The sequence below is a fragment of the Microcystis sp. LE19-8.1F genome (assembly GCF_027531715.1).
Taxonomy (GTDB): Bacteria; Cyanobacteriota; Cyanobacteriia; order Cyanobacteriales; family Microcystaceae; genus Microcystis; species Microcystis wesenbergii_A.
In genome coordinates, this window is record NZ_JAPZSO010000011.1 from 1 (window position 1) to 40,607 (window position 40,607).

A 40,607-nucleotide genomic window follows, 5' to 3' on the forward strand; every position below is an offset into this window, starting at 1 on the left:
AGGCTATAAAGTTGTTAAAGCGGTTAAAACTCCGATGAAAGAAGGAGCTTTTTTCTATTTCGCTAGACAAATTTTTTATTATTTAATGGACAATCTTTCGGATATAAAAGTTACTAGAAATTTTACAGGTTTCGGGTTATATGATCAGAAAGTCATCAATGTTCTACGAGAGATTAACGATCCCTATCCCTATTTTAGGGGACTCATTGAAGAGTTAGGTTTTGAAAGTTTCTCTTTTGAGTATCAACAACAACGGCGAAAACGGGGTATTAGTAGTTACAACTTCTATCGATACTATAGCGAGGCGATGCTGGGTATTACCAGTCACTCCCAAGTTCCCCTCAGACTGGCCACCATTTTAGGCTTTGCTTTGTCCCTCTTGAGTCTGGTAGTGGCGTTAGGTTATTTAATCGCCAAATTGTTGTTCTGGGATTATTTTCCTTTAGGAACCGCACCAATCATGGTCGGACTATTTTTACTCGCTTCTGTGCAACTATTTTTTATCGGTATTATTGGGGAATACATTGGCTTAATGCACATGAGAATTTTAAAAAGGCCTTTAGTTGTCGAACGTGAAAGAATCAACTTTTATTAATCTATAACTGTCGAACCAATGCCCCTATTGATCATGGAAAATTTTGACTTACGCTTATCTTTATTAAATGCAATAGAAAACCTATCTGGATTAGCTAATCTATATAGGATAATTCTAATTATTGTATTATTCATATTTGTCGTTCTAGCGCTTTCTCCTACAATCTTCAACGAGTCGAAGGTTAGTAGATTTATCTTGCGGGTTTTCTCGGAACCTGTTTTTTTAGCGTGGACGGGGTTAGCGATTCTCGCTGGTCGTTGGCCAGTTTTACTCGCTCCCTCTATTAATTCGGATGAAGATCAATTCATTGCCGCCGCGATGACACTGGTTAAGGAGCCGGCTTTCTGGCGATCAGTTGATACTGGTTCATCGGGTCCGCTGAATATTATACCCCTGACTATTCCTGCGCTATTGAATATTCGCATCGATTACGCCAGCGCTCGAGTTATCGGCTTATTTTTAGTGATTCTGTCCGTTATCTTTTTCTATTACTCGCTTAAGTATTTATACGATAATCGAGTCGCCCGTATTGCGACTATCCCAGTTGTTTTATTTTTCTCTTTGGCAGTCCATAGTAATTTTGTTCATTATAGCGGCGAACATTTCCCGATCGCTATTTTAAGTACTGCTCTTTGGATTACCTGCTACGTTTACACCCGCGAGTTTAGCGATCGCATGGTTTTTATTTTTGGTGCAGTTATCGGAATGATGCCCTACGCAAAAATGCAGGGTCTTCCCGTCGCGCTGGCAATCACTTTAATTTTCGCTCACATACTTTGGACAAGAAAAGAAAGTATCCGACAATTTCTCAAAAGTTTAGCTACGCTTGCCTTAGGCTTATTGCTGTTTTCTGCTATCAATCTCTTTTTTCTAATTCTTTTTTCAACCTCTGAGGATTTCTGGAGAAGGTATATCCTCCAGAATTTATTAATTTATGCCGATGTAAAGAACCTAGCCTTCGGGGAAAAGTTCAGCCAATTTATATCAATGGCTAGTAGTAAACGATTAAACTCAAGTTCACTATTTCAAATTACCTCGATTTTTCTCATCGCCGCAACGATTTTATTTTTTAGGGAAAGTATGGTGCGGCGAAAGCTATTTTTCACAAATACTTTTATCTTCTTCTTCTACAGCCTGTTTATCCTAGTAGTTTCTATTTATGTCGCCGTTCGCCCTGGTAATCCTTTCCCGCATTATCTTCTTTTTCTTGTCTTCCCCTGTGGTTTTTTGATCGGTGTGGTAATCGGAGAAATTTTTAAATTGTCGGAGAATAATGCTTTTTATAAACAGATACAGTTTTTGATATTGCTGTTGATGATCGCAGCCAGCTTCCTACAGGGCTATACGTTGATCAGAAGCGAACACCCCTATCTCTCTCAACGCCAAAAATATCTTCAGGACTATCAAACTCCCCTCGTGCGGACAATCTTACAATACGCTTCACCGAATGATTCAATGGCGATCTGGGGCAAGAGGGGTGATCTATATATAGAGACTGGACTGTATCAGGGAGTTAGAGACGTTGGGATTAAATGGATGGTTTTTAAAAGTCCCCAGCAGGCTTATTATCTAAAAAGCTTCGCAGACGATCTATTAAAGTCAAAATCAAAGGTTTTTGTAGATGCGATGGCTGGCGAGAAGAAGATTTATCGTTACGATGCCTATCCCGAAATCGCCACTGTGATTGAAAATAACTATCGCATGGTGGATGAAGTTGAGGGCATTCGGATTTATGTTAGAAAATAGAGTAGTGAAAAAATGGTAAATAACCAAATTGATTTACGGTGGTGGCTACTGAGTAACTCGGCCAGTATTCAATCTTTGTCAATTATTTACAGAATATCGGTAATAGTCACTTTTATTATCTTCATTTTTTTAGCTTTTTCTCCTCTCATATTCCTGAGAACTCCCACGAGTAAGCTCCAGAAATTTTTATTGTCAAATATAATATTTATTACATCTTTAGTGACTTTTATTTTAGCAGCACGCTGGCCAGGTTTCTTGCCACCAATGCTAGACCCAGACGAGGCGCAGTTTATCGCAGGTGCGATCAAACTGTTGAAAGATCCAGTTTTCTGGCGTGCAGTAGATGCAGGTTCATCTGGACCTCTCAATGTCTATCCTCTGACTCTACCAGCTTTTTTCGGGTTCAGAATTGAATATGCTAGTAGTCGTATTCTCGGCTTAATCATGATAATTGCTGCTATTGTTTGTCTTTATTATGCTTTATCCACTCTCTACAATAAGAGCCTTTCTCGCCTAGCAATAGTTCCCGTTGTTACCACTGTCGCCTTAATGAAGGAATCTGGCTATGTGCATTATACAAGTGAACATTTTTCAATTGCAATATTAAGTGTGGCTTTGTTAATCGTTTGTAAATATTATACTGGTAATTCATCTAATCCTAATCACCTGATATTTGCCTTGGGTTTTATCCTGGGACTTACTCCCTTTGCCAAAATGCAGTCAGTTCCTATAGCTTTCTCAATTGCTTGTATATTTTTGCACATACTCTGGCTAAAAAGCATCGCAAGAGGTCAATTTATCAGGAGTCTTGCTGCTTTCTTTCTTGGGGGAATGTTGTTCTCTGCTATGGTCGTACTATATCTAACAATTTTCTCAATATATGATGCTTTTTGGAAATCTTATATACAACAGAATTTATTGATTTATGCTACCCATGGTTTGGGAGGAAATCTAACGCAAGTAAGCTTTTTAGCAAAAATTAACATATTTATTAATATGTTAATAAATGTGAAAGATACACAGATATTATTTTTATTGACAGCAATTGCCTTGATAGTAGGAATACCATTTTTAATAATAAAGCGTTTTTCTTTAAGCCCACATCAAGATAATTCTAACACATTTTGTTTTGTCTATTACAGTTTATTTATTTTGGCCGCATCGAGTTATTCAATTATTAAACCAGGGAACGGGTTTCCTCATTATTTACTGTTTCTAATCATACCTAGTGGATTTCTCATCGGCGTGTTTTTAGGTGAACTGGCAAAAGTTTTACAGCTGTCACAATTAACTCGTTCAAACTTAAAGTTCTCTCTTTTGACAGGTGTAGTTTTCATGACAGTTGCCAGTAGTTTTTTACAATTTGCCATAACAATAATATCAGATAACTTTTACCTCGATAATCGCAGAAGATTTGCTAAAAATTATCTCAGTCCGATTGCTAAAACTATTCTAAAGTATGCTCCTCCTGGTGAATCTATGGCTGTCTGGGGGTCGGCACTACAGTTATATGTTGACACGGGACTTATACAAGCAACAAGGGCCGGTGTGATGGGGCCATGGAAATACTTTCCCCTACAGCAATATTTTTTCAAACAGTATGCAGACGATCTTATTAATTCTAATGCTAAATTATTTGTTGATGCTGTGGCTCCAAGAATGATTGGATTTAAAGATAGAAAAACTCATGGACACGAAGTTTTTCCTGAAATTGCTAGGGTTATCAAGGAAAATTATCGGCTAGTTGATGAAGTTCAAGGAGTTCGTATTTATCTTAAAAAATAATTATATGCTGCCTTTTTCCTGATTTGAGAACTGCGTAAAAGCTCCGAATAAGTTTGTGCATCACGACCCCAACTATCTGCATCTTACAGTATTTTTATACTACCCCACACTTTTCTAGATCGATTGAGTCTGATTGACGATTCCATCATAAAATAGCAACAGATCAAGAGAGTACAGGTCAAATATGCCGAAATTTGTTATCTGGGGTAGTTATTGTGAAAACGTGCTGGAAAAACGCGCACCCTATCGTCAAGCGCATCTAGAGGGATTAAATCAACAGAAAGAACGGGGAATTCTCGTTACTATCGGACCAACGGCAGATTTAAGCCAAGTTTTCGCAATTTATCAGGCAGCCAGCGAGTCAGAAGTGCGAGAATTAATCGAAGCGGATCCCTACTGGCAAAATGGTATCTGGACAGAGTACCAAGTCAAAGAATGGATTCAAGCTATCTAAGGGGACTATCAGCTATATTTTTCATAAGGGTGTTGTCATAAAATTTTCCAACTACGAAACTAATCAAACTCATCTCCGGTCAAGTCTGAGGATATTGTCAAGGATAAACCGGAGTTATCCCTTATCGATTCAAGCTGACAGCTGATAGCTTGCCTACTTTTTGCTTATCGCCATGGTTTACATCAAAAAGGTCGAACTCTCACACTTCAAATCCTTCGGGGGAACGACTCCCATCCCCTTTTTACCAGGGTTTACGGTGGTTTCCGGTCCAAATGGTTCGGGAAAGTCGAATATTCTCGACGCATTGCTATTTTGCTTGGGATTAGCTACTTCCAAGGGAATGCGGGCCGAAAGATTACCGGATTTAGTCAATCATAGCTATAACAGTCAACGTCAGAGCGCTGAAGCGAGTGTCTCGGTGACTTTTGACGTTGCCAATATTCCCGAGGCAACCGATAGGGATTGGACCGTTTCCCGACGCTTAAAAGTGGCTAAGGGTGGCAGCTATACTTCTACCTACTATATCAATGGGGAAACCTGTACGGTTAGCGAACTTCACGACCAGTTAAACCGTTTACGCATCTATCCCGAAGGGTACAACGTGGTGTTACAGGGGGACGTAACCCGAATTATCAGCATGAATGCCAAGGAAAGACGGGAAATTATCGACGAATTGGCAGGAGTAGCCGAATTTGACCGCAAAATTGAGAAAACTAAGGAGAATATCGATTCGGTTAAAGAAAGGGAAGAACGCTGCCAAATTATTGCCACAGAATTGCAAAAATCTCTGGAGAAACTAGCACTCGATCGCATTAAAGCCGAAAAATACCAAAAACTCAAGGCCCAAGTCCAAGAAAAACAACAATGGGAAATTGTCCTCCATTGGCAAAATCTCCAGCAGCGCTGCCAGCAAGTACAAGGACAAATTCAAGCTGGGGAAAGGGAAAAACAGGTTTTAACCGAGACTATCGCCAATTTATCCGAACAAATCGCCCAAAATAGTCAAGAATTAGAGAAACTCAATCAACAGGTCAAAGCTTTTGGGGAAGATGAACACCTGTCCCTAACTTCCCGATTAGCGAGTCAACAGGCCAAACGACAACAACAGCAACAACGACAAAAAGAGTTAGAAAACCTCGAAAAAGAATCTCAGGCACAGAAAACCAGACTTTTAGAGGAAATTAATCGCTATAATCGCGAATTAAACCAGATTACTGCCCAAAAAAGCCGTTTAGAAACTGAAATTTTACCCAATCTCCTACGGACAACCCAAACCGCAAGGGAAACCCTAGAAAACCATCGTCTGCAAGCAAGTAGTCTCGCGGAAGCGTCAGAAGCTTGGGTAAAAGAACAAAGTGACCTTTCCCGCAATATTACCCGTCTTCAGGAACAATTAAACCCCTACCGTAGCCAACGGGCCCAATTGACCGAAAGATGCGATCGATTGCAAACTAATATAGTAGAAGCTGGTCAACGTCTGCAAGAATTAGAGCAAGTTATTAGCACAAAAACCGAAGAAAGTCAAGAAATATTACAAAAAATTAATCAATCGGACCCCGATATCCAAAATTTAGCCCAAAAACTCACCATTGCCGAACAAAATCGCGTTATCAGTCAGGACACCCAAAAACGTCTGCTAAAAGAACAACGGGACAAACAGAGGGAATTAGATAAACTGGAAGCGACTAAGCAAGCGCAACAGGAGGCCCAGGGAACCTATGCTACTCAAATATTATTACAGTCAGATTTGCCCGGAATCTGCGGATTAGTGGCACAATTGGGGGAAGTAGAGGAACGTTATCAAATTGCTCTGGAAATCGCCGCCGGAGGTCGTTTAGGTCATGTAGTCGTCCAAGATGATAGCGTCGCGGCTGCCGGAATTGCCTTACTAAAACAGCGTCGCATCGGTAGGGCCACTTTTTTACCCCTGAATAAAATTCGTCCTCCCCGTCCCCAGGATATTTCCTCTCTGCGTCATGCGCGGGGTTATCTGGATTTAGCGGTGAATTTAGTTAAGTTTCAACCCCAGTATCGGGAGGTTTTTAACTATATTTTTGGCAGTACGGTGGTTTTCGAGGATATAGATTCTGCCCGTTATTATATCAATCAATATCGCATCGTTACTTTGGATGGCGAGTTATTAGAGATGACTGGCGCTATGACCGGAGGCAGCCAACCGACGCGATCGGGGCTGCGTTTTGGTAAAATTTCTCCGAAGGAGTCTAGTGAAGCGGAATCTCTACGGGAAAGATTAGCAGAAATCGATCGCATTCTTACCCGCAACGAGGAAAAAATCACCCAAGTTAATCATCTTATCAGTCAGTTAACCCAACAGTTAACCGAAACCCGTCAAAGTCATCGGGAAAATCAATTATCTCTACAACAATTAAGCAAGGATTTACAACGTTTAACCACAGAAAAAGAGGATTTAACCCGTCAATTATCGGGACAGCAAGAGGAAATTAGTATTTCTAGTCAACGGTTAGAGGTATTAACTAGAGAAATTCCTGAGTTAGAGTTATCTTTACAGCAAGAACAGGAGAAATTAACTGCTTTAGAGGCCAATCATACCCATAGCGAATGGCAACAGGTACAGGGAATAATTCGCAGTCAAGAATTAGAGTTACAAACCCAAGAAAATCACCTCGCTACAGTCCGCGAACAGTTAAAAGATTTACAAAATCAACAAATCAGACTAGAGGAAAAAAGTCAAGAGTCTGCGGATAGAATTATTGAGATTGAGAAAATAATTACCGATGCAGTTAATCAGAGAAATATCGGTAATCTGGAGATAGAAAAACTTGATCACCATATTTTAGAAATCAATCAAGCTTTACAGCAATTATCCCGACAACTAGGGGAAACCAAGCAAAAAAGAGACCAATTAGAGACAGTTTTGCGACAACAACAAAACCAACAACAACAGGCTATCTGGCAATCGGAAAAGTTAGTCAACAATCAAGAGGAAAGACAAGCATTACTAACCACTTTACAGACAGAAATTAGTCAACTAGAAAGCGACTTACCCAATCCCTTGCCCGAAATTCCCGAAAGCGAACGAGATTTCGAGAAAATTCAAAGCGATATTCGGCAGTTACAAAAGAAATTAGCAGCTTTAGAACCTGTGAATATGTTAGCTTTAGAAGAACACCAAAAAACTAAAGAGAGATTAGATGAACTATCAGAAAAACTGCAAACTCTAGAAGGAGAAAGAACCGAACTACTTTTACGGATAGAAAACTTTACCACCCTCAGATTTAATGCTTTTCAGGAAGCATTTACTGCCGTTAACGAAAACTTTAAGAATATATTTGCCACCCTGTCCGATGGCGATGGTTACTTACAACTAGAAGACGAAAATGACCCCTTTAATGGTGGCTTAAATCTGGTGGCACATCCGAAAGGAAAACCCGTACAGCGATTAAGTTCCATGTCTGGAGGTGAAAAATCTTTAACCGCTTTAAGCTTTATTTTTTCCCTACAAAGATATCGTCCTTCTCCCTTTTATGCCTTTGATGAAGTGGATATGTTTTTAGATGGGGCCAATGTAGAGAAATTGGCCAAAATGATTCAAAAACAAGCACAACAAGCGCAGTTTATTGTCGTTAGTTTGCGTCGGCCCATGATTGAAGCATCGGAAAGAACCATCGGTGTCACCCAAGCGCGGGGAACCCATACACAGGTACTAGGAATTAAAGTTTAACCTTAGACGCAAGTGGGAAGTGGGAAGTAGGGTGTGGGGTGTAGGGTGTAGGGTGTGGGGTGTGGGAAGTGGGAAGCTTTTCAGTAAACAGTAAACAGTGAACTGAAAACTCACATCTGATAACTGATAACTGATAACTGATAACTGATAACTGATAACTGATAACTGCCAGACAAGCCCAGCAAAGTTAAGTTATATTAAGATTACTCAGAATGCGTCCTCGTCCCATTCAGAAATCTCATGACTCAACCGCAAGCGCAACGCATCCTCTACGTTAGACTCCCCTGTAACCCCATTTTCCCCATCGGTGTGGTTTATCTTTCCGACCACGTTCATAAACTATTCCCCGACATCGAACAAAGGATTTTTGACCTTGGTACCGTCCCCCCCTTAGACTTTAACCAGTCCCTCGATCGCTGTGTTGACGAATTTCGGCCCACCCTGCTAGTATTCTCCTGGCGGGATATTCAAATATATGCTCCCGTCGGTGGTCGCGGTGGCAATCCCCTGCAAAACGCCTTTGAATTTTACTACGCTAAAAACCCCCTAATCAAGCTGCGAGGTGCTTTAGGAGGTTTAAAGGTGACAACCGCCTACTACGGCGAATTATGGCGCAATCAGGCACTAATTCGCCGCGGGTTGCAGCGGGCCAGAAAATACCATCCCGAAGCGCGAGTTATCGTCGGGGGTGGTGCCGTCAGTGTTTTCTACGAACAACTAAAAACCAAACTGCCCATAGGAACAATTGTATCAGTGGGAGAAGGGGAAACCCTGCTAGAAAAATTCCTCTCCGGCCGGGACTTTAGGGATGAACGTTGTTATGTCGTCGGAGAAACCACACCCCGGCCGCGTTTAATCCACGAATCCCCCACCCCTTTAGAAAAATCCGCTTGTAACTACGACTACATCGCCAGTATTTGGCCAGAATTTTCCTACTATTTCCAAGAAAACGACTTTTATATCGGGGTACAAACCAAGCGCGGCTGTCCCCATAACTGCTGCTACTGCATCTATACCGTCGTCGAAGGGAAACAAGTACGCATTAATCCCGCCGATGAAGTAGTTAAGGAAATTCGCCAATTATACGACCGTGGCATTCGCAATTTCTGGTTTACCGATGCCCAATTTATCCCCGCCAGAAAATTTATCGACGATGTAGAAGAACTATTAAAAAAAATCCTCGCCGCTGGGATGAAAGATATACATTGGGCTGCCTATATTCGCGCCGATAATCTTACCCCGAAACTGTGCGATTTAATGGTAAAAACTGGTATGAACTACTTTGAAATTGGTATCACCAGTGGTTCTCAGGAATTAGTCCGCAAAATGCGGATGGGCTATAATTTGCGGACAGTTCTACAAAATTGTCGAGACTTAAAAGCGGCGGGTTTTAATGATCTGGTTTCGGTAAATTATTCCTTTAATGTTATTGATGAAACCCTAGAAACTATTCGTCAAACTATCGCCTATCATCGGGAATTAGAAAATATTTTTGGAGTCGATAAAGTGGAACCAGCCATCTTTTTTATCGGACTACAACCCCACACCCATCTAGAAGAATACGCCCTCAAAAAAGAAATTCTTAAACCCGACTACGATCCCATGAGTTTAATGCCCTGGACAGCCAAAAAACTGCTCTGGAATCCCGAACCTTTGGGGTCATTCTTTGGCGAAGTTTGTCTGCAAGCATGGCGACAAAATCCCGATGATTTTGGACGGGAAGTGCTGAAAATTTTGGAAGCAAGACTAGGGAAAGCCGATTTAGAATCCGCTTTAACCGCACCGATAGAAACTAAGGAAAAAGTCTTAACTCCTGCTTAAAAATTAATTTTAGTCAATCCCAAGGCGGCAATTAGAGTTACCATGAGTCTGAAATCAGGAGATCAACAAAATCCCTTTACTGGTAACTGCAAAATGACCGACCATCGCCCCCATTGGCTAGAATTAGCGGAATATATCGCCCTAGGATTAACCCTGCTTACCCTTATGGCCATGGGTGCGGGGTTTTTGCCTTTGTTCCTCCTAGTCGTAACTTTCGCGTTAAATATTCTCAATCGTCTCCGAGAAAGAACCCTGCAACGTCAACGCTTAACTGAGATGACCGGTCATTTACAGAGTCAGTGGGAAGAAGAAAAAGAAGCTTTATCGGCCCAAATACAGTCCCTCGATCCCGCGGTGGCCAGGGATAACGACCGTGCGGTCGCAACGCGCTCGCTACGCGAGATCGCAGAATTAGAGGAGAATATTCTCGTCCTCGAACAGTCCTACAATCAAATTATCCAATATATCAACCGTAACGGGCTGCTGGAACGCATCGAACATCTGGAAAAATCCTACGGTCGCTTACACAGAGAGATTTTGCCGATTAACGAAGAATCGGCGGATATTACCGCCACAAAAGCGGAAAATGAGCCACAAATCACCCTACCCGCCCTTAATTTAACTCCCGCTTCCCCCCCCGTCCCTATCCCCCATTGGCATTATTATCGCCGTCTGACCGCCCATCGGGAAATGATTACAGCGATCGCAATTACCGAGGATCAACGGTTTTTAATTAGCGTTAGTTGGGATCGTACCCTAAAAATCTGGGATTTTGCGAGAGGAACCCTGATTACTACGGTGGAAGCTCATGATCAGGGCATTTTAGCCCTAGCAGTCACCGGAAACGGCGATTATCATCTAGCGACGGGAGGATTCGATCAAACCGTTAAATTATGGACTTTAGCCAGCGATGCCAGTAGTCTGGAATTAAATCAAATTTTCCTCGGTCATCTCGGTTCGATTCACGGCCTAGATTTTGCCCCTCGGTGGCATTTTTTGGTTAGTGGTAGTTACGATCAAACCCTAAAACAGTGGAATTTAGAGCAGGAAACCGAAGAATTTAGCTCCTATGACAGTCTGGGGGCAATTTATGCCCTAGCGGTGGCTCCTAATCAAGATTTTATCGCCGCAGCTGGGGGTGATGGCACTGTCACCCTCTGGCAATTGGGATCGGGAGAAAAAATCGCCGTCTTATCAGGTAACGTTTCTTCGGTAGAGAGTCTTGCGATCGCTGCCGATGGTCAGATTATTGCCGCCGGTTGTGTGGATGGGACAGTGAAAATCTGGCAATACGACCCCGAGAAAAGCGGTCATTTTGCGCCAATTCGGGTGATCAATGCCCATAATGGTCAGGTGACAAGCTTGGTATTCGGAGAGGAAGGTCAATGGTTATTTACCGGGGGAACCGACGGAGAGATTAAAATCTGGTTAGCCAATTATCAACAGGCGATCGCAACTCTCACCCCTGCCGATGGGCGATCATCGCCGATCTCCAGTTTAGTTCTCAGCCCCGATTATTGTCACCTAGCGGCGGCCGCGGCCGACGGCAGCATCACCATCTGGGAAAATATCACTTAATGGTCGATCGAACTAGAAAAATTGTATAATGTAATGTCCCGGACTCGGTCGGGCCAGTTTGACCCCAAGAAAAAGTGACTGAGTTAATAGTCGTTTCTGCCCAATAGTTGTCATCGGGGCATCGAGAACGCGAGAGCGATCGCTTATCCCAGAATCATTACCCATAGTAAAAAATTCAGAATGAAGACTCCAACAGATCAAAGATTTGATTACGTCAAAATCGGTTTAGCGTCCCCCGAGAGAATTCGGCAATGGGGAGAAAGAACCCTACCTAACGGTCAAGTCGTCGGAGAAGTAACCAAACCAGAAACGATCAACTATCGGACTCTTAAACCGGAAATGGATGGGTTATTCTGCGAGAAAATTTTTGGCCCCTCCAAAGACTGGGAATGTTGGTGCGGTAAATACAAGCGCGTCCGTCACCGGGGGATTGTCTGTGAACGTTGCGGGGTGGAAGTCACCGAGTCCCGGGTACGTCGTCATCGCATGGGTTTTATCAAATTAGCTGCCCCCGTCACCCACGTTTGGTATCTCAAAGGTATTCCCAGTTATCTCAGTATCCTGCTCGATATGCCCCTGCGGGACGTGGAGCAAATCGTCTATTTTAATGCCTATGTGGTTCTCGATCCGGGTAACGCAGGCAATCTTAGTTATAAACAACTCCTCAGCGAAGATCAATGGTTAGAGATCGAAGAAGAAATCTACGCGGAGGATTCGGAATTAGTCGGCATTGAAGTGGGTATCGGGGCCGAGGCTATCCAAAGACTCTTACAGGAAATTAACCTGGAAGAAGAAGCGGAAAGACTGCGGACGGAAATTGTCGAAAGTAAAGGGCAAAAACGGGCAAAATTAATTAAACGTCTCCGGGTAATCGATAACTTTATCGCCACGGGTTCTCAGGCAGAATGGATGGTTTTAAGCGTAATTCCCGTGATTCCTCCCGATTTACGCCCGATGGTGCAGTTGGACGGCGGCCGTTTTGCCACCTCTGACCTGAACGATCTCTACCGTCGGGTGATTAACCGCAATAACCGTTTATCCCGTCTGCAAGAAATTCTCGCCCCCGAAATTATCGTCCGCAACGAAAAACGGATGTTACAGGAGGCCGTCGATGCTTTAATTGATAACGGTCGTCGCGGTCGCACGGTGGTGGGGGCCAATAATCGCGCCCTGAAGTCTTTATCGGATATTATCGAGGGTAAACAGGGGCGTTTCCGTCAAAATCTCCTCGGTAAACGGGTTGACTATTCGGGACGTTCGGTTATCGTTGTCGGTCCGAAATTGAAGATCTATCAATGCGGTTTACCCCGGGAAATGGCGATCGAATTGTTCCAACCCTTCGTTATCCATCGTTTAATTAAATTAGGCATCGTCAATAATATCAAGGCGGCCAAGAAAATGATCCAACGGGGGGATGCCAATGTTTGGCACGTCTTGGATGAAGTGATCACGGGACACCCGGTGATGTTAAACCGCGCTCCTACCCTGCACCGTTTGGGCATTCAAGCGTTTGAACCGATACTGGTGGAGGGCCGGGCGATTCAGTTACATCCCCTCGTCTGTCCCGCTTTTAACGCTGACTTTGACGGGGACCAAATGGCCGTACATATTCCCCTCTCCCTGGAGGCACAATCGGAAGCGCGCTTATTGATGTTGGCCTGTCATAATATTCTCTCACCGGCGACCGGTCGCCCGATTGTTGCCCCTTCTCAGGATATGGTTTTGGGTTGTTATTATCTCACGGCCGAAAATCCCAAGGCCCAAAAGGGTGGGGGTCGTTATTTCGCCAGCATGGATGACGCTATTCGCGCTTTTGATCAGGGATTGGTGGATCTGCACGCTTCTGTGTGGTTGCGTTTACCGGTCGGAGAAAAGGTGAAAACCAATAAACCCGATGAGGAAGTCCTGGAAACGGAAACTCTCCCCGATGGCAGCATCTGGAAATATTATCGGGAGCGCAAAACCCGCGAGAAGGATGGTGAGATAATTTCTCAGTATGTGCGTACTACTGTAGGGCGAATTATCTACAATAAGACGATTCTAGAGGCTTTGGTGGTCTAGAGAGAGATTCCCTTAGGGTGGGCATTGCCCACCTTAATTTTTAGGCTAAAGCGGCAATACATTCTATTTCCACTAGCACATCTTTGGGAAGACGGGACACCTCCACACAGGCCCGGGCCGGGGCAGTTTCCGGGGGGAAATAACGGGCATAAACTTGATTCATCGCCCCGAAATTGGCTAAATCCGAGAGAAAGACGGTAGTTTTCACCACATTTGACCAATTAGCCCCAGCAGCGGTTAAAATGCCCTCTAGATTGGCCATAACTTGTTCGGTTTGGGCGCTAATTTCCCCGGAGACGATTTCACCCGTGACGGGATCTAGGGGAATTTGTCCCGCAACAAAGAGAAAAGGACCAGTAGCGGCGATCGCTTGATTATAGGGACCCACAGGGGCCGGAGCTTTATCAGTACGGATGACCTGATTATTCATGGGCAGGATAGTTAAAAAAGATGACATTGAATCAATTGAATATTTTCCCAGTTTTTCGATCGCTTGCAGTTAATTTTCGCCGGTTAGGGGGTTTAATTTTGACTAAGCGATCCTGTGAGAAAAGTCGATCGATGACTCACTTTGTACCTGTACGAATCATCTTAAATCCATACACATAAATATCTGCGAATCCATATCTTTTCTCTTTTTCGCGCCATTGAGCAAGACCAATTTCGCTTAAAAGCTCGGCAAATCTATCGAAATCAGGTATTATTGACCGTGCGGTACGTTCCCACACTTGATTGAGTTCTTCCCTAGAAGGTAAAGCAGAAATTCTTTCTAAAGCTCGGAAAAAATTCTCTAACTCAGGGTATTCTTGTCTAATAGCCTCACAGCGTTCTTCAGAAGCTTTTTCTAAACCAATTTCTAGAGATTTTGCTCGCAATAATCGATCAGTTGGTGACTGAATTGATGACTGTCCTTTGTAGGTTAATTCTTGTTCTTTTGCTCCTTGTAATAGAGCGCTTAAACTGCGAGGAAAAGTAGTACCACTAGAATCTGTTAAACGTTCATAAACCCATCGATAAACGTATTTAGCTCTATCCCCTCTTCGTCGGCGACTGCCCCAAAGTAATTCTAAGGCATGAGTTAGAGCTTCTTCCGTTGCTTGATCGATACTTTCCACGGGAGCAAAACGAGCGACTAAATCTTTAAATTCTGGCGATAGAAAAGCTTGACGGAGAGCTAATCTCAAGAAATCTATTCTCGTCCATTGTAGAAGTAAATCTCGTCCATTGAAGTGACTTTTATTATCAAAGTTAAGACGTTTCCAGATATCTTCTCTCAAAAATATTTTAAAACGAATTGCTGTTAGTTTCCGAGCATCACAAGCTTGAACAAACTGAAATAAACCAGTGAGAGCTTGTTGACGAATATCTTCTCTCTCCGGGAAATCTTCATCTAAATCATCATAAAGAAACCAGAGAGTCTGCTGCTCTTTTAATTGTTTCTGATTAACTAGATCTAAAGCATCTTTAATCAGGAGAGTCAAATTTGAATCTGTTGCTAATTGAACTAAAGCTTGAGTATGTTCCAATTGCCAATTTTCCGAGGTTAATCCTTGAAAAATTCCTTTAATCGCCTGAAATTTTGCCCCCTGTTTACCTTTAATAAAGATACTATTTTCAAATTTTCTGAACACATTTATCAGCAAATAAGCTCGCCAAACTGCTTCCCAGGTACCTTGTTTTTCTAGCAATTCTTGATTTATATACTGGAATTCATCCCGGGATGGACGACTATTATTATAGCTCCCATGACCAGATAATAAAGTCACATTATCTAGACGACTATAGGCCAATTTTCGTGCCTCAGACTCCTGCCGGAGTAGTAACAAATAAAGTGCTGTCTTTCCTGTTCCCTTACGACCTCTGATCAGACAAGTTGCTTGATCAAGAAATTTATCAAAGTTAGCAGTTTTCTGAAATAAAAGACTAATATCTGAACGGATATCTCCCGCATTTAATGGCATAAAATTAAGACTTTCAATAACTTGCCAACGTTGTTTGGAACTGGCCAGAATTTTTTGCAAGCGAATTTTATTGGTATCTTCATCGATTAAGTTAGCAATGCGAGTATAATAATCCAGTAATCCAGTGACAGGATAACGGTCTGCTAGAGCGATCGAGGGAATATAAGGTATGATTAGATAGTCTTCTGAATCTATATCTAAATCATGATCGGTAGTTTCATCTATATCTATATTTTTGTCAATATGTTTTTGTAAAATTTGCCAAGCATGAGTAACTTTAGTTATTCCTGTATCACTTAAATCGGGAACGGGTGAAAAAACAAAATTAAGCGAAAGTCGGCCGAAAGAAGTCAAAGATTGCAAAAGAAGCTCGATTCCTTTTTGATTTTGTTCGTTAGGAAATAAAAAAATAATTGCTTCGTTGGCTGCCTGTAGTAAAGATAAAGCTCCCCATTCATTGATTCCAGTGCGCGAATCTACTAAGATAAGATCAGGTTTTAACTGATTTTGAATCTCTCGACTAAAAGTTGACCAGAGTGTTTCCCCATTATCGAGAATTGTTGTTGCTCGCAGATCATCAACTTTAGTAATGTAATCAAGACTCAAATCACCCGCAGGAACAATAAATAGTCTTCCCGTTGCATCGGGAATATTAACTTCTCCAAATATTTCAGTGATATTAATCTTTGCTTCTACACCTTCTGGTAAATAGGATTTTTCATAAAAATAGTCCACAATTCCGTATTCTGGTAAGGGATTTAAGGGAAAAGCTGTGCTTAACCCCGGTGCTTCTAAATCCAAGTCAACAGCTACTACTTTACGACCTCGCATCGCTAAAATCCAAGCAACATGAATTAAAGCAGTTGTCCTACCTACTCCCCCTTTAAAAGAATAAAAAGTTACGGTTCTAGGAAGACAAAGTTCAGGAGAAGACGGTGATTGATTTTGTGGATTAGTTGACCACAAAGCTAAATCTTGCCAAGTGTGAATTGATTTTTCGTCCAGAAGTTGTGGAGCTTTTAGATCGAGAGAGGCTGCCTCCTGAATAGTATATAAAGATATAAAACCTAAAGATTTATGCTGTTGTCCTATGTCATTTTTAACTGCTTCTATTCGCTGAGTTGTTGATAAATTTTCAAACTTATCACTGACGATAGTTATATTCAAAAGTCCAGCAGTAGATACATTGAGATCAACCCATTCTTGTGCTTTTTTCTGCACATATATATCTGTTAATTTTTGTTTCAGTGATCTTAACCAAGTTTCTGACATAACTATCTCCTTAAAGTTGAGTAGCTTGTTTCTGAAGCCATCTTTTCAGACCTGTATAAGCTGATAACCACTCTTTGTATTTATCGTCATTCGGTTCACTGCTGGAATAACGCATAGTTATAAAATTTTGACTAGGATTTTCTACTATATTAATCCATTTTATCACCTCTGGACAATTTTGAACTCTCGAATAGAGACGATTATAACTTTTTAGAGCAGCTGTCAAACTGTGACCAGGATTAGTTATGGTATGTCCGGGGTTATTGGAATCAGTTTTCCATTCTTTATTGGATACCGAAGCTAAGATCATAGATTTCAGCAAACATTCGATCGTAATACCTCCAAAGTGCATAGCAGCTATTTTCCTATTAGATTTACAAAGTATTTCTGTATCTTGATGACGTTGTAAAAAAGCTGATTGGTAATCTTCCATCCCTAATTATCTATTCCCTAGAGTTAATACCTGTGAATAAGTTTTTAGCTGAGGATTAAACAAGGGTACTTTATTAAACAATAAAGCACCCTTTTAGTTTAGCTTAGAACTCTCCTTTTAAAGCGGCATTACAGCGCTCGCAAATAGTGGGATCATCGGCAAATTTTCCCACTTGAGTGGAATAATTCCAACAGCGATCGCATTTTTCGCCGTCTGCTTTGATAATTCCCACCGAAACAAAGTCGGATTCTCCTTTATATTCTGCGGTTTGAATCGCGCTAATATCACTGACTAATTCCACTTGAGAAGAGAGAAATAGATAACGCAATTCATCGACTTTATTCCCCGTTAAACTATCACAATTGTTGAATAATTCTAACTCCTGTTGTAAGGTTTCATCGGGAACATAAAGTAAAACTTTTGCCTCTAAAGAAGCACCGATCGCCTTATCATTTCTGGCAGTTTCCATCACCTTATTAACTTCGGTGCGTAGCTGCCGGAATTTGGCCCATTTATCGGCCAATTCGCGATTATTCCAAGCAGGATCGATGTTTAGCCATCCTGACTCAAATACCGATAAATAAGGAGTTTTGTAGGGGAGAAATTGCCAGATATCTTCCGCTAGATGAGACAGGACAGGAGCGATCGCTTTAGCGAGATTTTCTAAAGCAATAGCATAGACTGTTTGACAACTGCGACGACGGAAAGAATTAGGATCAGAAATGTATAAACGATCCTTAGCGATGTCGATATAAAAGTTAGATAAATCGACAACACAAAAATTCTGTACCGTCTGGAAAAAGCGGAAAAATTGGAAACTTTCAAAAGCTGCCGTAACTTCCGTAAACACCTCCGAGATACGATGTAACATATAGCGATCGATCTCCGGTAGATCTTCATAAGCTACCGCATCCTTAACGGGATCAAAATCATTTAAACTCCCCAGTAAAAACCTGGCAGTGTTACGGATTTTATTACGGATATCTACCAACTGTTTAAGAATATTTTGACCGATATTCACATCATTGGTATAGTCCACCGAGGACACCCATAACCGAATCACATCCACCCCATAAGCGGGTTCTTTTTTCTGGTCTTTACCCCCATTAATGATCACATTGGGATCGATGACATTCCCCAGAGATTTACTCATTTTTCGTCCCTGTTCATCCAAAACAAAACCGTGAGTTAACACCGTTTTATAGGGAGCAATACCATTAGCAGCCACACTGGTTAATAAACTCGATTGAAACCATCCCCGATGCTGATCCGATCCTTCTAGATACATATCCGCAGGATAACTTAATTCTGGTCGAGCATTAGCCACCGCATTCCAACTAGAACCAGAATCAAACCACACATCCATAGTATCCATTCCCTTGCGATAACTGCGACCATTATCGCGATAACTGGGAGGCAATAATTCCTCTACAGATAACTCCCACCAAGCATTAGAACCCTTGACCGCGAAGATAGCTTGAACGTGATTAATCGTCTCCTCGGTTAACAGAGGTTCATTCGTTTCTTCGTCATAAAAAACAGGAATAGGAACCCCCCAACTGCGCTGACGAGAGATACACCAATCGCTTCTTTCACTAACCATAGAAGTGATGCGATTCTTACCTGTTGCGGGAATCCAACGCACCGAATCAATCGCGTCTAAAGCTAATTCCCGGAATCCTTCCACGGAAGCAAACCATTGTTCTGTTGCGCGGAAAATTGTCGGTTTTTTGGTTCTCCAATCGTAGGGATATTTATGCTGATATGCTTCTTCTTTGAGTAAGGCACCTTTTTCTGTCAGTGCTAAAATGATTGCTTCATTAGCATCTTTTAAGACATTTAAACCCGCAAATTGTCCCGCTTCTGCGGTGAAATTTCCCTTATCATCCACGGGAGAAAGTATCGGTAAACCGTAACGTTGGCCGACGATATAATCCTCCTGACCATGACCAGGAGCAGTATGAACTAATCCGGTGCCGGAATCGGTGGTGACATAATCCCCACCAATGAGAATCGCACTTTCTCTGTCAAACAAAGGATGACGATATTTAGTATGTTCTAATTCCAGACCTTTAACCGTTGCTTTAATCGTCAAAGTCCTGTTAAAAGTATCGGCCAATTTTTCGACTAAATCCGTCGCTACGATTAGATAATTAGACTCGCTAGTTTCTACCACTGAATAGTTTAATTCTGGGTTCAATGCGACGGCTAAATTCCCGGGTAAAGTCCAGGGGGTAGTCGTCCAGATAGCCACGGATAAATTAGGCAAAAATGGCCTTAAAACCGGGGTTGAAACTGACGTAATCGGAAAAGCAACATAGACACTGCGGGAAGTGTGACCTTCGGGATATTCTAATTCTGCCTCAGCTAAAGCGGTTTGAGAACTAGGACTCCAGTGAACCGGTTTTAGTCCCCGATAAATATAACCTTTCAGGGCCATTTTTCCGAATACGGCAATTTGAGCGGCCTCGTATTCTGGTTGTAGGGTTAAATAGGGATTTTCCCAGTCTCCCCAGACTCCATACCTTTTGAAACCTTCACACTGTTCTTTTTGCGTTTGAAGGGCAAAATCGTGGGCTTTCTGACGTAATTTCAAAGGGGTTAGACCCTCTTTTTCCGAGCTTTTGAGACTTTGTAAAACCTTCAGTTCGATCGGCAACCCGTGACAATCCCAACCCGGCACATAGCGCACTTTGTAGCCTTGCAGCAGTTTATATTTATTGATAATGTCTTTGAGAATTTTGTTTAAAGCATGACCGATATGCAGAGACCCGTTAGCGTAGGGTGGTCCATCGTGGAGAATAAATAATTCTTTGGGGTTATTTTGCGCTAATTTCTCGTATATTTGCTCATCTTGCCAGAATTTCTGGATTTCTGGCTCACGTTTGCTGGCATTTGCTCGCATATCAAAGTCAGTTTGAGGCAAATTAACGGTATCTTTGTAACTTTTAGCGTTGGACATTCTGGCAAACCTATGGATATCAATCGTTTTCGGGATTTATTCCTAAATAACGTCCCTTTGAGAGTCGTTATCTCTAGTCTGTCACATAACTGTAATATAAATATTACAAGTGACAATCATTGATCTATAAGTCTAGCGAGATTGTGTCCAAGAGCGATGATTCCGAAAGGCTATAATTCAGTTATTCGAGGATAGGGAGCATGAGGACGATGGTGACGAATCCTAATTTTTTTTATGTCTCTCCAGAAGTGTATCTAGAAGGGGAAAGAGTCAGTCCGATCAAGCACGAGTACCGAAAAGGACGGATTTATGCGATGGTAGGCGCAAAAAAGCCGCATATTGTCTTAAATACAAATCTAGCCACTTTATTAAGTATCCATCTCGATGATAGTCCCTGTCTTGTTCTCACTTCCGATATCAAAGTCCGGTTAGAGGAGGCAAATTGTTATTATTATCCCGATATTGCGGTGGTTTGTGACGAGAGAGAGATTAACAATACCGATGATTTTATTCTCTATCCCGTTCTGATTATTGAAGTATTATCGAAATCTACGGAATCCTTTGATAGGGGTGATAAGTTTAGTGATTATCAAACCTGTCCCACCTTAAAAGAATATATTCTTATTCATCAAAACCAGATGAAAATTGAATGTCACCGTCGCGAGGATTCGGGAGTTTGGCAAGAACAGATCTATGAAGCGGGAGATGAGGTAGAATTTACCAGTGTAGGATTCCGGGGATCGATCGCTTCTATCTATCGCAAAGTCCCCGGTTTGGTATGATTACAATTATTTTTTGACAGCGCACTTTTATGTCTCTAGGGATAGGGGTAGATCTGTCTCCCTTTGCCTAAAAACCGAGATTATCAAGCATTTAATTCTATTTGTCAAACCTCTAGGAAGTTTTCCTCTTGGGTAGCTGTTCGTCAATACCAAATTAGGTTATACTTTATGTTTATGGGAAGCGATCGCTGTTAGTTTTCAACTGCCCTAGGGAACAATAAACATAGCCGAAAGACAGCACTCGATCGTGTAAGGTCTGGTGAGGTAACAATGGATAATTCAAACCTAAATAAGCAATTAGTAATTAATAATATTCAGGAATTTGCCGAGCTTGTTGGTAATTATGATCAAGCTTGGAAGCTTCTTGTGGGTAAAAAGGTAAGTCGTATTCGTGAAGAAGTGAAATACAAAGGGAAAAAGACGGGGATAAAAGGTACCAAGAATTATAAATATGGACAAATCATAAACATAAAATACGAGGATGATACTGTGTATGTGCATATTAAATATCAGCATAATTTTTTTTCTGAATATAAAATCGATAAAATTATTAATCAATTTAGTGATATATTTCCCTTTATTACCGTACAAGAAATTTTCCAAAAAGTACCAGAAATTAAAGATACAATACGACAAGAAACTTATCAGAAGCTTGAATATGATTTACTTAATGTCAATAAATTTTATCAGGAAAGATTGTATAAATATCTGACTAAGGAAGAATTTTGGCAAGAAAAACATAGATTTGTGCAATCTTGGCTAGAAAAAAATCTAGGAAGAAAACCAGATTTAGAGCAGTCTGTAGCCATTGGAGAAGTCAATAATAATATCCAAGTCTTAGCGCGTGCGGGGAGTGGCAAAACTAGCACATTAGTCAAGAAAGCTTTATTTTTGCAGAAACATTGTGGTATTTTACCAAGTGAAATATTAATACTAGCTTTCAACCGCTTTTTTATGGGGCTCTCACCCGTGCGATCAAGCAACTTTATATAATTACAGAAAGTCCTAACTATTCGCCCTTTCTTGCCCATTTAAATCTGAATAAAATCAATTGGCAAGAATATCCCATACTAGGAGATAAGTCAAAATATATAACTATTGAAATTGGCAATCAAAAAGGGCAAGGTTCTCCCCCGACTATTCAGATTAGAGACTTGCTAAAAGCTCAAGGATATATAGCGTTTTTCAGTCTGCTGAAGTACAAAAGTTATGGGTTTTAGGCAAAAGGCAAGAGGCAAAAGGCAAAAGGGAAGAAAATAGGCGTACCTCACTAGCTTAGGAAACGCTATAAGTGGAATTCCTATCAACATCGACAAATTTGGTATCGTCATGATTTAAGGGCTAGTTTCACCACAAGGGAAGGAAACCTCTTTCATCTGTGGGGGTGAAAATTTTTTCATCGGGACTGACTCCCCAGACTCCTAACCCCACCAACAAACTTTTTGCCGCAAACCCTAGTTAACAGCTTATTATTTTCCCATTGTTTCTATTGAGCGATTACTATCACTGAAGTGCCGATTTGTACCTTTTCAAATAAAGCCTTTATATCTCGATCGCGCATCCTGACGCAACCGTGGCAGACGGCCCGACCGATGAGATTTTCTGGGGGTGTACCGTGAAAACCGATAAAATTCTCGCCATCGGTCCAAAATCCGAGCCAACGCGCCCCTAAAGGGTTGTTTTTTCCCGATGGCACCAGTTGACTGGTGAAGGGATGTTCCCAGACTGGTTCCCGCACCATCTGAATCACCCTAAATTGTCCCGTCGGGGTTTCCCAACCCCGACGACCGATCGCTTCTGGGTAAGAAGCAATTATTTTCTGTCCTTGGTAAACAAAAACCCGTCTTTTTTTTAAATTCAGCAGCAAACGGGTTTCCGTTCGGGTTGCCGTGGTTGCGGGAAGGGAATTGACGGGACTAATCGGGGGATTGAGGAAAAATTCCCCCATTCCTAGACATAAACAGAGAATCGGCAGCAAAACTCGCATCTGATACCAGCAAAGTCAAAATTTTTTATCTGCATTCTAGTCTGATTGTGACGATATATGATCACTGCGGGATGCTTCCGATCAAATCGGAGTCGAGTTAGGCTAATTCGGTTACACTAATCCATAGCTGGAATATTAACTTTTGTAACTATGACCGCCGCTATTGCTCTCGATCGCGTTTCTAAAATCTACAATAATCTCCCAGTAGTTAACGAGCTTTCCTTTGCTATCGAAAAAGGGGAAATCTTTGGTTTACTCGGTCCCAACGGTGCGGGAAAATCGACGACAATCCGCATGATTATCACCCTAACCGAAGCAAGTCAAGGAGAAATCGCAGTGGCGGGGTATGATGTGAAAAAATACCGCGATCAGGTGAAAAAAAATATAGGGGTAGTCTTGCAACAGATTAGCGTTGATGGGGAATTAACCGTCTGGGAAAATATGGAATTTCACGGCCGGATGCACCATATCCCCAATCCCCAGAGACAGGAATTAATCGATCGCTATTTAGATTATGTCAGTTTAAGCGATCGAAAATCTGCCCTGGCCAAAACTCTTTCCGGAGGGATGAAACGACGTTTACAGATTGCTCGCGCCCTTCTTCACGAACCAAAAATCCTCTTTCTCGATGAACCAACTGTCGGTTTAGACCCCCAAAATCGTCGTCGTTTGTGGGAAGTAATTCGCGATTTAAACCGGCAAGGAATGACAATTTTATTAACCACTCACTACATGGAAGAAGTGGAATTTCTCTGTCAGGATAACGGCACAGGAAAAACGGGCAGAATTGGCATTATGGACGCGGGCAAATTAATCGAATTAGGAACTCTCACGGATTTTCGCGCTAAGTATGGCGAGGGATTAGTTATCAAACAAGTTGGCGATAAAATCGATTATAAATTCTTCCCCACTGTGGCTGATGCTAACTCCTATATGGACAGTTTGAGCGATAAAACTGGGGTAATGTGTCGTCCTTCCAACCTCGAAGATATCTTTGTGGAACTGACGGGACATCAATTAGATTAGATTCTTGGTTTGGCTGTTAGGAAGTTGTTCAGTTATCGGTTTTTGACTCCAGTTTTTCGGAGATTAGCTGTGTTTAAATCGCCATTTCTTGGCTTTTATCCGGTGTCTATTTTATTGGCAAACTTGCTAAGCTAAGACGCATTTTAACTGCCTATCCTTAGATTAGCTGAATTTCCCCCGCCCCCCCTTGCCCCCCAACCCCCCCCGATGTCGGGGGGGCAGGGGGGGTGGGGGGTTGGGGGGCTTGCCTGTTGCAAGAGTGCCTCATCTCAACAAGCAATTTAAATACGCGGGCAGCTTAGAGTCTAGGTCAATTAGCTGAGGCTGTCCCTAAAAACCGAGTTCAACCCTAAAAAAAGAGGCTTTTAGCGGTTTTTAAGCTTTTTGAGCCGGATAAATGGCCTAGGGAGGGAACTTTTTCCCGAGAGGGAGAGTCGTCGGGAACTGGATAAAAACTAGAGTCCCCCCTCGATCAATAGACAAAATTGACGGGAATCGTTTAGAATGAAGCACTGAGTACTGACGAGATGACAATTATCCCTATGACCGATCTCCAGGCAAAAACTAGATGGTCAACAGCGCGGCGATATTACGAATTGCTTAGTGTTTTAGTGGAACGTAATCTCAAGGGACGCTATCGGGGTTCTTTTCTGGGGGTTTACTGGTCTTTGTTAAATCCCGTGATTATGACTGCACTATACACGGCAATTTTCGGCACGGTTTTCGCCTCTTATTTTGATAATTCTCTAGTTAACTATGTCCTAGCTGCTTTCACTGGTTTAGTGGTAATAAATTTCTTTAATGCTTCCACTAACCAAGCTTTACCTAGTATCGTTAGTAATGGCAGTATTTTAAATAAAATTCGTCTGCCGGTTAGCATCTTTCCCGTTTCCATGGTAGTGGCCAATATTTTTCAATTTGCTATTAGTATCTTTCCCCTTTTGGCTATAGTAACTCTCTGGAAGTCTCAAAGTTTAATTAATGTAATTGCTCTGATTTTTCCCGTGATCGGTCTTTCTCTGGTTTGCACGGGAGTGGGTTTCTTTATCAGTACCCTCTACGTTTTCTTCAGAGACTTACCCTATTTTTACGAAATTGTTTGTTTTGTCGCTTGGATTAGCAGCCCGATTTTCTATCCCCCAGAAATTATTCCTCCTTCCGTACAACCATTCCTCCTATTAAACCCATTATTACCGGTAATCGAAAGCATTCGCCAATTGTCCCTTTCCCCTGGATTACCAGATTTTGGTTTGATTTTTCAATCTCTACTTGGTGGGATCATCATCTTAGGAATTGGTTGGACTTGCTTCCGACTCTGGCGACATTTATTTATGGATTTATTATAAATGACAGAAGTAATTCGACTCGATCAAGTGTCTCTCCAAAGACGTACTCAAGAAGAATTTTCTTACGATCTGAAAAGGACAATCTTCTCTATTCTTGAAGGCAAATATCGTCAACCTGCCAAAAAATTAGTTCTAGATGATATAAATTTAGTCATTAATTCTGGAGCAAAATTAGGTATCATTGGAGCTAATGGCGCAGGAAAATCTACTCTTTTAAAAGTTATTTGTGGCATTCTAGAACCGACGAAGGGACAGGTGAGAGTCAGGGGACAAATTGCCTCTCTAATTGAATTAGGAGCGGGTTTTGATCCAGATTTACCAGTAAAAGATAATATTATTCTCTATGGGGTAATGCTGGGATTTTCTCGTCAGGAAATGAAGGAAAAAACCAAAGATATCCTCGACTTTGCTGAGTTAGAAGAATATATGGGAGCGCCAGTGAAATCTCTTTCTTCCGGGATGGTGGCTCGTTTAGGATTTGCGATCGCAACAGAGGTTCACCCCGATATTCTTATTCTTGATGAAGTCCTTTCCGTCGGGGATGAAAGTTTTAAAAATAAGTGTAAACGACGTTTAAAAAAATTCTGGAATTCTAACGCTACTATTTTAGTAGTTTCCCACGATTTGACTTTAATTCAAGAGTCCTGTAACCAAGCAATTTGGCTGAATAAAGGCCAGTTGCAATGTCAGGGTGCATCGGAAGATGTAATCAAGTTTTATTTGGATTCCGTGCATCAAAATGAAGTTAATTTTTAATTAAGTAGGTAATCTCAATCAATTGTTAGATAGCGATAGTTCATCTACGTTTTACTTAGTCGAAAACGCTGTAACAAAATAAAAAACCCCGGTGTCCAGCCGAGGTAGCGCTAAGTTATGTAGGAGAACTCAAGCAAATCTGTCAAGGGGGTAAACCCAAACCCCGAAAACTTTTTTAAGCTAGTAGGCCAAGTTTTTTGCCGTTGTCTGGAGCTAAACGAATCATAAGCTGTCTGATACTCCTCGAGACAATCTGAACTGGCTTGCTGTCTTGGCTGTTTTGCTTTAACTTTTAGTTCATGTAAATAAATGTAACAATATTTTTACGAATTGTAAAGAAGGATTGACAAAATAAAACTTATAGGTTCTATAAGCTAAGTTAATATTTTTCGCCGATCGAAGCGAGGGAGGTAATAATAGAGAGATTGGTTCACTAGCGTGACAAGGTGTACCCAGAATGTCCTATTTGTTTTTGTTACCACTATTCACCGCTGCCTTGGCTGCCTATTTCTGGCAGAAGTCCAGCGATGAGATCGCTTATCTTGCCAGTGCCGCCACGGTCATTAGTTTAGTGTTGAGTCTGGTTTTAGCTCCTTGGCAGATTCAGCTATTAATTCTCTTGACAGTTGTGATTGTTGTCACCTTTTTCTGGCAAGGACAAGAAGAGCAGAAGAATGTCCCCGTCCCCACTCCAGAAACCGCCGGCGAGAAAAAGTATCGTGGCGCCGCCTATATGGAGCCAACAGTCGCCGAGGCTCCTGTCAAGGAGCGAGGGGGTAAATATCGCGGTGCGGAGGTTAAAATCACCAATAATCCCACGGTGGCTAACCCAATTCGCTCCTCATCTCTCAAATATCGCGGTGCCGGTTCAGCAAACAAAGACCAGTAATCAGTAATCAGTTATCAGTTATCAGTTATCAGTTATCAGTTATCAGATTTGAGTTTTAAGTGAGCAGTATTAAATAGAAGTTTCCTACTGTCTTTTCACTGTTGACTGTTGACTGTTCACTGTTCACTGAAACTTCCCACTTCCTACTGGTCTTGAATATAAGGTTGATTATTCTTGAGACAGTTGTATGCCTTTTGTAACTCGATTCCCAGATAACCGATATGTTCGGGAATAATCGCAGGATTAGTAGTTGCAAGCTCGCGGATTAATTTCAGGGGATTTTTGCCTTGATAACAAGCGACAATTTCCCCGCTGCCGGGGGTAGTTTGTTGGACAAGAATTTGTTCTTCTTCCACAGAAATCAAAAAGTTACCGCTAGGGTCAAAAAAGTCGCGCTGATTGACAATTTTATCGTACTGGGTGGCGATTAATCGTTCGACATTTTCCCAAGTATCATCGTATATATGGGCCGATTGACTGATAGTAATCAGTGGACCCATTGATAAATTGTAGTCGGAGCGCTTGCTAATCTCATCCCTAATATGTTGCTGTAAAGCACGCAATCCCATGGCATTTGCAGGCCAAGCGGCAAACATATCATTACTTCTAAATATTGCAGTGAGAGATAATTCATTTTCCACCACTCGCACCCAAATATGATTTAAACAGGGACTACCTCCCTTTTCGTGGTCTTTCACATCCCAGAGGGACATGACTGCACTAGCTGCGTCAATTTCTGAGATTAATTTATTGATAACCTGTGCAATTTGGTCTCGGTCAAACCAAGAGCGCAATCTTTGACCGTAGGTGTATTTAACTCCTTGGTGTATAGGGGAATCATCGAGAATTTGTCCGATATATTCGGTGAGAAAAGGTCTATCTATAGGCAAATAATTAGGTTCGGGAAAATAAAAGTCTGGGGGTTCATCGGTGACAACGGCCATTAGGTCAATTAATTCTTGCCATTTACCATCATATCCTGTCGGTCTAATTGTGCCGGTGGTTTTAATCTTTTGGAGAATTTTTACCCAAGTTTCGGCAATAGTTTTTCCTTCAATGCGATGACCGTATCTTGTCCCAGGTAGCAGAGAAGGAAGATTTTCTAAGAGAGGAAATATTAAGGGTTCTCCCCAAGTTGGTAAGGGGGATTGTTCCGCATAACTTTTGACATTTTCAATCGCTTCTGGGATGGATTTAACCAGTTGATATTGAATCGATTGACGTAATTTTTCGAGGGTTTCTCGGTCAATTTCTTTGTCAATATATCCCGTGATAGAAGAATTAATTAGCCAACATTCTCTACCTGTGTCGCTTTTTCCTAGCTGGAATCCTTGACTAAAAAAGTCTAGCAAACATTGACAGCTACCAGAGTTTTTATCTTCCTTAGTAGCGTTGAGAATAACTAAGTATCTAACGTGGGGATTTGCTATTAAGTTTCTCAGCAGGGGACTAATTCCTCTGGTGGGACTATAAAGATTACCAATTACTGCGTATTGGTCGGGATTTAAATGTTTAGCAAGGGACTGTTTTACTGTCCATCCCGTGATAATTGCTGTTTGGCCGTGACCGCAGATTAATTGATTGGGTTTATAGTGGGGTCGGTAGGTGAATTTAGGGGTGGTTTCTATACTGAGCATGGATTTAAATTAATCGTTCAAGATAATTAATAATATTTTGGTGAAGGTGTTCTATTGTATCATTGCCATCCAGTTGTAAACAATCATCTTTATATTCTTTAAATATATTGAGAAACATCTGACGAACTTTCATTAATTTTTCTTGTTTTTCGTACACTTCTGTGATGCCTCTGTTTTTAATTCTTGCCAGAGAAATATCGGGAAGAACATCGATATAAATAACTAAATCTGGATTGGGAAAATGTTGATTTAACTGCCGAACAAAAGCCAATTCTTCGGGATTATTGCAATTGTAGGCCAGGGAAGAAAAATAATAACGAGTAGTGATAACGTGGGTTTGTTCTTGCTGAATAAGTTTAAAAACGCCATCATGATCATTATATAAGTGATAATGGCGATCAGCTGCAAATAAATAAGCCATTTGTCGGTCAAATTTATTTTGATCTTCGATAGAAATAAGATTAGTTTGCATTATTTCTCGAATCAAACGACCGATAACTCCCTCGGAAGGTTCCGGACTTAAAACTGCTTTTTCCCCGCGCTTGAAAAAATATTCTTGTAGGAGTTTTGCTTGGGTACTTGTCCCCGATCCGTCAATACCTTCAAAGACAATAAATTTCGGTTTCATAATTTAATCTTCTTTCTCGATCTAATTATCTGAATAATTGTTTTAGCCAAGTTAACCAAGATTTTTTCTGGGGGATTAATAGCGTCATTTCTCCGATAATCTCTCCCATACTTCCCCAAGTATAAATATTTTTATTGAGGGATTGTATGGTTAAATTTTCTTGTAAAGCTAAACTGATAATACTAATCATTTCTGCTGCTTGATTACCGACTATTTGCGCTCCCAGTATTTTACCATCTTGTCGGTAGATTAATTGACAAAATCCCGTGGTTTCCCCCCAGATTTGTTGTGGGATCATATTTTTGATTGGATAGTTGATCATCTTTACCTCCTCACCATAGCTCTCCCAGGCCGCTTTTCCGGTTAAACCCACCCAAGCAATAGCCGGATCAAAAGCAATAAATGAGGGAATTTGATCGGGATTAAAGTTAAATTTTTCTCCCGTGAGCAGATGCTTGACTAACCCAAAAGCAGCCCGGTGATTTAAAGTAGGATCGGGATAATTATTTCTGAGCAAATTTAGGGCATAAATGCGGGAATTATCGGTTTGTAATTGCCGATTAACCCTAATTAGTCCTTGCTCTAGTTTAACTCCCACCCCAGCCAAATTTAATCCCTGTTCATTGACTTGATAATTACCGGCAAAAATCAGATCATCAACTTCGATAACACGATTGCCTAATTGTAGCCATTTTTGACCCTCGATCGCTTTCACTTGACTAGGACAATAGCCTGGTAAAATCTTAATTCCTTCCGCTTCTAAAATGGCAGTAACTAAATGGGAGATTTCCTGATCAATATCCGGCAGTAGATAATTATCCTCGATAATTAAGCTAATTTCTTTCCCCAAACGTCGGAGAATTTGTGCTAAACTCACAGCCATGCTGCTGTTGCCAATAATCGCTAAATGTTGTCCCAACTTGTCTAAATTTGGCTCTTGCCAAAGGGTTTGAGCGGTAAAATAATTAACTTCATCTAAGCCGAAAATTTTCGGGACTTGCGGATAAAAACCAGTAGCGATAAGATAGTGTTTAGCCAACAATTGCCGACCGTTAACCACGAATCCCAAATGGGGCAGCCGGACAAATTCCCCCCCACCCAGGATAACATCTATTCCTTCCGTGGCTAATCTCGCCAAAGAATGATGTTTATTAATAGTTTTATCTACTTCCCCTAGCCATTGCCGCAACCGTTGCCATTGGGGATAAATGGCCGTTTCTTGCCAATTATTCAGCAGTTTATAGGGATGGATAATTTGGCTGTACCCCTTGCTAAAAATGTCCTCAGATGCCTCTAAATTGTCGCTAGAAGGCTGTTGCACTAAAGCCACCCTTTTTTTGAGGTGAACAGCCAACAAAGCCGCTTCTATCGCCGCAGGAGTGGCACCGATAATTACTAAGTCGTAAACCACAAATATTCGGTCGTCAGGAGCCGGAAACTTAACAATAAAAACTCAAATCTGATAACTGATAACTGATAACTGATAACTGATTACCGGCGCCGGTCTTGCAGTTTTTTATAGACATCTCGCAGGGGGACTTGATGATAGGCGAGAGCGACGAGGGTATGATAAAAAAGATCGGCCACTTCTGCGGTAATAGCATCGCCATCATTATCTTTGCAGGCCATGACCACTTCTGCCGATTCTTCGCCGATTTTCTTGAGAATTTTGTTATCTCCTCCGGCCAAAAGTTTACAGGTGTAGGATTCCGGATGAGGATCGTCTCTGCGATCGCAAATTACCTTAAACAATTCCGAGAGAGTGTCGGCCGCTGGCGGTGATTTTTGCCAGTTTACTTGGTGAAAACAGCTTCTTTCGCCGGTATGACAGGCGATATCACCGATTTGCTCAATAGTCAGTAAGATAGCATCACTATCGCAATCGTAGCGAATTTGACGCACTTTTTGGATATGGCCGGAAGTGGCTCCCTTGTGCCACAATTCTTGACGAGAACGACTCCAATACCACGCTTCCCCAGTGGTGAGGGTTTTTTCGAGGGATTCCCGATTCATCCAGGCCATCATTAACACTGTAGCATCAAGATAGTCTTGAGCGATCGCTGGTACTAAACCCTGGGGATTATAAGCGATCGCGTCGAGGGGAATAGCGGAGAGTAAAGAGGACATCAGTTTTTCGCGGTCAAGAATTATGGTGAGATAAATTACCCAAAGCTTAATTATTTGACTCTCCCCCGTTAATCGCTCGCGCAGTGTAGCGGGGGATTCTCGGTTCTTAGGCTTTTAACTAGATCGACCGGGTTTAACCCAGACGATCCCCGTCAAATCGCCTCCGCGAGCATTTTCTAACACGGTCAGTCCGACCGCGTTTTTTCCTCGATTCTCGATTACCTTTGCCGATGCCGTATCTCTTGGTTCGATGTGGCCGCAAGAATTACATTGGTGAACTCTTTCGGATAACGCTTTTTTACCAGTAATCGCGCCACAATTCGGACACTCTTGCGAAGTTCCGTTTTTATCAACCTTAAGATAATATTTCCCCCGTTTCCAAATAACAAACGGTAGTATCTCATTAATAAAACTACCGATGCCTGAATCCAGAGATTGTTTTCTAACGATCCCTCTAGACCAGGAAACGAAGTTAATATCCTCAACGAAGATATTATCAGCGATATCACAAAGATAATGAGCTAGTTTAAAGTGCCAATCTCTACGAGTATTAGACACTTTTTCGTGTAATCTTGCTATCTTCTCCTGAAGTTTTAACCAATTGTTCGAGCCTTTGACTTTATGTTTCAAGCGTCTTTGTAGCAATTTAAGCTTACTCTGTACTTTCAACAAAAATCGAGGGGATTTGATTAAATCTCCCCGAGAAGTAGCGACAAAACTTTCAATTCCCGCGTCGATTCCTAAACAGGTCTTCCCCACTGTCATATCGGGAACTAATTCCGGAGATTGGAAAGAAACCGAAACGTAAAATCCCGACGCTTTTTGGATAATTCGAGCTTGTTTAGGCTCAAACCCAGACGGGTACTCCCTAGATTTCCTAATCCGAATTTTTCCCAATTGTGGAAAATTTAAGTATTCGTCACCTAAGAAGTTTTTTGACAGCGCAGGAAAAACCAAACTCCGCATCTTTTTCTTGAATCTAGGAAAGCCGAAGCCTTTCGATTTCATCTGCTCAAATGCTTTATCTAAAGTTTTTAAGACTTGCTGTAAGACTTGAGCGTTAACCGTCTTTAATATCGGAGAGAATTTTTTAGCTTCCGTTAGATTTTTGGCTTGAACGAAGTAATTTGGATAAGGTTCATCTGCGGAAATTATATACTCGGAAACTAACGAACAGCGCTCCGCAAGACACTTTCGAGAGTTCAACCAATCTTTCCGTTCTGAGAGAGCGTAATTGTCAACGCTCTTGCCAACATCGAGAATATGTACAATCTCCCGTTCCTGTTGCCTATTTACCTTTAGTTTGTACTGGTAGGTAAGCGTTATCACTGTCGTTTGTTTTGTGATGTATAATTAGATTATAACACTTACCGACTAATATGTCAACTGATTACCATCATAAATTTTGCTCTGTTTATAGACTTACCGCTCACATTGTATTCGTCATCAAATACCGACGAAAAGTTATTAACGATGAAATCTTAAGTAAGTGGTTATAATTAAATTGAAGATATATCCCCCCTTGATCCCCCCTTGATAAGTAGGGTTGATTCATGAATCAACCCTACCTTGATGAGGGGGTGTCTGATAATTTTTAACGCCTACCTACTTAGGCCGACTTAAAGAAATCTTGGCGTCAACGCTGACGAAATGGGAAAGCGCATTGCTTGATTTCAACGGTGAATCGGATTACGTTCACCTGATTATCGATTACAAGCCTGACATCGCTTTATCCAAATTAATCGCTAACCTTAAAACAGTTAGTAGTCGCTTAATTAGAAAAGAATTTCCGTACTTAGCGGCAAGGTATTTCGACAACAAACCTTATTTTTGGACGGGAGCTTATTTCCTAGCCAGTTGTGGTGGAGTAACTGTTGAACAACTAAAAAAATATGTTGAGAACCAAAACTCCCCGAAAGTGGAAACGCTACCGCGTTAGTTTCATTCTGGTGGCGACTCATCTCCCGTTAACTGCGTAGCGGTTTAACGGGAGTCCTCTCGCTCCATTGAGATAGCCTTGACATCGCCAGGGCTTCATTATCCCTATCTAAAACCCCAAAACCCGCTAACGACCCTTAAAAACAAAAATTAGGTCTTGGCTCGCGTTAGCATCAATAATTAAGAAAAAGCTAAAAGTCAGAAACCCTGCCAGGGCATCTAACCTTTAGCTATTAATGTCTTGACCATATTGGCAGCTGTTATTTTCATCTCTTGAAGCGGGAAACTAATCCTAGACCACCAACGGTGAGCAGTCCGAGAATAGTACCCGGTTCGGGTACTTCAGTACCTTGTGTGAATTTATTCGACGAAGACATCAGAGTTCCACCAGGATTAGGGGCAAGTGTATTCGTGACCGTGAGCTTCTTGAGATCACCAGTAATAGGGATGAAAGAACCAGGAGCAGGCGGGGCAGGCCAGCCGTTAAGTGATATTAAGGTGAGATTGGGTTCCTGAAGGAATGTGGTTACAGTCCCGTAGCCGAGGGGAGGGTTGACATTTACGTCTGAATCCACTTGAGCCCCTGTAAAATGAAAGTTGGGGTCTAGGATCTCGATTGTGTAGGTGAAAGACCCAGCCGCAGAGAGCATACCCACTGGATCGAATTCAAAGGCATACTCTTGTCCAGCCTCGCTCAAGGTAATGAAGGTGGTCGTGCCTGGTATCGCACCAGTAGCAAATGTATCACTGACGTATGTAACTTTTTTGTCGCCCACTTGGAGGGTAGTTCCAGCCTTGAATTGGTCCCAGTTAATCGATACTGTTGCTGCACTGGCACTGGTAGCGATAAGCACTGAGCCGGCGAGAACGCCGATGGCGGCGGCTCCCGTGGCGATGGGAAAAGCAAGAGTTTTGGTTAATTTGTTTCTTCTAAGCATAACTGAATTGTCCAGCGTTAGTTTTGTGTACTATGGTGAATCACTCTCAACGTAGTTGGGAGCTTCCTGCTTCAATGGGATGCAAGATAGCAAGTCTTACCTTCCCGACCCGGGCAGGAGTCCTAGTTCCTAAGACCCATACTTTTTCTTGCAACACGACCCGTTGAGCTTGTTTATCGCACAAGGAATAGTGGTCAAGATATGCTTGTTATAGCACAGTTTTTGAGAATTGTCTAAGTAGGGGGGCACAATTATTTGTAGGATGGGTCAGCGGTAGCGTAACATGAGCGGGCGTTGGGTTTCATGCTTCAACCGTTCGGACCTCGGCGTGAGACTTCGGCGTGAGCTTTTGTCGAACGCTCGGTCGAACGCTGATCTCACGGCCGAAGCCCAACCTACGTTCTATGTTAAAGTCAACAGAAAGCTTAAAAAAACCTTAAGATTTTTGATAACTTTTCGTTTGACCTGATAAAAGTCTAGCTAAGTTTTTCAAAAAAAACAAGTGTTGACAAAAGTTGCTCTTTTCTTAATTTTTCATCAAGACAATTTGACGCTCCCATCGCACTAAGCGCTTCGGGATTCCGGGTTCATCCAGTTACCTTGTCTAACAATTTCGCCTGTTGACTCTCCCCCGCTAACCGCTCGCGCGGTGTAGCAAGGGATTCTTGATTCATAGGCTCTTGACTAGATCGAACAGATTTAACTGAACGACCCCCGTCAAATCGCCTCCGCAAGCATTTTCTAACACGGTCAGTCCGACCGCGTTTTTGCCTCGGTTCTCGATTACTTTTGCTGATGCCGTATCTCTTGGTTCGATGTGACCGCAAGAATCACACCGGTGAACTCTTTCCGATAACGACTTTTTGCCGGTAATCGCGCCACAATTCGGACACTCCTGGGAAGTTCCGTTTTTATCGACCTTAAGATAATATTTCCCCCGTTTCCAAACAACAAACGGTAGTAAGTAGCTGGTTATAATTAAATTAAAAATGGATTTTAGGTTCGATCCCCCCTGCCCTCCTTGATAAGGTAGGGTTGATTCATGAATCAACCCTACCCTTGATAAGGGGGGTGTCTGACAACTTTTAACGCCTACCTACTTATCTCGTTAATAAAACTACCGATACCTGAATCCAGAGATTGTTTTCTAACGATCCCTCTAGACCAGGAAACGAAGTTAATATCTTCGACAAAGATATTATCAGCAATATCACAAAGGTAATGAGCTAGTTTAAAGTGCCAATCTCTACGAGTATTAGACACTTTTTCAGGTAATCTTGCTATCTTCTCTTGGAGTTTCAACCAATTGTTCGAGCCTTTGACTTGATGTTTCAAGCGTCTTTGTAGCAATTTAAGCTTACTCTGTACTTTCAACAAAAATCGAGGGGCTTTGATTAAATCTCCCCGTGAAGTAGCGACAAAACTCTCAATCCCCGCGTCGATTCCTAAACAGGTTTTCCCCACTGTCATATCGGGAACTAATTCCGGAGATTGGAAAGAAACCGAAACGTAAAATCCCGACGCTTTTTGGATAATTTGAGCTTGTTTAGGCTCAAACCCAGACGGGTACTCCCTAGATTTCCTAATCCGAATTTTTCCTAATTGCGGAAAATTCAAGCATCCATCCCCTAGAAAGTTTTTTGACAGCGCAGGAAAAACCAAACTCCGCATCTTTTTCTTAAATCTAGGAAAGCCGAAGCCTTTCGATTTCATGTCAGAAAAAGCTTTATCTACAGTTTTTAAGACTTGCTGTAAAACTTGAGCGTTAACCGTCTTTAATATCGGGGAAACTTTTTTAGCTTCCGTTAGATTTTTAGCTTGAACGAAGTAATTTGGATAGGGTTCATCCGCAGGAATTATGTACTCGGAAACTAGCGAACAGTGATCCGCAAGACACTTTCGAGAGTTTAGCCAATCTTTCCGTTCTGAAAGAGCGTAATTATAAACGCTCTTGCCAACATCAAGAATGTGGATTATCTCCCGTTCCTGTTGTCTGTTTACCTTTAGTTTGTACTGGTAGGTAAGCGTTATCACTGTCGTTAGTTTCGTGATGTATAGTTAAATTGTCACACTTACTGCCTAATATGTCAACCGATTACAATCATGGACCAAATTAATCGCTAACCTTAAAACAGTTAGTAGTCGCTTAATTAGAAAGGAATTTCTGGATTTGGCGGCCAAGTATTTCCACAACAAACCCTATTTTTGGACGGGAGGTTATTTCGTGGCTAGTTGTGGCGGCGTTACTGTCGAACAACTAAAAAAATACGTCGAGAACCAAAACTCCCCAAAAGTGGAAACGCTACTGCGTTAGTTTCATTCTGGTGGCGATTTATACGCAGTTTAACGGGAGTCCTCTCGCTCCATTGAGATAGACGGTAGGTAGTCTGTAGTCGGGCTTGAATTTCTGTCCGCGGCTCGACTGATCTCGCCGAACGTCCCGACAGTGTTGATGGCGGCGTTTTTATCTCTATCTAGAACACAACATAGCATAGTTTATTCTATTTTCTTTCCCAGAGTCCATCCATCCTCAAGAATGCCCATTCTGATAGCCTCTTCAATGGCTAAGCTGTTCGTAATTTAAATTGCCTGTTGAGATGAGGCACTCTTGCAAGAGGCAACCCCCCCCTGACTTGAAAGAGGGTGTAGGGCGCCGAACGTCCGAAGTCTCACGCGGCGGTTCGGCGGTTCGGCGGTTCGGCTGAGATCACCGTCGAAGCCTCACCGTCCGCTCGACTGAGCGTTCGACAAAAGCTCACGCCGAAGTCTCGCCGAACGTCCGATGTCCGAACGGCAAAAGGAAAGAAAAATCGGTGTACCTCACTAGCTTAGGAAACGCTATAGCAATAGCCATCTAAAAAATGCCGACAAGCGTTAAGCTCGCTGATAACTTTTTATTTGACCTGACAGAAGCATAACCAACTTTTCCCAAAGAAACAAGTGTTTTAGAAAAAATCTCAAACCTGAAAACCTTGTATGATAAGTTTAACTTATATAGGAGTGATCAATCTCGTTCCACTCGGTCTCGCGTAGCGAGCGCGTTGCGACCGCCCGCAGGAATGTATCTTAGAATACATTTTACCCAGCAAACCTAAGAGACCCTTAGGCAAGAACTCTACCAAAAACAAAAATTAGGCCTTGACTTGTGTTATAGTCAATACCTAAGGGAAAGCTAAAGGCTAGAAAACCAAACAGGGCATCTAACCTTATAGCTATTTCAACGTCACAGTTATCAATGTGTGCGAGACATTGGTAACTGTTATTTTTGTTTTTTGAAGCGGGACACCAATCCTAAACCACCCACTGCCAGAAGTCCGAGGATAGTACCCGGTTCGGGGACGTGAGGGGCTTCTCGGAAATTATTGGACAGGGTGCTTAGACCTTCACCTGGACCATTAGGATTAGATATGGTATCTTTGACGGTCAACGATAGTTTGGGACTGATAGTTTGGAAACCGACAAGAGGGTCCTCTGATCCGTTATCTGAAACTAAGGGGGGGAAGGGGGGGGTCAACCCATCTATTTCCTTGGTTACAGTCCCGTAGTTGGCTGTTACGTCTGAATCTATTGCAACCCCATTAACGAACGTAGGGAACGTAATGTCATATATTATAGTCCCGGAACCGCTATCGGTCGCAAAAGTACCGGGTATAGCACTGTATGTGAATTCATACTCATCACCGGTTTTGAAAAAAGTAACTGTATCATCATTGTCTTCGAGCGGATCAAACGTACCACCGACGTACGTAGCTGTTGCTCCGTTACCATTGTGAATCACAAGAGGATTTCCGGCCACCCAGTCCGCCCATTTCACGGACCCAGAAGAGCCATCAGGACTAGGAGTCGTCGCACTGGCACTGGTAGCGGTAAGCACCGCGCCGGCGAGAACACCGATGGCTAGAGAGCCAGAAGCAAAGGTTTTGGTTAATTTGTTGGTTGTCATCATAACTGAATTATCCAGCTGTAATTGTGTGTACTAATAGCCATCAAAAAAATGCAGACAAGCGTTAAGCTCGCTAATAAATTTTTGTTTGACTTAACAGAACTATAACAAACCTTTCCCAAAAAAACAAGTATTTTAAAAAACTTTTTTTGAGGAATATTTAGATATTTTTTGTCCAATTTATAGGAGTTTTTCTTGAACATAATTACCCAAAAGGTAACAAATATACCCAAGCTTTTTGGGGAAAGTTGGACAAATAAACAAGCTCTAGTTTAAAAAAAATTTTGGCTATTGACAAAAATTAATCAAGAGAGTTACAAAAGATAAAACTTAACAGTTTTGAGCGTCAAAACTTCAGTTCGACGAATCAATTCCCTAGGGGTGGAAACCGGGGAAAACGGGGAAACTGAGGAAAAATAGGGAAAGGAGGCGGGCAATTTGCCCCCACAGCAACGTCTTTTTGCTTTGCCCCTATAACACCAAATCCGTTTTTAATAGTGTGATTAATCCTAGTCCAGCTTTAAAAACCCAGTCCCTTCTCCCCACTTCCCACTCCCCTAGATCTTTTAAACAGGATTTAGTATAACTAAGATACTCCGTGCGACCCGGAAACAAACTCAGGTTTGAGAAAAACAAAAAATCCCGTTTAATACCTCTATCTAAAGGGGTACTATTAATTAATTTTCCTAACTCATCTACCATCACCAGTGCGAGTAAGTCCGTTGATGCCAAATTCCGTCATCCTTCATCTTTAAAAGTGGACAACTGACCGTCTCACGTTGGACAATTCTCCCCCCATAAATTTCTTTAATTTAAAACCGAGTTATATATTCGATGTCTAGTTTTTATGCGCCAGAATTGCTAGAAAACCCCAAAACCCTCTAACGACCCGTTGATCAAAAACAAAAATTAGGTCTTGGCTTGTGCTAGAATCAGTACTAAAGAGAAAGCTAAAAGCTATAAACCCTCACAGGGCATCTAACCTTTAGCTGTTTTTTGTTCAACGTCACAGTTATCAATGTGTGCAAGACATTGGTAACTGTTATTTTTGTTTCTTAAAGCGGGAAATCAATCCTAAACCACCCACTGCCAGAAGTCCGAGGATAGTACCCGGTTCGGGGATTTCAGCAGGGGGGGGGTCTAGGTCTTGAGTGAAGTCCTTAGTGGAAAATTGTAACAGAGAACTACCATTGTCAAGGCTTGTATAGGTATCGATCACTTTGATGGTATTAGCATTGGAAGACAGAATACTGCCGAAGTCCTCAGAGCCGTTCGTGGACGTTAGGGTGATAAGCGGAGTATTATCTAGTTTGAAAATCCCCCTGGTAGCGAGATAATTCTCGTTTCCAGGCGGTCCAGATATATTTGTCTCGAATGCAACCTGAGCGAAAACTAGCTTGGGGTCAGAAATATCGACTTCGTATTGCAATGTACCATTATGAACACCGAGGCTAGTTTCTTCACTGAAATTTACAGTCCAAACACCATTATTGAGAATGAATCTCAGTTCATCGCCTATGCTAACATCGCCATTGATACTGAAATTGTAGAAAGAGTTGTCGCCGAGGATAACGGAATCATAGAAAACACCGTCAATCTTAACACCAACGGTCTCATCTTCTTCGGCAATTTCACTACTGACAAAACCATTGCCATTTGTATCGAGTTCAACGGTAAAATGAATAGCTTGAGCGGGAGCGGCCATAGCGGTGGCGATACCGAGGGTGGCTGCACCGCAGAGGATTTTGGTTAATTTGTTTGTTGTCATCATGACTAAATTATCCAGCGTTGACTGTGTGTACTATAGCCGTCAAAAAAATGCAGATAAGCGTTAAGCTCGCTGATAAATTTTGGTTTGACTTAACAGAAGTATAACAAAGTTTTCAGAAAAAAAAGATGTTTAGATAACTTATTATTCTGTAATATCTGAAATATTTTTGTCCAATTTAGAGCAGTTTTTCCTGAACATAATTACCCAAAAATAAACAAATATACCCAAGCTTTTTGGGGAAAGTTGGACAAATAAACAAGCTCTAGTTTAAAAAATTTTTTGTAAATATCCAAAAATTAATCAAGAGAGATAAAATCGATAAAACTTAATATAGCGGTAAGCGCTTGAGTGAGATACAGACCAAGCTTTGCCTAGCATGGTTTATAGCTTGTGACACTGTACCTAATACGACTGCACACCGCTATAAGCTAGTGAGGTACACATATTTTTCTTCCCTTTTGACTTTTG

At 41.8% G+C, this 40,607-nt stretch carries 29 protein-coding genes and 4 pseudogenes; 17 read left to right on the top strand and 16 right to left on the bottom strand.

Annotated features, from left to right (window positions below; translation table 11 throughout):
- The 8 genes from O9334_RS01565 to O9334_RS01600 all read left to right on the top strand — a co-directional run.
- On the top strand, positions 1-595 hold a 595-nt coding region (locus O9334_RS01565), incomplete at its 5' end, for a glycosyltransferase family protein (RefSeq protein ID WP_502846531.1).
- An 18-nt stretch (positions 596-613) separates the two neighbouring features.
- A complete protein-coding gene (locus tag O9334_RS01570) occupies positions 614-2,341 on the top strand; it encodes a glycosyltransferase family protein (protein ID WP_045358446.1) in 1,728 nt (575 codons plus the stop codon).
- 219 nt (positions 2,342-2,560) lie between these two features.
- A complete protein-coding gene (locus tag O9334_RS01575; protein ID WP_287998791.1) occupies positions 2,561-4,126 on the top strand; it encodes a hypothetical protein in 1,566 nt (521 codons plus the stop codon).
- A 184-nt stretch (positions 4,127-4,310) separates the two neighbouring features.
- Complete coding sequence (locus O9334_RS01580; protein ID WP_287998794.1) at positions 4,311-4,580, top strand: YciI family protein; 270 nt, start codon at positions 4,311-4,313, stop codon at positions 4,578-4,580.
- Positions 4,581-4,752: 172 nt separating this feature from the next.
- Positions 4,753-8,283 (top strand): chromosome segregation protein SMC, encoded by a 3,531-nt coding sequence (smc, locus tag O9334_RS01585; protein WP_287998797.1) that lies wholly within the window; start codon positions 4,753-4,755, stop codon positions 8,281-8,283.
- Between the two features lie 240 nt (positions 8,284-8,523).
- Complete coding sequence (locus O9334_RS01590; RefSeq protein WP_287998799.1) at positions 8,524-10,104, top strand: photosystem II high light acclimation radical SAM protein; 1,581 nt, start codon at positions 8,524-8,526, stop codon at positions 10,102-10,104.
- A 42-nt stretch (positions 10,105-10,146) separates the two neighbouring features.
- On the top strand, positions 10,147-11,682 hold the full coding sequence (locus O9334_RS01595) for a WD40 repeat domain-containing protein (RefSeq protein ID WP_287998802.1): 1,536 nt from the start codon (positions 10,147-10,149) through the stop codon (positions 11,680-11,682).
- Between the two features lie 180 nt (positions 11,683-11,862).
- Positions 11,863-13,743: a DNA-directed RNA polymerase subunit gamma gene (locus O9334_RS01600; protein ID WP_004163413.1), complete on the top strand. Its 1,881-nt coding sequence runs from the start codon at positions 11,863-11,865 to the stop codon at positions 13,741-13,743.
- A gap of 40 nt (positions 13,744-13,783) precedes the next feature.
- On the opposite strand, the gene O9334_RS01605 is transcribed toward O9334_RS01600, so the two are convergent.
- The 4 genes from O9334_RS01605 to ileS all read right to left on the bottom strand — a co-directional run bounded on the left by O9334_RS01605 (position 13,784) and on the right by ileS (position 20,371).
- Entirely contained in the window at positions 13,784-14,200 is a 417-nt protein-coding gene (locus O9334_RS01605; protein ID WP_287998805.1) for a RidA family protein, read from the bottom strand.
- Between the two features lie 109 nt (positions 14,201-14,309).
- Positions 14,310-16,976 carry a ParA family protein gene (locus O9334_RS01610; RefSeq protein WP_287998809.1) on the bottom strand — a complete coding sequence of 889 codons (2,667 nt, stop codon included), beginning with the start codon at positions 16,974-16,976 and terminating at the stop codon, positions 14,310-14,312.
- A gap of 10 nt (positions 16,977-16,986) precedes the next feature.
- Positions 16,987-17,409, bottom strand: coding sequence for a hypothetical protein (locus O9334_RS01615; RefSeq protein WP_287998814.1), 423 nt, complete (start codon positions 17,407-17,409; stop codon positions 16,987-16,989).
- 103 nt (positions 17,410-17,512) lie between these two features.
- Complete coding sequence (ileS, locus tag O9334_RS01620; RefSeq protein ID WP_287998817.1) at positions 17,513-20,371, bottom strand: isoleucine--tRNA ligase; 2,859 nt, start codon at positions 20,369-20,371, stop codon at positions 17,513-17,515.
- Between the two features lie 209 nt (positions 20,372-20,580).
- Between ileS and O9334_RS01625 the strand changes: the two genes are divergently transcribed.
- Together O9334_RS01625 and O9334_RS01630 are read left to right on the top strand one after the other, a co-directional pair.
- Complete coding sequence (locus tag O9334_RS01625) at positions 20,581-21,153, top strand: Uma2 family endonuclease (RefSeq protein ID WP_039900140.1); 573 nt, start codon at positions 20,581-20,583, stop codon at positions 21,151-21,153.
- Positions 21,154-21,423: 270 nt separating this feature from the next.
- Positions 21,424-22,146, top strand: coding sequence for a UvrD-helicase domain-containing protein (locus O9334_RS01630; RefSeq protein ID WP_045358437.1), 723 nt, complete (start codon positions 21,424-21,426; stop codon positions 22,144-22,146).
- A 493-nt stretch (positions 22,147-22,639) separates the two neighbouring features.
- Here O9334_RS01630 and O9334_RS01635 read toward each other — a convergent pair whose 3' ends face one another.
- Positions 22,640-23,140 (bottom strand): L,D-transpeptidase, encoded by a 501-nt coding sequence (locus O9334_RS01635; RefSeq protein WP_287998822.1) that lies wholly within the window; start codon positions 23,138-23,140, stop codon positions 22,640-22,642.
- A gap of 150 nt (positions 23,141-23,290) precedes the next feature.
- Here O9334_RS01635 and O9334_RS01640 point away from each other — a divergent pair, with 150 nt between their 5' ends.
- From O9334_RS01640 to O9334_RS01655, 4 genes are all read left to right on the top strand, one after another.
- Complete coding sequence (locus O9334_RS01640; RefSeq protein ID WP_045358435.1) at positions 23,291-24,166, top strand: ABC transporter ATP-binding protein; 876 nt, start codon at positions 23,291-23,293, stop codon at positions 24,164-24,166.
- 542 nt (positions 24,167-24,708) lie between these two features.
- Positions 24,709-25,512 (top strand): ABC transporter permease, encoded by an 804-nt coding sequence (locus O9334_RS01645; RefSeq protein ID WP_190381190.1) that lies wholly within the window; start codon positions 24,709-24,711, stop codon positions 25,510-25,512.
- Positions 25,513-26,268 (top strand): ABC transporter ATP-binding protein, encoded by a 756-nt coding sequence (locus O9334_RS01650; RefSeq protein ID WP_045358433.1) that lies wholly within the window; start codon positions 25,513-25,515, stop codon positions 26,266-26,268. It begins immediately after the preceding gene.
- A gap of 457 nt (positions 26,269-26,725) precedes the next feature.
- Positions 26,726-27,157 (top strand): DUF4278 domain-containing protein, encoded by a 432-nt coding sequence (locus O9334_RS01655; protein ID WP_045358432.1) that lies wholly within the window; start codon positions 26,726-26,728, stop codon positions 27,155-27,157.
- Between the two features lie 143 nt (positions 27,158-27,300).
- Here O9334_RS01655 and O9334_RS01660 read toward each other — a convergent pair whose 3' ends face one another.
- The 5 genes from O9334_RS01660 to O9334_RS01680 form a co-directional block, all read right to left on the bottom strand.
- Positions 27,301-28,794, bottom strand: a complete 1,494-nt coding sequence (locus tag O9334_RS01660) for a thymidylate synthase (RefSeq protein WP_190381189.1) — start codon at positions 28,792-28,794, stop codon at positions 27,301-27,303.
- Between the two features lie 4 nt (positions 28,795-28,798).
- Positions 28,799-29,422, bottom strand: a complete 624-nt coding sequence (tmk, locus tag O9334_RS01665; RefSeq protein ID WP_190381188.1) for a dTMP kinase — start codon at positions 29,420-29,422, stop codon at positions 28,799-28,801.
- A gap of 25 nt (positions 29,423-29,447) precedes the next feature.
- Positions 29,448-30,833: a dihydrolipoyl dehydrogenase family protein gene (locus O9334_RS01670; protein WP_287998831.1), complete on the bottom strand. Its 1,386-nt coding sequence runs from the start codon at positions 30,831-30,833 to the stop codon at positions 29,448-29,450.
- A gap of 80 nt (positions 30,834-30,913) precedes the next feature.
- The gene (hisIE, locus tag O9334_RS01675; RefSeq protein ID WP_190381186.1) at positions 30,914-31,549 is read right to left on the bottom strand and encodes a bifunctional phosphoribosyl-AMP cyclohydrolase/phosphoribosyl-ATP diphosphatase HisIE; all 636 of its coding nucleotides are present in this window, start codon (positions 31,547-31,549) and stop codon (positions 30,914-30,916) included.
- Positions 31,550-31,663: 114 nt separating this feature from the next.
- A complete protein-coding gene (locus tag O9334_RS01680) occupies positions 31,664-32,878 on the bottom strand; it encodes an RNA-guided endonuclease InsQ/TnpB family protein (protein WP_287998834.1) in 1,215 nt (404 codons plus the stop codon).
- Between the two features lie 50 nt (positions 32,879-32,928).
- Between O9334_RS01680 and O9334_RS22740 the strand changes: the two genes are divergently transcribed.
- Both O9334_RS22740 and tnpA read left to right on the top strand, forming a co-directional pair.
- Entirely contained in the window at positions 32,929-33,048 is a 120-nt protein-coding gene (locus tag O9334_RS22740) for a transposase (RefSeq protein WP_341853618.1), read from the top strand.
- Positions 33,049-33,164: 116 nt separating this feature from the next.
- Positions 33,165-33,488, top strand: a pseudogene (gene tnpA, locus O9334_RS01685) (IS200/IS605 family transposase); the annotation flags it as partial.
- Between the two features lie 265 nt (positions 33,489-33,753).
- Here tnpA and O9334_RS01690 read toward each other — a convergent pair.
- From O9334_RS01690 to O9334_RS01700, 3 genes and pseudogenes are all read right to left on the bottom strand, one after another.
- Positions 33,754-34,425 (bottom strand): PEP-CTERM sorting domain-containing protein, encoded by a 672-nt coding sequence (locus O9334_RS01690; protein ID WP_287998836.1) that lies wholly within the window; start codon positions 34,423-34,425, stop codon positions 33,754-33,756.
- A gap of 670 nt (positions 34,426-35,095) precedes the next feature.
- Positions 35,096-35,383 (bottom strand): annotated as a pseudogene (locus tag O9334_RS01695) (zinc ribbon domain-containing protein); the annotation flags it as partial.
- A 140-nt stretch (positions 35,384-35,523) separates the two neighbouring features.
- Positions 35,524-36,459, bottom strand: a pseudogene (locus O9334_RS01700) (RNA-guided endonuclease InsQ/TnpB family protein); the annotation flags it as partial.
- A gap of 73 nt (positions 36,460-36,532) precedes the next feature.
- Between O9334_RS01700 and O9334_RS01705 the strand changes: the two are divergent.
- Positions 36,533-36,739: pseudogene (locus O9334_RS01705) on the top strand (IS200/IS605 family transposase); the annotation flags it as partial.
- A gap of 945 nt (positions 36,740-37,684) precedes the next feature.
- Here O9334_RS01705 and O9334_RS01710 read toward each other — a convergent pair.
- The 3 genes from O9334_RS01710 to O9334_RS01720 all read right to left on the bottom strand — a co-directional run bounded on the left by O9334_RS01710 (position 37,685) and on the right by O9334_RS01720 (position 40,139).
- Positions 37,685-38,371 (bottom strand): PEP-CTERM sorting domain-containing protein, encoded by a 687-nt coding sequence (locus tag O9334_RS01710; RefSeq protein WP_287998839.1) that lies wholly within the window; start codon positions 38,369-38,371, stop codon positions 37,685-37,687.
- A 468-nt stretch (positions 38,372-38,839) separates the two neighbouring features.
- Entirely contained in the window at positions 38,840-39,100 is a 261-nt protein-coding gene (locus tag O9334_RS01715; protein WP_152606984.1) for a hypothetical protein, read from the bottom strand.
- A gap of 310 nt (positions 39,101-39,410) precedes the next feature.
- Positions 39,411-40,139, bottom strand: coding sequence for a PEP-CTERM sorting domain-containing protein (locus tag O9334_RS01720; protein WP_242017377.1), 729 nt, complete (start codon positions 40,137-40,139; stop codon positions 39,411-39,413).
- Between the last annotated feature and the right edge of the window lie 468 nt (positions 40,140-40,607).

What these genes read in the sequence shown, in the direction of transcription:
- O9334_RS01570 (WP_045358446.1), top strand. Translation starts at nt 614, where the DNA reads ATGCCCCTATTGATCATGGAAAATTTTGACTTACGCTTATCTTTATTA.
- O9334_RS01580 (WP_287998794.1), top strand. Translation starts at nt 4,311, where the DNA reads ATGCCGAAATTTGTTATCTGGGGTAGTTATTGTGAAAACGTGCTGGAA.
- smc (WP_287998797.1), top strand. Translation starts at nt 4,753, where the DNA reads ATGGTTTACATCAAAAAGGTCGAACTCTCACACTTCAAATCCTTCGGG.
- O9334_RS01590 (WP_287998799.1), top strand. Translation starts at nt 8,524, where the DNA reads ATGACTCAACCGCAAGCGCAACGCATCCTCTACGTTAGACTCCCCTGT.
- O9334_RS01595 (WP_287998802.1), top strand. Translation starts at nt 10,147, where the DNA reads ATGAGTCTGAAATCAGGAGATCAACAAAATCCCTTTACTGGTAACTGC.
- O9334_RS01600 (WP_004163413.1), top strand. Translation starts at nt 11,863, where the DNA reads ATGAAGACTCCAACAGATCAAAGATTTGATTACGTCAAAATCGGTTTA.
- O9334_RS01605 (WP_287998805.1), bottom strand. Translation starts at nt 14,200, where the DNA reads ATGTCATCTTTTTTAACTATCCTGCCCATGAATAATCAGGTCATCCGT.
- O9334_RS01610 (WP_287998809.1), bottom strand. Translation starts at nt 16,976, where the DNA reads ATGTCAGAAACTTGGTTAAGATCACTGAAACAAAAATTAACAGATATA.
- O9334_RS01615 (WP_287998814.1), bottom strand. Translation starts at nt 17,409, where the DNA reads ATGGAAGATTACCAATCAGCTTTTTTACAACGTCATCAAGATACAGAA.
- ileS (WP_287998817.1), bottom strand. Translation starts at nt 20,371, where the DNA reads ATGTCCAACGCTAAAAGTTACAAAGATACCGTTAATTTGCCTCAAACT.
- O9334_RS01625 (WP_039900140.1), top strand. Translation starts at nt 20,581, where the DNA reads ATGGTGACGAATCCTAATTTTTTTTATGTCTCTCCAGAAGTGTATCTA.
- O9334_RS01630 (WP_045358437.1), top strand. Translation starts at nt 21,424, where the DNA reads ATGGATAATTCAAACCTAAATAAGCAATTAGTAATTAATAATATTCAG.
- O9334_RS01635 (WP_287998822.1), bottom strand. Translation starts at nt 23,140, where the DNA reads ATGCGAGTTTTGCTGCCGATTCTCTGTTTATGTCTAGGAATGGGGGAA.
- O9334_RS01640 (WP_045358435.1), top strand. Translation starts at nt 23,291, where the DNA reads ATGACCGCCGCTATTGCTCTCGATCGCGTTTCTAAAATCTACAATAAT.
- O9334_RS01645 (WP_190381190.1), top strand. Translation starts at nt 24,709, where the DNA reads ATGACCGATCTCCAGGCAAAAACTAGATGGTCAACAGCGCGGCGATAT.
- O9334_RS01650 (WP_045358433.1), top strand. Translation starts at nt 25,513, where the DNA reads ATGACAGAAGTAATTCGACTCGATCAAGTGTCTCTCCAAAGACGTACT.
- O9334_RS01655 (WP_045358432.1), top strand. Translation starts at nt 26,726, where the DNA reads ATGTCCTATTTGTTTTTGTTACCACTATTCACCGCTGCCTTGGCTGCC.
- O9334_RS01660 (WP_190381189.1), bottom strand. Translation starts at nt 28,794, where the DNA reads ATGCTCAGTATAGAAACCACCCCTAAATTCACCTACCGACCCCACTAT.
- tmk (WP_190381188.1), bottom strand. Translation starts at nt 29,422, where the DNA reads ATGAAACCGAAATTTATTGTCTTTGAAGGTATTGACGGATCGGGGACA.
- hisIE (WP_190381186.1), bottom strand. Translation starts at nt 31,549, where the DNA reads ATGTCCTCTTTACTCTCCGCTATTCCCCTCGACGCGATCGCTTATAAT.
- O9334_RS22740 (WP_341853618.1), top strand. Translation starts at nt 32,929, where the DNA reads ATGTCAACTGATTACCATCATAAATTTTGCTCTGTTTATAGACTTACC.
- O9334_RS01690 (WP_287998836.1), bottom strand. Translation starts at nt 34,425, where the DNA reads ATGCTTAGAAGAAACAAATTAACCAAAACTCTTGCTTTTCCCATCGCC.
- O9334_RS01710 (WP_287998839.1), bottom strand. Translation starts at nt 38,371, where the DNA reads ATGATGACAACCAACAAATTAACCAAAACCTTTGCTTCTGGCTCTCTA.
- O9334_RS01720 (WP_242017377.1), bottom strand. Translation starts at nt 40,139, where the DNA reads ATGATGACAACAAACAAATTAACCAAAATCCTCTGCGGTGCAGCCACC.